The 55,137-nt window shown below is 68.3% G+C and carries 53 protein-coding genes and 3 tRNA genes (2 of these 56 running past the window's edge); 20 read left to right on the forward strand and 36 right to left on the reverse strand.

All coding sequences use genetic code 11. The annotated features are described in order from the left end of the window. On the forward strand, positions 1–225 hold the 3' portion of the coding sequence (locus AC1RRR_RS09580; RefSeq protein WP_492812533.1) for a LacI family DNA-binding transcriptional regulator. It extends 828 nt beyond the left edge of the window; the window shows 225 of its 1,053 coding nt (coding positions 829–1,053); its start codon lies off the left edge, out of view; its stop codon occupies positions 223–225. Between the two features lie 6 nt (positions 226–231). Here AC1RRR_RS09580 and AC1RRR_RS09585 read toward each other — a convergent pair whose 3' ends face one another. Further along, positions 232–1,791 carry a methyl-accepting chemotaxis protein gene (locus tag AC1RRR_RS09585; RefSeq protein ID WP_492812535.1) on the reverse strand — a complete coding sequence of 520 codons (1,560 nt, stop codon included), beginning with the start codon at positions 1,789–1,791 and terminating at the stop codon, positions 232–234. Between the two features lie 252 nt (positions 1,792–2,043). On the opposite strand from AC1RRR_RS09585, the gene AC1RRR_RS09590 reads away from it, so the two are divergent. The 4 genes from AC1RRR_RS09590 to AC1RRR_RS09605 are packed head-to-tail and all read left to right on the forward strand — an operon-like array spanning position 2,044 to position 5,574. Then, on the forward strand, positions 2,044–3,159 hold the full coding sequence (locus AC1RRR_RS09590) for an ABC transporter permease (protein WP_492812537.1): 1,116 nt from the start codon (positions 2,044–2,046) through the stop codon (positions 3,157–3,159). Beyond that, positions 3,156–3,992, forward strand: coding sequence for an ABC transporter ATP-binding protein (locus tag AC1RRR_RS09595; RefSeq protein WP_492812539.1), 837 nt, complete (start codon positions 3,156–3,158; stop codon positions 3,990–3,992). Before AC1RRR_RS09590 ends, AC1RRR_RS09595 begins: the two co-directional genes overlap by 4 nt. After that, the gene (locus tag AC1RRR_RS09600; protein WP_492812541.1) at positions 3,992–4,930 is read left to right on the forward strand and encodes an MlaD family protein; all 939 of its coding nucleotides are present in this window, start codon (positions 3,992–3,994) and stop codon (positions 4,928–4,930) included. The genes AC1RRR_RS09595 and AC1RRR_RS09600 overlap by 1 nt, the downstream gene beginning before the upstream one ends. Next, complete coding sequence (locus tag AC1RRR_RS09605) at positions 4,927–5,574, forward strand: ABC-type transport auxiliary lipoprotein family protein (RefSeq protein ID WP_492812543.1); 648 nt, start codon at positions 4,927–4,929, stop codon at positions 5,572–5,574. Before AC1RRR_RS09600 ends, AC1RRR_RS09605 begins: the two co-directional genes overlap by 4 nt. Here AC1RRR_RS09605 and AC1RRR_RS09610 read toward each other — a convergent pair whose 3' ends face one another. Both AC1RRR_RS09610 and spbR read right to left on the reverse strand, forming a co-directional pair. After that, positions 5,575–6,339, reverse strand: a complete 765-nt coding sequence (locus AC1RRR_RS09610; RefSeq protein WP_492812545.1) for an NUDIX hydrolase — start codon at positions 6,337–6,339, stop codon at positions 5,575–5,577. 56 nt (positions 6,340–6,395) lie between these two features. Then, positions 6,396–7,544, reverse strand: coding sequence for a pole-localized protein SpbR (gene spbR / locus AC1RRR_RS09615; RefSeq protein ID WP_492812547.1), 1,149 nt, complete (start codon positions 7,542–7,544; stop codon positions 6,396–6,398). A gap of 153 nt (positions 7,545–7,697) precedes the next feature. Between spbR and AC1RRR_RS09620 the strand changes: the two genes are divergently transcribed. From AC1RRR_RS09620 to AC1RRR_RS09630, 3 genes are all read left to right on the forward strand, one after another. Continuing rightward, the gene (locus AC1RRR_RS09620; protein ID WP_492812549.1) at positions 7,698–9,491 is read left to right on the forward strand and encodes a hybrid sensor histidine kinase/response regulator; all 1,794 of its coding nucleotides are present in this window, start codon (positions 7,698–7,700) and stop codon (positions 9,489–9,491) included. Positions 9,492–9,709: 218 nt separating this feature from the next. Continuing rightward, positions 9,710–10,129, forward strand: a complete 420-nt coding sequence (gene rnk / locus AC1RRR_RS09625; protein WP_492812551.1) for a nucleoside diphosphate kinase regulator — start codon at positions 9,710–9,712, stop codon at positions 10,127–10,129. 89 nt (positions 10,130–10,218) lie between these two features. Then, positions 10,219–11,406, forward strand: a complete 1,188-nt coding sequence (locus AC1RRR_RS09630; protein ID WP_492812552.1) for a CaiB/BaiF CoA transferase family protein — start codon at positions 10,219–10,221, stop codon at positions 11,404–11,406. Here the strand turns inward: AC1RRR_RS09630 and AC1RRR_RS09635 are convergent. Next, the gene (locus tag AC1RRR_RS09635) at positions 11,396–12,268 is read right to left on the reverse strand and encodes a transglycosylase SLT domain-containing protein (RefSeq protein WP_492812554.1); all 873 of its coding nucleotides are present in this window, start codon (positions 12,266–12,268) and stop codon (positions 11,396–11,398) included. The two genes, AC1RRR_RS09630 and AC1RRR_RS09635, sit on opposite strands and share 11 nt — an antisense overlap. Before the next feature lie 193 nt (positions 12,269–12,461). Here AC1RRR_RS09635 and AC1RRR_RS09640 point away from each other — a divergent pair, with 193 nt between their 5' ends. Further along, a complete protein-coding gene (locus AC1RRR_RS09640; RefSeq protein ID WP_492812556.1) occupies positions 12,462–13,184 on the forward strand; it encodes an energy transducer TonB family protein in 723 nt (240 codons plus the stop codon). Positions 13,185–13,253: 69 nt separating this feature from the next. On the opposite strand, the gene AC1RRR_RS09645 is transcribed toward AC1RRR_RS09640, so the two are convergent. Then, positions 13,254–14,417, reverse strand: a complete 1,164-nt coding sequence (locus tag AC1RRR_RS09645) for an acyl-CoA dehydrogenase family protein (RefSeq protein ID WP_492812557.1) — start codon at positions 14,415–14,417, stop codon at positions 13,254–13,256. Between the two features lie 23 nt (positions 14,418–14,440). Next, entirely contained in the window at positions 14,441–15,451 is a 1,011-nt protein-coding gene (locus AC1RRR_RS09650; protein WP_492812559.1) for an NAD(P)/FAD-dependent oxidoreductase, read from the reverse strand. 215 nt (positions 15,452–15,666) lie between these two features. On the opposite strand from AC1RRR_RS09650, the gene AC1RRR_RS09655 reads away from it, so the two are divergent. The 3 genes from AC1RRR_RS09655 to ku all read left to right on the forward strand — a co-directional run bounded on the left by AC1RRR_RS09655 (position 15,667) and on the right by ku (position 18,097). Next, the gene (locus AC1RRR_RS09655) at positions 15,667–16,074 is read left to right on the forward strand and encodes a helix-turn-helix domain-containing protein (RefSeq protein WP_454717191.1); all 408 of its coding nucleotides are present in this window, start codon (positions 15,667–15,669) and stop codon (positions 16,072–16,074) included. A 130-nt stretch (positions 16,075–16,204) separates the two neighbouring features. Beyond that, positions 16,205–17,236: a DNA topoisomerase IB gene (locus AC1RRR_RS09660; protein WP_492812561.1), complete on the forward strand. Its 1,032-nt coding sequence runs from the start codon at positions 16,205–16,207 to the stop codon at positions 17,234–17,236. 12 nt (positions 17,237–17,248) lie between these two features. Beyond that, entirely contained in the window at positions 17,249–18,097 is an 849-nt protein-coding gene (gene ku, locus AC1RRR_RS09665; RefSeq protein ID WP_492812563.1) for a non-homologous end joining protein Ku, read from the forward strand. Here ku and AC1RRR_RS09670 read toward each other — a convergent pair. The 3 genes from AC1RRR_RS09670 to AC1RRR_RS09680 are packed head-to-tail and all read right to left on the reverse strand — an operon-like array spanning position 18,094 to position 21,454. After that, on the reverse strand, positions 18,094–18,519 hold the full coding sequence (locus tag AC1RRR_RS09670) for a nuclear transport factor 2-like protein (protein ID WP_492812564.1): 426 nt from the start codon (positions 18,517–18,519) through the stop codon (positions 18,094–18,096). The genes ku and AC1RRR_RS09670 overlap by 4 nt on opposite strands. 60 nt (positions 18,520–18,579) lie before the next feature. Further along, a complete protein-coding gene (gene ligD, locus AC1RRR_RS09675; protein ID WP_492812566.1) occupies positions 18,580–21,189 on the reverse strand; it encodes a DNA ligase D in 2,610 nt (869 codons plus the stop codon). Between the two features lie 7 nt (positions 21,190–21,196). Further along, the gene (locus AC1RRR_RS09680) at positions 21,197–21,454 is read right to left on the reverse strand and encodes a hypothetical protein (RefSeq protein ID WP_492812568.1); all 258 of its coding nucleotides are present in this window, start codon (positions 21,452–21,454) and stop codon (positions 21,197–21,199) included. A gap of 330 nt (positions 21,455–21,784) precedes the next feature. On the opposite strand from AC1RRR_RS09680, the gene AC1RRR_RS09685 reads away from it, so the two are divergent. The 3 genes from AC1RRR_RS09685 (at position 21,785) to AC1RRR_RS09695 (ending at position 24,849) form a co-directional block, all read left to right on the forward strand. Next, positions 21,785–22,066, forward strand: a complete 282-nt coding sequence (locus AC1RRR_RS09685; RefSeq protein WP_066682603.1) for an HU family DNA-binding protein — start codon at positions 21,785–21,787, stop codon at positions 22,064–22,066. Positions 22,067–22,198: 132 nt separating this feature from the next. Beyond that, entirely contained in the window at positions 22,199–23,419 is a 1,221-nt protein-coding gene (locus AC1RRR_RS09690) for a putative DNA modification/repair radical SAM protein (protein WP_492812571.1), read from the forward strand. Beyond that, complete coding sequence (locus tag AC1RRR_RS09695; RefSeq protein WP_492812573.1) at positions 23,419–24,849, forward strand: UdgX family uracil-DNA binding protein; 1,431 nt, start codon at positions 23,419–23,421, stop codon at positions 24,847–24,849. Before AC1RRR_RS09690 ends, AC1RRR_RS09695 begins: the two co-directional genes overlap by 1 nt. A gap of 48 nt (positions 24,850–24,897) precedes the next feature. Here the strand turns inward: AC1RRR_RS09695 and AC1RRR_RS09700 are convergent, their stop codons facing one another. The 21 genes from AC1RRR_RS09700 to AC1RRR_RS09800 all read right to left on the reverse strand — a co-directional run bounded on the left by AC1RRR_RS09700 (position 24,898) and on the right by AC1RRR_RS09800 (position 40,239). Next, positions 24,898–25,434, reverse strand: a complete 537-nt coding sequence (locus AC1RRR_RS09700; protein WP_492812575.1) for a hemerythrin domain-containing protein — start codon at positions 25,432–25,434, stop codon at positions 24,898–24,900. Between the two features lie 159 nt (positions 25,435–25,593). Beyond that, positions 25,594–25,782 (reverse strand): hypothetical protein, encoded by a 189-nt coding sequence (locus AC1RRR_RS09705; protein ID WP_454717199.1) that lies wholly within the window; start codon positions 25,780–25,782, stop codon positions 25,594–25,596. Between the two features lie 61 nt (positions 25,783–25,843). Continuing rightward, positions 25,844–27,571, reverse strand: coding sequence for an ATP-binding protein (locus AC1RRR_RS09710; RefSeq protein ID WP_492812577.1), 1,728 nt, complete (start codon positions 27,569–27,571; stop codon positions 25,844–25,846). Next, positions 27,568–28,161 (reverse strand): TOL_0243 family YfiR-like periplasmic protein, encoded by a 594-nt coding sequence (locus AC1RRR_RS09715; RefSeq protein WP_492812579.1) that lies wholly within the window; start codon positions 28,159–28,161, stop codon positions 27,568–27,570. Before AC1RRR_RS09715 ends, AC1RRR_RS09710 begins: the two co-directional genes overlap by 4 nt. A gap of 155 nt (positions 28,162–28,316) precedes the next feature. Continuing rightward, positions 28,317–28,393: transfer RNA gene (locus AC1RRR_RS09720), tRNA-His, on the reverse strand. 205 nt (positions 28,394–28,598) lie between these two features. Next, positions 28,599–29,330 (reverse strand): energy transducer TonB, encoded by a 732-nt coding sequence (locus tag AC1RRR_RS09725; protein WP_454717202.1) that lies wholly within the window; start codon positions 29,328–29,330, stop codon positions 28,599–28,601. Positions 29,331–29,343: 13 nt separating this feature from the next. Further along, positions 29,344–29,775 (reverse strand): biopolymer transporter ExbD, encoded by a 432-nt coding sequence (locus AC1RRR_RS09730; protein ID WP_454717203.1) that lies wholly within the window; start codon positions 29,773–29,775, stop codon positions 29,344–29,346. A gap of 5 nt (positions 29,776–29,780) precedes the next feature. Then, positions 29,781–30,680 carry a MotA/TolQ/ExbB proton channel family protein gene (locus AC1RRR_RS09735; RefSeq protein ID WP_492812582.1) on the reverse strand — a complete coding sequence of 300 codons (900 nt, stop codon included), beginning with the start codon at positions 30,678–30,680 and terminating at the stop codon, positions 29,781–29,783. Positions 30,681–31,261: 581 nt separating this feature from the next. Further along, positions 31,262–31,337: transfer RNA gene (locus AC1RRR_RS09740), tRNA-Phe, on the reverse strand. A gap of 98 nt (positions 31,338–31,435) precedes the next feature. After that, a complete protein-coding gene (locus tag AC1RRR_RS09745; RefSeq protein WP_492812584.1) occupies positions 31,436–31,621 on the reverse strand; it encodes a DNA gyrase inhibitor YacG in 186 nt (61 codons plus the stop codon). After that, positions 31,618–32,700, reverse strand: coding sequence for a ribonuclease E/G (locus tag AC1RRR_RS09750; RefSeq protein ID WP_492812586.1), 1,083 nt, complete (start codon positions 32,698–32,700; stop codon positions 31,618–31,620). Before AC1RRR_RS09750 ends, AC1RRR_RS09745 begins: the two co-directional genes overlap by 4 nt. After that, a complete protein-coding gene (locus tag AC1RRR_RS09755) occupies positions 32,697–33,290 on the reverse strand; it encodes a Maf family protein (protein WP_492812587.1) in 594 nt (197 codons plus the stop codon). The genes AC1RRR_RS09750 and AC1RRR_RS09755 overlap by 4 nt, the downstream gene beginning before the upstream one ends. A 7-nt stretch (positions 33,291–33,297) precedes the next feature. Then, positions 33,298–33,516, reverse strand: a complete 219-nt coding sequence (infA, locus tag AC1RRR_RS09760) for a translation initiation factor IF-1 (protein ID WP_035044427.1) — start codon at positions 33,514–33,516, stop codon at positions 33,298–33,300. A gap of 97 nt (positions 33,517–33,613) precedes the next feature. Beyond that, positions 33,614–34,072, reverse strand: coding sequence for an arsenate reductase/protein-tyrosine-phosphatase family protein (locus AC1RRR_RS09765; protein ID WP_492812589.1), 459 nt, complete (start codon positions 34,070–34,072; stop codon positions 33,614–33,616). Positions 34,073–34,076: 4 nt separating this feature from the next. After that, positions 34,077–34,550 (reverse strand): UPF0262 family protein, encoded by a 474-nt coding sequence (locus tag AC1RRR_RS09770; RefSeq protein WP_492812591.1) that lies wholly within the window; start codon positions 34,548–34,550, stop codon positions 34,077–34,079. Between the two features lie 19 nt (positions 34,551–34,569). Continuing rightward, entirely contained in the window at positions 34,570–35,856 is a 1,287-nt protein-coding gene (gene hisD / locus AC1RRR_RS09775; protein ID WP_492812593.1) for a histidinol dehydrogenase, read from the reverse strand. Between the two features lie 45 nt (positions 35,857–35,901). Continuing rightward, positions 35,902–37,347 carry an NCS1 family nucleobase:cation symporter-1 gene (locus AC1RRR_RS09780; RefSeq protein ID WP_492812595.1) on the reverse strand — a complete coding sequence of 482 codons (1,446 nt, stop codon included), beginning with the start codon at positions 37,345–37,347 and terminating at the stop codon, positions 35,902–35,904. Between the two features lie 221 nt (positions 37,348–37,568). Continuing rightward, positions 37,569–37,763, reverse strand: coding sequence for a hypothetical protein (locus AC1RRR_RS09785; protein WP_492812597.1), 195 nt, complete (start codon positions 37,761–37,763; stop codon positions 37,569–37,571). Between the two features lie 181 nt (positions 37,764–37,944). Further along, positions 37,945–38,379, reverse strand: a complete 435-nt coding sequence (locus AC1RRR_RS09790; RefSeq protein ID WP_492812598.1) for a DUF2948 family protein — start codon at positions 38,377–38,379, stop codon at positions 37,945–37,947. Positions 38,380–38,382: 3 nt separating this feature from the next. Continuing rightward, entirely contained in the window at positions 38,383–39,672 is a 1,290-nt protein-coding gene (murA, locus tag AC1RRR_RS09795; RefSeq protein WP_492812600.1) for a UDP-N-acetylglucosamine 1-carboxyvinyltransferase, read from the reverse strand. A 111-nt stretch (positions 39,673–39,783) separates the two neighbouring features. Beyond that, entirely contained in the window at positions 39,784–40,239 is a 456-nt protein-coding gene (locus AC1RRR_RS09800) for a hypothetical protein (protein ID WP_492813535.1), read from the reverse strand. An 89-nt stretch (positions 40,240–40,328) separates the two neighbouring features. On the opposite strand from AC1RRR_RS09800, the gene AC1RRR_RS09805 reads away from it, so the two are divergent. Next, positions 40,329–40,403: transfer RNA gene (locus AC1RRR_RS09805), tRNA-Thr, on the forward strand. Between the two features lie 61 nt (positions 40,404–40,464). Here AC1RRR_RS09805 and AC1RRR_RS09810 read toward each other — a convergent pair. Together AC1RRR_RS09810 and AC1RRR_RS09815 are read right to left on the reverse strand one after the other, a co-directional pair. Beyond that, positions 40,465–41,403, reverse strand: a complete 939-nt coding sequence (locus AC1RRR_RS09810) for an alpha/beta fold hydrolase (RefSeq protein ID WP_492812601.1) — start codon at positions 41,401–41,403, stop codon at positions 40,465–40,467. An 8-nt stretch (positions 41,404–41,411) separates the two neighbouring features. Continuing rightward, complete coding sequence (locus AC1RRR_RS09815) at positions 41,412–42,113, reverse strand: dienelactone hydrolase family protein (protein ID WP_492812603.1); 702 nt, start codon at positions 42,111–42,113, stop codon at positions 41,412–41,414. Positions 42,114–42,373: 260 nt separating this feature from the next. Here AC1RRR_RS09815 and AC1RRR_RS09820 point away from each other — a divergent pair, with 260 nt between their 5' ends. The 4 genes from AC1RRR_RS09820 to AC1RRR_RS09835 all read left to right on the forward strand — a co-directional run bounded on the left by AC1RRR_RS09820 (position 42,374) and on the right by AC1RRR_RS09835 (position 49,842). After that, positions 42,374–45,091 (forward strand): TonB-dependent receptor, encoded by a 2,718-nt coding sequence (locus AC1RRR_RS09820; RefSeq protein ID WP_492812605.1) that lies wholly within the window; start codon positions 42,374–42,376, stop codon positions 45,089–45,091. 208 nt (positions 45,092–45,299) lie between these two features. Then, positions 45,300–48,266 (forward strand): TonB-dependent receptor, encoded by a 2,967-nt coding sequence (locus AC1RRR_RS09825; RefSeq protein ID WP_492812606.1) that lies wholly within the window; start codon positions 45,300–45,302, stop codon positions 48,264–48,266. Between the two features lie 6 nt (positions 48,267–48,272). Continuing rightward, positions 48,273–48,887, forward strand: a complete 615-nt coding sequence (locus AC1RRR_RS09830; RefSeq protein ID WP_492812608.1) for an RNA polymerase sigma factor — start codon at positions 48,273–48,275, stop codon at positions 48,885–48,887. Further along, the gene (locus AC1RRR_RS09835) at positions 48,877–49,842 is read left to right on the forward strand and encodes a FecR family protein (protein WP_492812610.1); all 966 of its coding nucleotides are present in this window, start codon (positions 48,877–48,879) and stop codon (positions 49,840–49,842) included. The genes AC1RRR_RS09830 and AC1RRR_RS09835 overlap by 11 nt, the downstream gene beginning before the upstream one ends. Here AC1RRR_RS09835 and AC1RRR_RS09840 read toward each other — a convergent pair. From AC1RRR_RS09840 to AC1RRR_RS09855, 4 genes are all read right to left on the reverse strand, one after another. Next, positions 49,839–51,338, reverse strand: coding sequence for a GH39 family glycosyl hydrolase (locus AC1RRR_RS09840; RefSeq protein ID WP_492813537.1), 1,500 nt, complete (start codon positions 51,336–51,338; stop codon positions 49,839–49,841). The two genes, AC1RRR_RS09835 and AC1RRR_RS09840, sit on opposite strands and share 4 nt — an antisense overlap. A gap of 134 nt (positions 51,339–51,472) precedes the next feature. Continuing rightward, entirely contained in the window at positions 51,473–53,452 is a 1,980-nt protein-coding gene (locus AC1RRR_RS09845) for a TonB-dependent receptor (protein ID WP_492812612.1), read from the reverse strand. A 55-nt stretch (positions 53,453–53,507) separates the two neighbouring features. Next, positions 53,508–54,926 (reverse strand): efflux transporter outer membrane subunit, encoded by a 1,419-nt coding sequence (locus AC1RRR_RS09850; RefSeq protein ID WP_492812614.1) that lies wholly within the window; start codon positions 54,924–54,926, stop codon positions 53,508–53,510. Next, positions 54,923–55,137, reverse strand: the 3' end of a protein-coding gene (locus AC1RRR_RS09855) for an efflux RND transporter periplasmic adaptor subunit (RefSeq protein ID WP_492812616.1). 643 nt of this gene lie beyond the right edge of the window; the window shows 215 of its 858 coding nt (coding positions 644–858); its start codon lies beyond the right edge, outside the window — the gene reads right to left on this strand; the stop codon is at positions 54,923–54,925. Before AC1RRR_RS09855 ends, AC1RRR_RS09850 begins: the two co-directional genes overlap by 4 nt.

Here is a 55,137-nt window from a genome sequence, read left to right on the forward strand (position 1 = left end):
ATCCCCGGCGATGTCTCGGTGGCGGGCTTCGACGACAGCCCCAGCTCACGCTTCAGCCGGCCGCAGCTGACCACGGTGCGTCAACCGGTGGCGGAAATGTCCTCTGAGGCGGCCAAGCTGCTGATCGGCCGGGCCAAGAGCAGCGAACCGCCTGAACGGCCGGTCGACATGCTCCTGCCCTTCGAACTGATCCACCGCGCCTCGACGGCCCCGCCGCCGAAGTAGCCGCCCTTAGCGACCCGGACGGGCGAAGGCGGCGACGCGGGCGCGGGCGGCGTGGACCGGGTTTTCGGCCGGCTGTTCGCGTTGGGTCGGCTGGAAGCTTTGCGGACGACCGCCACCCAGGCGGAAAGCCCCGACGCGGTTCGACAGGTCGGCGGCCTCGACACGCAGGGCGTGGGTGGCTTCGGTCGATTGCGAGACCATGGCGGCGTTGCGCTGGGTCACCTGGTCCAGCTGGTTCACGGCCGAATTGACCTGGCCCAGGGCCGTGGCCTGCTCGCTGGCCGAGGCGGCGATGGCGTTGACCAGTTCGTCGATGCCGCCGACCTTCTCGTGGATGCCGCGCAGGGCCTCGCCAGTCTGGCCGACAAGCTCGACGCCTTCGCTGACCTGGCGGCTGCTCTCGGTGATCAACGACTTGATCTCGCTGGCCGCCTGCGACGAGCGCTGGGCCAGGGCCCGCACTTCCTGCGCCACGACGGCGAAGCCCTTGCCGGAATCCCCAGCCCGAGCGGCTTCGACGCCGGCGTTCAGGGCCAGCAGGTTGGTCTGGAAGGCGATCTCGTCGATCATGCCCAGGATCTGGTTCACCTGCTGCGACTGGGCTTCGATCTTGGTCATGGCCTGGGCGGCGCGGGTGACGATCTGACCCGAGCGCTCGGCTTCGGTCGAGGCTTCGGCGACGCGCGAGGAGACCTCGCGGGCGCTCTGGGCGGTCTTGCCGACGGCGCCGGTCAGCTCTTCGACGGCGGCGGCCGTCTGTTCCAGCGTGGCGGCCTGCTGCTCGGTGCGCTGCGACAGGTCCTCGGCGCTGCGGGCGATGTCATCCGCGCCCGAACGGATGCCGCCGGCCGAGTGCTCGACCGAACGCATGGCCTCGGCCAGGGCGCCGGCGGCTTGTTCGAAGTCGATCTTCAGGCTTTGGAATTCGGGGGCCAGGTCGCCCTCGACACGGGCGGTCAGGTCGCCGGCGGCCAGGCGCGACAGGGCCTCGCCCACGGCCTTGACGGCCTGGGCCTGACGGGCCTCGGCGGCTTCGCGCTCGGCCTCCAGGGCGTCGCGCTCTTCCTGCAGCAGCGACAGATAGCTGGAGATGGCCAGTTCCATGTCCAGGAACACGGCCTTGTTCAGGGCTGCGAGCCCGTCGGCCAGATCGCCATCCGACTTGGCGGCGTTGCTGAACATGCCCTTGGCGCGCTTGGCGATGACGGCGCGGATCAGCTCTTCGGCCACCAGGGCGTAGCCGCCGATGTACCATTGCGGCTGCAGGTCGGCGTCGACGTGGGCCCGACCAATGCGCTCGACGTCACGGACATAGGTCTCGCCGTAGTCGGCCTGGGCGATCCGACGCCAGTGGGCGGCCTGGGCGCGCTCGGCGCCGGCCATGTGGGCGTCGTCGCGGAACTTGCTGCGGGTCTCGGGGAAGACGCGGACCTGATTGTAGAACTTGCCCAGCGCGCCCGCGATCTCGGCGTCGATCACCGGCTTTATCGCGCGAAGGGCCGAACGCGAGCGTTCGTCGAAGCGCATGAAAGCCATACGCTGGTCCAGCTTCGCGTTCGCGCTCATGCGTTACTCCGACTCGAGGGTAAGGTTTCGTTGACCATGTCAGTGACGGGAATCCGTTAACCAACATTGAAGTTTGGCGCGATGCGCCCCGTGGCCGCACCGGGCTTGAGGACGCCGTCAAAAACCGGGCGCTGTCTGCTCTTCGTCACGATATCGCCTTAAGCAGCAACAAGCTGCGCCTTGGCGCGTTTTGGACTTGTCAGGTCCACGGCAGGGCTTGGATATAACCAGGAAACGATCCCCAAGGACTTCATGGCGCTTCCGGCGGACTTCACCTTGACCGAACAGGACGGCCGCACGGCGGCGGTGCTGTCGGGGGACTGGACCGCGCGAGGTCTCTTCGACGCCGGGCTGCGGCTGGACGACGCCTTGGCGAGCGCGCGTGCGCTGGATCTGGACCTGACCGGCGTCAATCGCTGCGACACCGCCGGCGCCTACGCCATCCTGCGCGCCGCCGGCGATCGCCTGAAGACCGAGCAGGTCCAGGCGCGTCGCGAAGTGCTGCGCCTGCTGGAGCTGGTCGGCGCCGCCATCCAGGTCGAGCCCGAACCCACTGTTCGCTCCGGCGGCTTCCACGCCCTGCTGGAACGGATCGGCAAGGGTGTGTTCGGCCTGTTCGGCGACGCCTACGGGACCATGGTGTTCCTGGGCCACCTGCTGGTCGCCGTGGGACGCTGCATCGCCGATCCGCGCCGCATCCGCTGGGCCCCGACCATCGCCCTGTGCGAGCGCGCGGGCCTGGACGCCATGCCGATCGTGGCGGTGACGACCTTCTTCATCGGCGCGGTGGTGGCCTTGCTAGGCGCCAACATGCTGACCGACTTCGGAGCCCAGGTGTATTCGGTCGAGCTGATCGGCATCTCGGTCATGCGCGAGTTCAACATCCTGATCACCGCCATCCTGCTGGCCGGCCGCTCGGCCTCCAGCTTCGCGGCCGAGATCGGCTCGATGAAGATGAACCAGGAGATCGACGCCATGCAGGTCATGGGCGTGGATCCCTACGAGGCGCTGGTGCTGCCGCGCTTCGCCGCCCTGCTCTTCACGATCCCGCTGCTGGTCTTCGTGGCGACGATCGCCGGCCTGGCCGGCGGCATCCTGGTCGTCTGGGCGGTGCTGGACCTGTCGCCGACCTTCTTCCTGCAGCGGATCATCGACTTCGTCGGGGCCACGCACTTCTGGATCGGCATGTCCAAGGCGCCGGTGATGGCCGCCGTGATCGCGGCGATCGGCTGCCGCCAGGGCATGGAGGTCGGCAACGACATCGAGTCGCTGGGCCGGCGGGTGACGGCGGCCGTGGTGCACGCCATCTTTGCCATCATCCTGATCGATGCGATCTTCGCCCTGGTCTACATGGAGCTGGATATATGACCGGCCCCGCCGTGATCCCGCCCGCAATCGAGACGGCCGACACCGAGAAGTATCCGATCGAGGTGCAGGGCCTGGTCTCGTGCTTCGGCGACAACACCGTCCATGACGGCCTGGACCTGAAGGTCGAGCGCGGCGAGGTTTTAGGCGTCGTGGGCGGCTCGGGCACCGGCAAGTCGGTGCTGCTCAACACCATCATCGGCCTGAAGGTCCCTGACGGCGGCACGGTGCGGCTATTCGGCGGCGACATGCGCGTGGCCTCGCGCCGGCGGTGGTCGTCGGTCGAGCGGCGCTGGGGCGTGCTGTTCCAGCAGGGCGCGCTGTTCTCGAACCTGACCGTGCGCGAGAACGTCTCCGCGCCGCTCCACGAACACACCAAGCTGCCGCGTCGCGAAATCGAGGAGATCGCCGATCTCAAGATCGCCATGGTCGGCCTGCCCGCCCGCGCGGCGCTGCTCAAGCCCGCCGAGCTGTCGGGCGGCATGCGCAAGCGCGCCGGCCTGGCCCGCGCCCTGGCCATGGACCCCGAGCTGCTGTTCCTGGACGAGCCCACGGCGGGCCTGGACCCGATCGGCGCCGAGGCCTTCGACTCCCTGATCAAGGACCTGTCCGACAGCCTTGACCTGACCGTCTTCATGATCACCCACGACCTGGACAGCCTCTACGCGATCACCGACCGCGTGGCGGTGCTGGCCGACAAACATGTGGTGGCCGTGGCGCCCGTGCGCGAGCTCGAGCGTTCGGAACATCCCTGGATCAAACAGTACTTCCTGGGCCCCCGGGGACGCGCCGCCGCGACCTCCGAGGATCCGGCCGAGGCGAGGACCGACTTCTGATGGAAAGAAACGCCAACTACGCCCTGGTGGGGGCCATATCGCTGGCCCTGTTCATGGGGCTGGTGATCTTCGTGGTGTGGCTGGCCAAGGTCAGCTTCAGCAAGGACTACGACCTCTACGACATCCTGTTCATCGGTCCGGTGCGCGGTCTGTCGACGGGCGGCGAAGTGCACTTCAACGGCATCAAGGTCGGTGAAGTCAGCCGCATCGAGCTGGACAAGACCGATCCGAACCGCGTCATCGCCCGCGTGCGCATGACCTCGGACGTGCCGGTCAAGGTCGACAGCTACGCCACGCTGGAGCCGCAGGGCATCACGGGCGTCAACTACGTCCAGATCACCGCCGGCTCGCCCAACAAGGAGCTGCTGAAGGACACCGTCAAGAACGGCAAGGTCCCGGTCCTGCGCAGCCAGCGCAGCGCCCTCTCCGACCTGCTGGAAGGCGGCGGCACGGTGCTGACCCGCACCATCGAGGCGCTGGACCGCGTCAACCGCGTCCTATCTGACCAGAACATCAAGACCTTCAGCGCCTCGCTCAGCGACGTCCAGGCGGTCACCGCCGAGCTGCGCGAGCGCAAGGAGATCATCGCCGACGCCCAGAAGGCGCTGCAGAGCATCGATGCGACCGCCCAGTCGATCACCGAGCTGTCCAAGAGCGCCAACGGCCTGGTCGATGGCGATGGCAAGCGCACCCTGAAGGAGCTGGGCGACGCCGCCGCCGAGCTGAAGGCCGCCGCCAAGGACGCCCGCGGCATGGTCGGCAAGCTGGAAGGCCCGACCACCGACTTCGCCACCACCGGCCTGCCGCAGCTGTCGTCGGCCATCGTCACCCTGCAGTCGGCCGCCGAGTCCCTGGACCGCCTGGTCGCCGACGTCGAACAGAACCCTCGAGGCTTGGTCGGCAAGGCGCCCGCCAAGGAAGTGGAGGTCAAGCCGTGAGCCCGATGATCCGCAATACCGCCAAGACCCTTGGACTCGCCCTGGCCGCCGCCGCGCTGGTGGTCAGCCTCTCCGGCTGCATCAGCATCTTCCCGAAGGCCAAGCCGGCCAGCCTCTATCGTTTTGGCGAGGCCGAGGTCAGCGTGCCCAAGGGTCCGCCCGGCGCGATGTTCGGGGTGCTGAAGACTCCCTCGTCCTTCACCCGCGCCGCCGCCGGTGACCGCATCCTGACCAGCACCAACGGCGAGGTGGCCTATATCGCCGACGCCCGCTGGGTCTCGCCGGCCTTCGTGCTGTTCGAGGAAGCCACCGCCCGCGCCTTCGAGAACGACCCCGGCCGCGCTCGACTGATCGGTCGCGGCGAGGTGGCCAAGGCCGACATGATGCTGCGCCTGGAGGTCCGCACTTTCGAGGCCGACTACGTCAACGGCCCCAAGGCCGCGCCGGAGGTGGTCGTGCGGGTGCGCGGCGTGCTGAACCGCAGCCAGGACCGCGCCCTGATCGGCGACCAGATCTTCGAAGCCCGCGTGAAGGCCGCCGACAACCGCGTCGGCGCCATCGTCCCGGCCTTCGACCAGGCGACGGCCAAGGTGCTGGGCGACGTGGTGGCCTGGGTCAACGCGTCGGGGTCGGGGCTGAAGTAGCTAGAGCGCTTCGAGCGGTTCCGTCACCGGGCCGTAGCCGGCGTTTTCCTGGATCCGCAGGACTGGCCCGTCGATCCACGGCTCGACCGTGACCAGCTCGCGCGCCTGCGCTCGCGCCACCGCGTCGGCGGGATCGGCGCTTTCAGCCAGCAGCTGCAGGTTCATGCGCGTGGGGAAGATCACCTTGCGCTGGCCCGACGCCGCCAGCTCCAGGGCCAGGCCCGGCGCGATCCACTCGGCGTCGACCGCCTCGTGGCCATCGCAGATCGCCTGCTGGGCCAACGGCGCGTGGGCCACGTAGAACCAGGTGTCGAACCGCTTGGGCATCAGCTTGGGCGTGATCCAGCGGGCGAAGACGGTCAGGGCCGACAGGTCCAGCTTCAGCCCCAGGTCCTCGACCACGTCGATGAAGGCGACCTTGTCCTGCGCCACCGCGTCCCGGATGTCCTTGGCCGCCTCGCCGGCATAGAAGGCGCCGTCCTTGTCGCGGGCCAGCAGGACACCGGCTTCCTCGTAAGCTTCGCGGATGGCGGCGATGCGCAGCGCCACGCCGTCGCTGCCCACCTCGTCGAAGCCGATCGCCAGGTCCCGCCAGCGCGGGTCGCTGTCGCCGCCGTGGCTCTTGCCACCCGGAAACACCAGGGCTCCGGCCGCGAAGTCGATCTGGTGGTGCCGCTTGACCATCAGCACCTCGAACGAAGGCGCGTCTCGAAGCAGCAGGACGGTGGCGGCGGGACGGATCGCGCCCGGCGGTGAGTCAGACATGGCGGGAAGTCTGGCGCCGCTGCGTGCGCTTGCCCAGACCCCTTTCGAACAGCCGTTTAAGCCGCGCCCTGGTCCTTGCGGGCGATGCGCCGCTTGTTGCTGCTGCGGTCCATGCGCTCCAGCAGGTACTCGTTGTCCTCGCGCGAAACCGTGTGCGACGAGGTCAGGAAGCGCTGGATCATGTGTTCCTGGAAGCGCTCACGATCGTTGGCGCCACCGTCGAACTCCAGGCCGTGGAAGGCGTCGACGCCCGCGCGGAACGCCGCATAGAGACGCGGCGGCAGGCCGGCGCGCTCGCAGATCGCCTTCAAGCCCAGGGGGCCGGCGTCGTGGATCATCAGCCAGGTGCGGTGGTGCGGCACCCCGGACAGCTCGGCGACGGCCCACTCGAAGAAGGTCATGTGGCCATGGGCCAGGGCGCGCAGGATCAGTGACGGCGACAGACGGCCGACCCTTTGCAGATGGGCGACGAAGGCCTTGGGATCGGCGGCGCGGCCGGCCTGGTCGACCAGGTCGATCGTGGCCCGTTCCTTGGCGCCGACAATTAGCTCCATGGTCAGCTCGGCCGACAGGGCGTGGCTGGCCAGGATGTGGTCGCGCAGCTGGTCGCCGACCATCTCGATCAGGCGTTCGGTCACCGCCAGCGGCAGGGCCGTGCGGTAGGCGACGGCCTGCAGCACGGTCTCGGACTTGGCGAAGCGGTCCAGAGCCTTTTGCAGCGCCACTTCCGAGAAGCGGGCGTTGTCGTTGGCGACGGCCGTGGCGACCACGTCCTCGTTGCCCTGCTCGACCAGCATCGAGGTGATCTTGGCCGACAGCTTGGGACGCTTGGCCACCGCCATCTGGCGCACCGGACCGCCCACGCGGACGATCTCGGCCAGGTCGGTGTCGGTGAACACCGGCGAGAAGCTGATGATCGGCAGGCTGACGCTCTCGACGTCGCGCGCCAGGCGGTTGGCGACATCGGCCGGCAGGGCCTGGGAATTCTTGAGCGTGACCGCCATGGCCCGGCGGACAAGCTCAGCGGCGTCGGCGGCCATCACCCGCAGGATGTCGTGGGCGACCTGGCGCTCGTCGTCGGTCATGACCGAGCGATCGATGCTCCGGCACAGCTTGTGCGCCGCCAAGGCGCGCTCGTCAGGCGTCGCGCCCTTCACGAGCATGCGGATGTCGGAGTCGGTGAGTGCAGCGCGTGTCGTGGCCATGGTTCGCCTGCCGGGAGCTATGCTTGGAGTCGCATGGTGGGCGGTTAGGCTTAATGATTGTTTGCGTTAGGAAGCTGTGGATTAACGATGTCCCGTAACCGGGTACAAACCACGCTGCCCTAAGGTTCGCGCTCAACGAAGAGGAACGCGAACTTGCTCACCGAGCGCCGCCTGAAAACCAGTCCGATGGACGGCGCCCGACTGGCCAAGGCCCTGGACGCCCAGGCCGCGCTTTTGCCTTATGCGCTGGGGGTTTTCGCGGTCAGCCTGCCCCTGTTCGTGTGGGTCGGATCGTTCGCCGTCAACCGCGCGTGGATGACCGCCAGCTTCGCCATCTTCGCCATCAACTGGGGCGCTTTTTACGCCGTCGTGAACTGGTTGCGCGACGATGCGTCGCAAGATCTTAACCGTCGCGCCCGGATTCAGGTGCTGTGCGGCGTGCTGTGGGCGCTCTGCGTCGTGCAGATCTCCGCCTTCGCCGAAGGCGCAGGCCCCGCCCGCGAAACCCTTCTGATGCTGGCCACGGCCGGCGCGGTGCTGTGCACCTTCTTCGCCGCGTCCTACCTGCCCGCCCTGCTGATCATCGCGCCGCTGGCCGCCGCCGGTCCGCTGATCGCCCAGTTCTCGCACCCCGACGGCCGCCAGGCCGGCGAGCTGACTTGGGGCGCGGTGGCCCTGGCCCTGACCCTGGGCATGATCCTGAACCGCATGTTCCGCCGCCAGCACGACCTGGCCGTCTCGCACGAGGAACTGGTCGACGAACGCCTGCGAGTGCTGGAAGCCGCCGAACGCACCGCCCGCAGCAAGTCCGACATCGTCGCCACCCTCAGCCACGAGATCCGCAACGGCCTGACCGGCGTCACCCACGTGCTGGCCGCCGCCGCCGGCAAGGGCGGTCGCGCCGCGCCGTCGCGCGAACAGCTGAACGCCGCCCTCGACGCCGCCCAGGACCTGATCTCGGTGCTGAACGCCACCCTCGACAGCGAGACCGCCGAGTCCGGCCGCCTGAACGTCGAGACCCAGCCGTTCGATCCCGTCCGCCTGGTCCAGGACCTGGTCCTGCTGGACAAGCCGCACGCGGCGACCAAGGGGCTGGAGCTGTCCGTCCACATCGATCCGCTGCTGCGCGGTCGCGACAAGGGCGCCGCCGTCGCCGACGCCCTGCGCACCCGCCAGATCATCGCCAATATCCTGGGCAACGCGGTCAAATACACCGTGCGGGGCCGTATCGAGGTCCGTGTCGAGCTGCGCGACGGTTTGGTCGCGGTCGAGGTCGCCGACACCGGTCCTGGCCTGACCCCCGAGGAAATGGAGCACGCCTTCGAGCCCTTCCGCCGCGTCGAGCGCACCGGCGCCGGCGTCAACGGCGCGGGCCTGGGCCTGTCGCTGTCACGCCAGCTGGCCCGCCTCATGGGCGGCGCCCTGGAGGCCCGCAGCGCCGTGGGCGTCGGCAGCTGCTTCACCCTGACCCTGCCCTTCGACGCCGTCGCCGAGTGCGAACTGGAGCAAGAGCTGGACACGGTGGCCACCGAAGCCCCGGGAACCCAGCGCATGATGCGCGTGCTGATCGCCGAGGACGACGCCCTGAACGCGGCCATGCTGCGCGCCATCCTGGAGCAGCTGGGCCACCAGGTCGTCCACGCCCAGAACGGCCGCCGCGCCGCCGACCTGGCCAAGATCGCCGAGTTCGACCTGCTGATGCTGGACCACCGCATGCCGGTGCTGGACGGCCCGGGCGCCGCCGCCTCGCTGCGCGGCGCCGAAGGCCCCAATCGCCAGACGCCGATCATCGCGGTCATCGAAGGCGACGGCGAGGAGGCCTCGGAGTTCCTGGACGCCGGCGCCGACATCGTGCTGCGCAAGCCGGTCAGCGTGGCCGCCGTGGCCCGCGCCCTGGCGGACGCCTCGGCCCTGGACCGCAACGCCGCCAAGTCGGAAGCCGCGTAAGCCGTTTGACTTCAGACGCTCGAAGGCGAGAATGGCGCATGTTTTCGCGCCCGACCTTCCGGCGTTTTCGCCATCACGGCGGTAGCCTGCTCGCAGGCTCCTAGCCCCGAACCGTCCGCGCGCCTGTCGCGGGCGTTCGGGGCGAACATCACGCATCCCGCCGCCTAACGGTCGCTCCCGCGGCCCGCATCAACACATCCCTATGCCTGGAGCTTTCCATGCTCGCGCAAGCGGACGCCGTCGTGCGTCCACATCTCATCATGGCCGAAACCGAGGCCGAACACCTGTCGACCCTGGCCCTGCAGATGGAGCACGCCGCTCCGCTGGCGGCCGACCTGCTGCTGCGCGAGATCGACCGCGCCGAGGTCCGCCCGGACGCCGACATGCCCGACCATGTCGTGCGCATGCGCTCGACCGTGCGGTTCGAGGACGACGCCCATGGCGCGGCCCGTTCGGTGTTGCTGGTCTATCCCAAGGAGGCCGATATCGAGGCCGGCAAGATCTCGGTGCTGTCCCTGGTCGGCGCGGGCCTGATCGGCCTGTCGGTGGGCCAGTCGATCCAATGGCCCGATCGCGACGGCCACGAGCGGGCGCTGCGCATCCTCAAGGTCGAGCCGCCCGGCCGCCTGGTCTTCTAGAGCCGCCACGGAGGGCTTGCCGCCGGGTAAGCCTTTCCCCTTCCCTCGCCCTCCCTCACACTCTCCTCAACGATAAAAGGGAGAGAGCGATGCTGGAGGGACTGCGGGTCGTCGAGCTGGCGACCTATATCGCCGCCCCCGGCGCGGCCGGGATCATGGCCGACTGGGGCGCCGAGGTGATCAAGGTCGAGTCCCCCGAGGGCGACCCGATGCGGCGCTTCTTCGACACCATCGGCTCGGACCAGGACGCCAACCCGATCTTCGAGCTCGACAACCGGGGCAAGAAGGCCGTCGTCCTGGACATCCGCAGCGACCTGGGCCGCGACGCCCTGAAGGCGCTGGCGGCGACCGCCGACATCTTCCTGACCAATGTCCGACCCGCCGCCCTGGCTCGCGCCGGCGTCGACTACGAGACCCTGAAGGCGCTCAATCCGCGCCTGATCTATTGCAGCCTGACAGGCTATGGCCTGACCGGTCCCGATCGCGACAAGCCCGGCATGGACGTGGCGGCCTTCTGGTCGCGGGCCGGGGTGGGGTCGATCACCGCGCCGAAGGGGACCGAGCCCTTCCCGATCCGCACCGGCATGGGCGACCACGTCACGTCTTTGGCGACGGTGTCCGCGATTCTCGCGGCGGTCCACGAGCGCACCAATACCGGCGTCGGCCGGCTGGTCGAAACCTCGCTGCTGCGCACCGGCGTCTATGCGATCGGCTCGGACATGGCGATCCAGCTGCGTTTCGGGAAGCTGGCCTCCACGCGTGGACGGCGCGAGGCGCTGCAGCCGCTGGCCAACTTCTACAAGACCGCCGACGGCCGCTGGATCTGCTTGCTGCCCCGCCAGGGCTCGGTGGACTGGCCCCGCATCGCCGCCGCCGCCGGCCGGCCCGAGCTGGTCGACGACCCGCGCTTCGCCTCCGCCAAGACCCGCCGCGAGAACGGCCAGGCGCTGGTCGACATCCTGGATGAAGCCTTCGGGGCCATGGCCTATGACGACGCCGCCGAAGCCCTGGACGCCGGCGACATCACCTGGGCGCCCTACCAGACCCCGCGCGAGCTGGCGGTCGACGCCCAGGCCGAGGCGGCGGGCTGTTTCGTGGATACGCCCGATGGCGCTGGCGGGACCTTCAAGGCCCCGGCGGCCCCTGCCCGCTTCCCGGGCTCGGAGGATGGTCCACGCGGACCCGCGCCGAAGCTGGGCGCGGACACGGCGGCGGTGTTCAGGGAACTAGGTTGGTCGGCGGATCAGGTGGCGGCTCTTACAGCCGTCAGCGCTTGATCTTCTCATTGGCGTCGGACAGGACGCGCAGCATCTCGGCCGAGAACATCGAGCTGGCCAGACGCTGACCGCCGCCCATGCTGGAGCTGTCGGACGAGCCGCTGAACGGATTGCCGACGTCCTGCGAGCCGCGAAGGATCAGGTCGACCATCGCCTCCTGCTGGCGGATGCGCTCCAGGCGACGACCGCTCGCATATTGCATGAAACCCTGGTCGGCCTGGACCGTCGGCGCCTGGGCGGGACCCATGTCGACGCGAGTCGCGCCGCCGGTCTTGGTGAGGTTGGCATAGACCTCGCCCACCGTGGCGGCGCGGCCGTCTTTGTAAAAGATCGAGCGGTTGGCCTGGGCCGCGTCCGGGAACATCGCCGCGGCGCTGGCGCCCGGCGAGGCCGTGGCGGCCTGGATCAGACGGGCCGAACCCGATGGGCCCAGGAAGTGGGCGGCGTACAGCTCGCCGGCCGTGGGGTCGCGCCCCACCCGGCCGCGCAGGTACGAAGCGTGGTCGCTGGCCAGCTCGCCGGCCATCAGCGAAGCGGCGTGCGGGTCGGTCTTCAGGCCCAGCACGGCCTTGCGGGCTTCGTCGCCGTCGACACGGTAACGACCGTCGCTGCCCTGGCTGATCAGGTCTGCGTAGCGGGCATAGCCGTACTTGGCGCCGTGCTTCTTCAACGTGGACAGCCAGGTCTGGTCGACGAACTGGAACAGGCCCGAGGCCGACGACGTCCGCGCCTTGGCGGCGGGGTTGAAGCCGCTCTCGCGCTTGGCCGTGCCCATCAGGAACGTGAAGTCGACCCCAGTCGCGCTGGAAGCGCGCTGGATCGCCGACTCGACGACGCTGCGGATGGAACTGACGGCGGGCATGGGCCTCAGGAGTCGGCGACTATGGTTAATTCGCGATTAACCACGTTCCGAGCCCCGCGTCCGGAGACGAGATGCCGCACCCATTCTTACAGACGTAAGACAAATCGTCACGCAGATTACGAATGTCAATTTACAGCGCTGACGGTTCGTGCTGACCTGATCCTACAGATGTAATTCAGCGTAGGAGATCGACATGAACCTGGCTCTCCATCCCAGCGGCTCCGGCATTCCCGGCCTGGACGCCCCGCCGCGCAAGCCCTCGAAAGTGCTGCTGATCGGCCTGGGCGTCTCGGCCGCGCTGCACGCTGGGCTGATCGGGTATCTGGCCTATCAGAAGTGGGTCTCGCCGCTGCCGACGATGGTCGAGCCTCCCCCACTGGTTCTGGAGCCGATCTACACGCCGCCAAAGGCGCCGCCCCCTCCGCCGCCGACCGATCAGCCGCCGCCGCAGGCCGCCGCACCGAAGCTGCATATCCCCTTGCAGACCCCCTTCGAAGCGCCTCCGCCTCTGGTGGCCGATCCGACGATCAGAACGGATGGGCCGCCGGCTACGGGTCCTCTCACGACCTTGACGCCGACACCGCCCGCGCCTCCGGCCCCACCTGCCCCGCCGGCCAAGGTCATCACCCGCGCCAACTGGCTGCGGCTGCCCTCGGCCGACGACATGGCCCGCTACTATCCGGAAAGCGCCCAGCGGCGCGGCCTGTCGGGCTCGGCGACCCTGAACTGCGTGGTGGCCATCAATGGCACGGTCCGCGACTGCTCGGTGCTGTCGGAGACTCCGGCCGATGAAGGCTTCGGCGCGGCCGCCATCAAGGTCTCGCGCTTCTTCAAGATGAAGCCGCAGACCGAGAACGGCGAGGCCGTGGACGGCGCCACCGTCCGCATCCCGATCCGCTTCAACGCCGGCGCCTGATACGCCCTCGCGTCTCCTTGAAGCGGAGGGGGTCGGATCGCTTCCGTATCGGCGATCCGGCCCTTTTCTTTAATAGCTTTTGGGCAGGCCCAGCACGCGCTCGGAGATGAAGTTCAGGATCATCTCGCGGCTGACCGGCGCGATGCGGGCGATCATCGCCTCGCGGAAGTAGCGCTCGACGTCGTATTCCTTGGCGTAGCCCATGCCGCCATGGGCCAGGACGGCGTTCTCGCAGGCGTGGAAGCCGGCCTCGGCGCCCAGGTACTTGGCGGCGTTGGCCTCGGCCCCGCAGTCCTTGCCCTGGTCGTAGAGCGCGGCGGCCTTGAAGGCCAAGAGATTGGCGGCCTCCAGCTCGGCCCACGACTTGGCCAGCGGATGGGCCACGCCCTGGTTCTGGCCGATCGGCCGGCCGAACACGATCCGCTCGTTGGCGTAGGTGGTCGCCTTGGCCAGAGCCGCGCGCCCCAGCCCGATGGCCTCGACGGCGAACAGCACCCGCTCGGGGTTCAGGCCATGCAGCAGGTACTGGAAGCCCTTGCCCTCCTCGCCGACCAGATCCTGCGCCGGGACGAACAAGTCCTCGATAAAGAGCATGTTACACTCGACGGCCTTGCGGCCCATCTTCGGGATCGGCTTGGCCTCGATCTTCTCGGCGTCGGTGTAGAACAGCGACAGGCCCTGGTGCGGCTTGGCGCACTGATCCTTGGGCGTGGTGCGGGCGATGATCAGGATCTTGTTGGCGCGCTGGGCGCCGGTGGTCCAGATCTTCCGGCCGTTCAGGCGATAGCCGCCGTCGACCTTCTCGGCCCGCGTCTCCAGGCTGGAGGTGTCCAGGCCCGAGTTCGGTTCGGTCACGGCGAAGCACATCTTGTCCTCGCCCGAAATGATCCGGGGCAGCAGGCGCTCGCGTTGTTCGTCAGTGCCGAACTTCACCAGCGGCATCGGGCCGAAGATGTTGAGGTGGATGGCGCTGGCGCCCGAGAAGCCCGCGCCCGACTGGGCCACGGTCTGCATCATCACGGCCGCTTCCGTCAGGCCCAGGCCCGCGCCGCCGACGCTTTCCGGCATCGCCACGCCCAGCCAGCCGCCTTCAGCAATGGCGGCGACGAATTCCTCGGGGAAGATTCCGGTCTCGTCGGTGCGGCGCCAGTATTCGTCGTCGAAGGCCGCGCACACCTTGGCGACGCCTTCGCGGATGGCTTCCTGCTCTTCGGTCAACCAGAATCCGGACATCCGGCCCTACTCCCCTGCGTTGGTTAGACCCCTGACTTCTCAAAACGGCGCGCGTCCATGGCGGCGGCGTCCGGGCCCGGGTGATCGCCATTCAGATACGCCGCGACCATGTCGGCCACAAGCGGCGCCAGCAGCCAGCCGTTGCGCCGCGCGCCGACGGCCAGCATGACACCGGGCGTCTTGCTCCAGCCCACCAGCGGCAGGCCGTCGGTCGTCGTCACCCGCACGCCGACCTCGACGCTGGCCGCGTCCAGATCCAGGTCCGGCCGCAGCGCCCAGGCGGCGGCGCGTAGGGATTGGGTGGCGGAGGCGTCGGGAGCCAGATCGTCGCGGCCGGCCTCCATGGTGGCGCCGATGGCCAAGGTCTCGCCCGGGGCCAGATAGACACCCTCGCCCCGCACGACCACGTCGCCTTCATCCGCCGAGGTCCGCAGGAGCTGCCCCTTGATCGGCGCCAGGGCGGCGGTCTCCGGCGCCAGCTGGCCGTCCCGCGCGCCGGGACCGGTGGCCAGCACCAGGATGTCGAAGGCTTCGGTGCGGCCATCGGCCAGCCGCAGGACGCCGGGCGCGAAGCCCTCGACCGCCATTGGCTCGAACGTCGCGCCCGCCGCCTCGGCCGCCAACCGCAGCGCCGCCAGCGCCGGTCGGGCCTCGATGCGCCAGTCCTCGGGGATCGTCTCGCCGACCGGCAGGCCCAGCTCGCTCAGCTTCTGGCCCACCTGCTCGCGCCAGGTTTCGGAGCCCTCGATTCGCACGCCAGCGCGGTGAATCTCGATCCCCAGCCCCTCGGCGAAGGCCGGCCACAGGTCGCGAGCGCGCCGCATCAGGGCCAGGTGATCGCGTGAAGCGGGGTCGAAAAGCGCCTCGCTGACCGGCGCCAGCATGCCCGCCGCCACGCCCGAAGCGTTGTCGCCCGGCCCCGCCGGATCGAAGACGGTGACCTGAAAACCAGCCCGCGCCAGGCGCAAAGCCACCGCGGTTCCTAGCGCCCCGGCCCCAGCCACGGCGATACGCACGCCCGATTGAACTGTCATGGCGCGCAGACACCTCTGGAGGGCGCCGACGTCAAGTCCGGAACGACCACGTCTATCCTTCGGCTATTCATCATTAACGATAGTAAATCGAGCGCGACACTTTGGCGCGAAGACCCGTTCCGTGCACGTCCGGACGTGACGATGCAGCCAAGCTGTGTCTATACCCGTTAATATTGGCATGCCGCCTCCGCGCGGCGCAGATGGAATAGAGGCGGATGAACGATCGACCCGCAGTCGAACCAGCCCATCCCGTGGATCTGTATGTGGGCGCTCGGCTGAGAATCCGCCGTAAAATGATGGGTCTGTCGCAGACGCAGGTCGCTGACGCCCTGGGCATCACCTTCCAGCAGATCCAGAAGTACGAGCGCGGCGCCAATCGCATCAGCGCCAGCAAGCTCTACGACGCCGCCAAGCTGCTGCAAGCGCCGGTGTCCTACTTCTTCGAAGGCCTGGACGAGACCGACGGCGGCATCGACGACGGCTTCGCCCAGCGCATGACCGAGTTCGTCTCCACGCCCGAAGGCCTGGAGCTGGCCAGCCTGTTCCCGCGCCTGGCCGACCGCCGCCTGCGCCGCCGGGTGGTCGACCTGGTCCGCGCCATGGTGGACGAGGACGCCCCGTAGTCGGGCCACAAAATCTGTAAGCTTCGAAAGGCCCGCGCCGTCACCGTCGCGGGCCTTTTCGCATTCGGAAGCGTCCGGAACCCGCCCCCTCGCCCGCCGTTGATCCGACGAAGGACGGAGGGCTGGTCACATGCCGCGCGATACGCTCGATCTCCAGCCGGTGGCGACCGGTCTCCTCTACGTCAATGACGATGATCCGGGGCTGCGCCGGATCAAGGCCGGCGACGGCTTCGCCTATCGCGACCCGGACGGCGACAAGGTCGACGACGCCGGCACGCTGGACCGCATCAAGGCCCTGGCCATCCCGCCAGCCTGGACCGACGTCTGGATCTGCCCCTCGCCGCGCGGTCACATCCAGGCGACCGGCCGCGACCTGAAGGGCCGCAAGCAGTACCGCTATCACGAGGCCTGGCGACGCGACCGCGACGGGCTGAAGTTCGGCCGCATGATCGCCTTCGGCCGCGCCTTGCCCAAGCTACGCGCCCGGGTCGAGACCGACCTGGCCCTGCGCGGCCTGCCCCGCGACAAGGTCATCGCCGCTGTCGTGCGCCTGATGGAGCTGACCCTGATCCGCGTCGGCAACGAGGAATACGCCCAGGCCAACAAGAGCTTTGGCCTCACCACCCTGCGCGACCGCCACGCCAAGCTGTCCAGCGTCGGCGGCACGTTCCAGTTCAAGGGCAAGAGCGGCAAGGTCCACACGACCGGCTTCCGCGACCGCCGCTTGGCCCGCATCGTCAAGGCCTGCCAGGACGTGCCCGGCCAACGGCTGTTCCAGTACCTCGACGAGGACGACCAGCGCCGTTCGGTCGAGAGCGCCGACGTCAACGCCTATATCCGCGAAGCCATCGGCCAGGACTTCTCGGCCAAGGACTTCCGCACCTGGGCCGGCACCCTGGCCGCCGCCCGCGCTCTGTGCCTGATCCCCAAGGCCGGCACCGCCAGCGAGGCCAAGCGCAACGTCAACACCTGCGTGAAGGCGGTCGCGGGCCTGCTTGGCAACACCGCCGCCGTCTGCCGCGGCTCATACATCCACCCGCTGGTGCTGGAGGCCTATCAGCAAGGCGTCCTGCCGCTGAAGCCGGGCCGCTCGGAGCGTGCGTTCGAGTTGGCCGTTATCCGCTTCCTGGAGGCCGCAAAGGCCTCGTGCGCGCAAGCCTAGAGGAGAGCGCCCATGGCCGCCGGCCGTCCCACCTGGCAGGGCCACCTGCGTCTGTCGCTCGTGACCTGCCCCGTCGCGCTCTACACCGCCACGGACGCCAGCAGCGACGTGCACTTCAACATGCTGCACAAGAAGACCCATAACCGGATCCGGATGATCCCCACGGACCCTGACCTCGGCCCCGTCGAGCGCGCCGACATCGTCAAAGGCTATGAGGTCAGCAAGGGCGAGTACGTGGTCATCACCCAGGACGAGATCGACAGCGTCCGCCTGGAGAGCACTCGCACCATCGACATCGAGCGCTTCGTCAGCGCCGACGACATCGACCGCCTCTATTGGGACAATCCCTACTTCCTGGTCCCCGACGGCAAGCTGGCGGCCGAGGCCTATGGCGTGATCCGCGAGGCCATGAGCAAGGCGGGCCAGGTCGCCCTGGGCCGCGTCGTCATGCACCAGCGCGAACGCCTGCTGGCCATCGAACCGCGCGACACCGGCATGGTCGCCTGGAGCCTGCGCAACCATGACGAAGTCCGCGCCGCCGCCGACTATTTCGACGCCATCCCGGACAAGAAGCCCGACGCGGCGATGATCCAAATCGCCCAGAAGATCATCGAGCAGAAGGAAGGCCCCTTCGATCCCGAGCAGTTCAACGACCGCTACGAGGACGCCCTGCGCGCCCTGATCAAGGACAAGCAGAAGGGCAAGGGCCGCAAGGTCGTGGTCGAAGAGCCCGAGGACACCAACGTCGTCGACCTGATGGAGGCGTTGCGCAGCAGCCTGGGCAAGGCGCCGGCGAAGGCCAAGTCGGCGACCAAGAAGCCCACCGCGCACAAGGCTCCCGCGCGGAAGAAGGCCAGCTAGGCCGGCTTGCTCAACAGTTCCTTCAGGCGCGGCCCGGCCTTGGCGGCCATCGCCTCGCCCACCGCCGCGGCGGCGTTGGCGGGACGGATCATCACCTCGAACTCCCGGATCTTGCCGGCGTCATCGAAGGAGATGATGTCGATGCCTTTCAGCTTCTTGTCGCCGACACGGGCGCTGAACTCCAGCACGACGGACTCGTGCCCCTCCGACCAGAACGTGCGGTGGTAGGCGAAGTCCTCGAAGATGGTGTTGACCGTCGCGATGATGTGCACCAGCGGCTCTACGCCCGGATACGGCGTGAAGAAGGCCGGCGAACGGAAAACGACTGTGTCGGCCGCCAAAGGCCGCAGGCGGTCGAACTCGCGCTTCTCCAGGAGGTCGTGCCAAGTCTCCAGCGTTTGCAGCGCGTGCTCTTGGGCCATGTCGCCCTCCCATTATTCCGACGTTCGAAGGCGCCGGATCGCAGCACTGTAAAATCCGTCCTACGCCTTGCCCAGCTTCTTGATCGCCGTCGCCAGGTCCCGCTCGCTGTCGGCATAGGCGTCCCAAGCGTCGAGGTCCTTCACCAGCCCCGGAACGGTGCGGATGTTGAAGCGCGACGGATCCAGCCCTTTGCGCACCTGGGTCCACGCCACCGGCCACGATACCGGCGCGCCCGGCCGGCCGCGTGGCGACAGCGGCGCCACCGCCGTGCTCATGCGGTCGTTGCGCAGGTAGTCGAGGAAGATTTTCCCGCCGCGCTCCTTCTTGGACATGTTCAGCAGGTACTGGTCGGGGCTGTCGGCGGCCATGCGGGCGCAAACCTCGCGGGCGAAGGCCTTGGCGGCGTCCCAGTCGACTTTCGTCCCCTTCAGCGGCGTGACCACGTGCAGCCCCTTGCCGCCGGTGGTCTTGCAGAACGGGACCAGGCCCAGCGCCTCCAGCCGGTCGCGGATCTCGCGCGCGCCCTCGATCACGGCGTCGAACCCCACGTCCGGCGCGGGGTCCAGGTCGAAGACCAGCCGCCCCGGGACCTCGGGATCGCCCGGCCGGCAGTTCCAGGGATGCAGCTCGGTCGCGCCCCACTGGGCGGCGGCGACCAGGCTCTCGACCGTGTTGAAGACCAGATACGGCTTGCGGTCACCGCTGACCGTGACCTCGTCGATCAAGGCCGAGACGCCCTTGCCCGAATGGCGCTGGAAGAAGGTCTCATGGCCGATGCCATCCGGCATGCGGATCACCGAGCAGGGCCGGCCCTTCACGTGCTCCAGCATCCAGGGGCCAACGGCTTCGAAGTAGCGGGCGAGATCCAGCTTGCTCCCCGGCGCGCCGTCGCCGGCGTCCGACCACAGCGGCTTGTCGGGATTGGAGATCGCCACGCCCAGCACCGCGGCCTTGCCGGCTTTCGGCGTAACGAGCTGCGCCTCCTCGACCGGCGCCGGGGCCTCGGCTTCGACGGCCTTGGCGGGCTTGTCCTCGCGCAGTCCCTTGAACGACGCCTGGCGCACCGAACCCTCTCCCGTGAAACCGGCGAACTCGATCTCGGCGACCAGCTCAGGCGCGACCCAATGCACGCTAGCCCCGCCCTTCGGCGCGCCCTTGCCGCTGAACGGCGAGGTCTTGCGCGCCAGTTTCTTCAGGGCCGGCAGCAGCTTGGCGACCTTGTCGCGGCCAAAGCCCGTACCCACCCGGCCGACATGGACCAGGTCACCATCCTTGTAGACGCCGACGATCAGCGATCGGAACGCCTCGCCCGTGGTCGTCCAGCCGCCGATCACCACCTCATGGCCGGCCCGGCACTTGGCCTTGGTCCAGGTCGCCGACTTGCCCGAGCGATACGGCGCGTCGAGTTTCTTGGAGACCACGCCTTCCAGCGACATCCGACAGGCCGATTGCAGCACCGCCTCGCCGCCGCTGGCGAAGTGCTCGACATAGCGGATGCGCTCGCCGTCCTTCGGCAGCATCGCCTTCAGCCGCGTCTTGCGGTCCGCCAGCGGCTGGTCCGTCAGGTCCTCGCCTTCGGCATGTAGCAGGTCGAAGGCGAAGAAGATCAGGTCCTCGGTCACCTCGTCCGACAGCGCCGCCTGCAGGCCAGCGAAGCTGGGCGAGCCGGCCTCGTCCAGAGCCACGATCTCACCGTCGATCAGGGCGTCGGGCAGATCGGCAGCGTCCTTGATCAGCTGCGGAAACCGGTTGCTCCAGTCCAGGCCCGTGCGGGTGCGAAGGGCCGCCTGGCCGCCTTCGATGCGCAACTGCATGCGATAGCCGTCGAACTTGATCTCGTGCACCCAGCCCGCGCCGCCGGGCGGTCGATCGACCAGCTTGCACAGCTGCGGCGGGATGAAGTCGGGCATCTTGGCCGCCGTCTTGGCTTTGGCCGTTTTTCGCTTCGGCGCGCCCGTCTCTTCGGCCGCCTTCTCGCCGCTGGCCTCGGGCGAGGTCTTGCTGTTCCACACCGCGTCCGGGGCCGGGCCGGCGTCGGTCATGAACGGCTTGGGGGCCTTGCCCTTGCCGGCGGCGATCTTGTCCATCGTCCGGCCCGAGGCGATCGAGAAGCTGGTGTCCTCCAGGAAGTCGAGATCGCCCTCGATGGCGAACTCGTCACGATGCTTGATCAGCAGCCAGTTCTCGCGTTTCCCGCCCCCCGACTTCCCTTTGGCGAATTTGTCGTTGTTGATCCGAACCAGGACCCAGCCGCCCTTCATCCGCTCGCCGGCGAAGACCAGCTTGATCTCGCCCTTCTTGAGCCCCTTCTCCAGGTCGAAGCCCGGCTCGGGCGCCCACCAGCCGCGATCCCACAGCATCACCGTGCCGCCGCCGTACTGGCCCTCGGGGATGGTGCCCTCGAAGTCGCCATAGGCCAGCGGGTGGTCCTCGACATGGACGGCCAGGCGCTTGTCATGCGGATCGCGCGACGGCCCCCGGGTCACCGCCCACGACAGGAAGACACCCTCGTGCTCCAGCCGCAGGTCGTAGTGCAGCCGGGTGGCGTCGTGCTTCTGGATGACGAAACGCGCCCGCTCGGACACGGCGACCTCGACCTCGCCTGAAGGCTCAGCCGTGAGCTTGAAGTCGCGCTTGGCCTGGTAGGCCGCCAGCTTGCGCGTCACCATCGCTTGGCTACTCGCCGTCAAACACTTCGGGACGCACGTCGTCGGGGTCGCCGTCCTCGTCCTGCTCGAGTTCGATGATCTCGTCGTCGTCCAGCTCTTCGGCGATCAGGGCGTCGTCATCGTCGGCGTCGCCCTCGGCCTGGGTGACGTCCAGCACGTCCGGCAGCTCCTCGAAGGTGCGCAGTTCGCCGTCCTTGCCGACGACATCCTCGTCCAGCGCTTCGGCGCCGTCCTGGCCGTCCCATCCGTTGTCGACGTCGGTCATGGCAGTTCTCCTTGAGAGGTTCGCAGGAGAAATGGCTGGGCCGTGGGGGCGTTCCTAACTTGGCGTTTTGAGCGCGCGGCGGACCAGGCCGGAGGCGATTCCGTGCAGAATCACCTGGTGCATGAGTCGCCCGATAGTCCACTTCCAAGACCAACATTAACGCTTTTGCCCTGAACTTGGCCGTTCCGGAGGCGACGATTTCGTAAAAATCCCCGGCCCACGGGCGTTTTGCCCCCATGAATCGGCGTTTTAACCTTCCCTAACGGGTGACAAACCCAAAACGCCTCGGCAGGCTCACAACTCCCTGATTCACAGGACATGAGCTTAGAGATGACGAACGTTTCCGATCTGGTCGACGCCGCTGTCGCCGCCGACGACAAGCTGACCAAGACCCAAGCCAAGGCCATCATCGACGGCGTTTTCAAGTCGATCTCCGACGCCGCCGTGAAGGGTGAAGAAGTCTCGATCCCGGGCTTCGGCAAGTTCAAGGTCCAGGCCAAGCCGGCCCGCACCGGCCGCAACCCGGCCACGGGCGCGACCATCGAAATCGCCGCCAGCAAGAAGGTCGCCTTCACGCCGGCCAAGCAACTGAAGGACGCCGTCAACGGCTAATCCCTCAGCGAGGGGCGGACGCCACAAAGTGTCCGCCTCCCGACGCTTCCCTTCACGCGCGACGTTGAGCCTCATGCCCTCGTCGCGCGTGAAGACTTTCCAGAACAAAAAGAGAACAATAACGTGCCGCGCATGGCCGTTCTCGATCTCAGACGCAAGCTCGCTATCCTCTCCGACGCCGCCAAGTACGACGCGTCCTGCGCTTCTTCCGGCGCCGAGAAACGGACCTCAGTCGGCGGTCAGGGCGTGGGCTCAACCGAGGGCATGGGCATCTGCCACGCCTATGCCCCCGACGGTCGCTGCATCAGCCTGCTGAAGATCCTGCTGACCAATTTCTGCATCTACGACTGCGCGTACTGCATCAACCGCGTGTCCTCGAACACGCCGCGGGCGCGGTTCACGGTGAAGGAGGTCGTCGACCTCACCCTGAACTTCTACAAGCGCAACTATGTCGAGGGCCTGTTCCTGTCGTCGGGCGTCATCCGCACGGGCGACTACACGATGGAGGAGATGGTCCGGGTGGCGAAATCGCTACGGCTAGACCACGATTTCCGGGGCTACATCCACCTGAAACTGATCCCCGAAGCCTCGCCCGAGCTGGCGGCCGAGGCGGGCCTCTATGCCGACCGGGTGTCGATCAATATCGAGCTGCCGCGCGATGACAGCCTGGCCTCCCTGGCCCCCGAGAAGAGCCCCACCGACATCAAGCGCGCCATGGGCCGCATGCGCCTGGCGATCGACGACCATGCCGAGCCGGCGAAGAAAGCCGGCAGGCGGTCGTTCGCCCGCAGCCAGTCGACCCAGCTGATCGTCGGCGCCGACGCGGCCAAGGACGGCGACATCCTGGCCCGCAGCGCCAGCCTGTACGGCGCCTATCGCCTGGGGCGGGTGTTCTACTCGGCCTTCAGCCCGATCCCCGACGCCAGTTCACGCCTGCCGCTCTCGCGCCCGCCCCTGCTGCGCGAGCATCGCCTGTACCAGGCCGACTGGCTGATGCGCTTCTACGGCTTCGAACGGCCCGAGATCGTGGCCGAGGGCGAGGACCTGGACCTCTCGGTCGATCCCAAGACCGGCTGGGCGCTGAGGAACCGGGGCAAGTTCCCGGTCGACATCCAGACGGCCGACAAGGAAACGTTGCTGCGCGTGCCGGGCCTGGGCGCAAAGGCCGTGGAACGCATCCTGGCGGCCCGGAAGATCACCCGCCTGACCCTCGATGACCTCAAACGCGTCGGGGCCGTCCTGAAGCGCGCCAGGGCGTTCGTGGTCACCGCCGACTGGACGCCCGGGGCTTTGGCCGATCACGACAGCCTGAAGGCCGCCCTGGTCCAGCCCCAGCAGCTGAACCTGTTCTGATGCGGGTGGTGCGCTTGGCGTCCGAGATCGACTTCGCCGGCTGGCGCACGGCCGCGCGAGCTCTGCGGGCCGAGGGGGTGAGCCCCGAAGCGGTGGTGTGGACAGTGGAGCGGGAGCTGTTCGACGTCGATGCTTCGCCTGCGTCCTCCAGCACGGCCAACTTCACCGTCCCCGCCGCTTTCGTCGAACTGGCCGAGCAGGTGATCCAACACCGCAGCCCCGACCGCCTCGCCCTGCTCTACCGCATCCTGTGGCGGCTGGAGCGGGAGCCGCGGCTGATCGACAATCCGGCCGATCCCGACATGGCCCGCGCCCGCGACATGGCCAAGGCCGTCAGCCGCGCGTCGCACAAGATGAAGGCCTTCGTCCGCTTTCGCCTGATCGAGGGCACCGCCACCGAGACCTATGCCGCCTGGTTCGAGCCTGCCCACCGCGTGACCGAGGCCACCGCCGGCTTCTTCGTGCGCCGCTTCACCAACATGGACTGGACCATCCTGACGCCTGACGCCTGCGTCGCCTGGGACCGCGAGCGATTGTACGTGTCGGAAGGCGCCGATCCGGCCGACGCGCCGTCCGAGGACGCCCAGGAAGAGCTCTGGCGCACCTACTACGCCTCGATCTTCAATCCGGCCCGCCTGAACCCCAAGCAGATGCGCCAGGAGATGCCGAAACGCTATTGGCGGAACCTGCCCGAGGCGGCGCTCATTCCCGAGCTGATCGAAACCGCGCAGGAGCGCGCCACCGCCATGGTCGCCGCCACGCCTCGCCAGCCGTCCGACCGTGTGCTGAAGGCCGCCCTGCGCCACGCCCGCGACGCCTCGTACGGCCAAGGCGCACCGACGACACTGGAAGAGGTCCATGCCGGCGTGCAGGTCTGCCGTCGCTGCGACCTCTGGCGCGACGCGACGCAAGGCGTGCCGGGCGAAGGCGCGGCCAAGGCGGATCTGATGTTCGTGGGCGAACAGCCGGGCGACCAGGAGGACCTCGCGGGCCGTCCGTTCGTGGGTCCTGCGGGCCAGGTGTTCGACAGGGCTCTGGCCGAGGCCGGCGTGGTCCGCGACCGGACTTTCGTCACCAATGCCGTGAAGCACTTCAAGCACGAGCCGCGCGGCAAGCGACGCATCCACAAGACGCCGGACCGGGGCGAGGTCACCGCCTGCCGCTGGTGGCTGGACGCCGAGCGCCGCCTGGTGCGGCCGAAGGTGGTGGTGATGCTGGGCGCCACGGCGGCCCTGAGCGTGATGGGCAAGCCGACGCCGATCGGGGCCAATCGCGGGAAGGCGCTGCAACTGCCCGACCAGAGCCAGGGCGTGGTGACCTACCACCCGTCGTTCCTGCTACGCCTGCCGGACGAGGACGCCAAGGCGCGGGCCTATGCGGAGTTCGTGCAGGACCTGCGGCTGGCGGGGCAGCTGGCGGGGCTGACATAGCAAAACGCCCGGCCTCTCGGCCGGGCGTCTGTTCAGCGCTGGCTAGCTTTAGTTGACGGCCTTGCCGCTGTACTCCGCCATCAGCTCTTCCTTGCGGGCCTTCATGCGTTCGCCCATAGCCTCGAGGTCCTCGTCGCCCTTCTTGGCCTGGGCGAAGAAGCCGCCGGGCTGCTCCTCTTCCTTGACGTGGTGCTTGATGTACTCGCCCAGCACCTTGACCTTGGCGTCGTAGAATTCCTGGCTAGGCTTCATCGCCTCGATCTCGGCGATCAGCTTTTTGGCCCCGTCGTGCTCGACATAGGCCTCGTCGATCAGGTCGTCCTCGACCTCGCCGCGGCTCTCCGGATAGAGCACCTCTTCCTCGATCTGGGTGTGGACCTTCAGGGCCAGGGCGATCTGGTTGAACAGGGCCAGCTTGTCGGCGTCCTTCTCGAGCTGTTCGTACTCGTCGAACATCGCCTCCACCTCGCGGTGGTCCTTCTTGAGCAGGGTGATGGCCAGCGGATCGCGGCGACCCGTGCGGCGGGTCGACTTGCGCGGCTTGGCGGACTTGGTCTTGCTGGATGACTTGGCGGCGGCGGCCATGGAATGACTCCCTCGATATCCCCGACCGCCAACAAACCCCCTCACCGCCCCGGCCGTTCCGAAGGCTAAGCATCTCAATCAAAAGAGGTTTTGCGAAAGGTTCGCAGTGTCGAGCGGCCGACGCTCGGCCGCTCGACAGGCTTAAAGGCCCTTGGGGGATCAGCGGTCTTGGATGTTGCCCGAACGGCTGGTGTTCTGGCGCAGATTGCCCGAACTGCCCTGCTCGTCGAGGTTCACGTCGGCGTTGCCCGGCTGCTTGCCGGCCAGCTCGGCCTGACCGTCATCCAGGTCCGGCTTCTGGCCCTTGAAGGCGCGCTGTTCGGGCGGGATGGGGGGCGGCTTGGACATGGCGTGCTCCTTGATCGGTGAATGACTTCAACCGATCCGGCGCAGGCCCAGTTCCTACACCCTAGCTGGCCCGCTGGAGCGCCGTGTCGAGCTCGGTGGCCAGCGCCTCGATGCGGTAGGGCTTGATCAGCACCCGCCGGCCCTCGTTGGTCGCGGCGGCGGCGGCGGCGCTGTAGCCAGTAGTCAGGATCACGGGCAGGCTGGGCCGCAGGCGCGAGATGTCTCGCGCCAGGTCCAGGCCGCCGATATCGCCCGGCATGACCATGTCGCTGAAAACCAGGTCGAAGGCGCCGTCCTTGCGCAGCACATCCAGGGCGCCCATGGCCTCGCCGGCCCGCACGACCTCATAGCCCAGCTCGCGCAGCATCTCCTCGACCAGCTGGGCGACGCTGTCGTCGTCCTCGACCAGCAGGATGCGATAGCGGCCGATCGGCCCGGCCTTGCGCGGGGCGATAGCGGCCGGTTCGCTGGGCAGGGCCTTGGTCGAGCGCGGGATGCGAAGCCAGATCGTGGTGCCCTCGCCCAGCTTGCTATCCACTCCCGCCTCGCCGCCCGACGCGCGGGCGAAGCCATAGACCTGCGACAGGCCCAGGCCCGTCCCCTTGCCGACGGCCTTGGTGGTGAAAAATGGCTCGAACAGCCGGGTCAGCATCTCGGGCGCGACGCCGACGCCGGTGTCGCGGATGGCCAGGCGGATCTGGTCCCCTGCCCCGTCCGGACGGCCCGAGGGCTCGTTGCGGGCTTCGATGGTGATGGTCCCGCCGTCGGGCATCGCGTCGCGAGCATTGATGGCGATGTTCAGCACCGCCACTTCCAGCTGCGAGGCGTCGACCTCGATGCGCCACAGGTGCGGCGGCAGGTTGATCTCGACCTTGACGTCCTCGCGCAACGAACGGTCCAGCAGGGCGTGCATGCCGGCCAGACGGGTGGCGATATCGACCACCTCGGGCTTCAGCGGCGTGCGGCGCGAGAAGGCTAGCAGCTGCTGGGTGAGGCTGGCGCCACGGTCGATGGCCTGGCGCACGCCCTGGCGCAGGCGCTCGCGCCGCGCGGGGTCGGTGGTGCGGTCCAGCAGGTCGATGCCGCTGGAGGCGACCATCAGGAGGTTGTTGAAGTCGTGGGCCACGCCGCCGGTCAGCTGACCCATGGCCTCCATCTTCTGTGACTGGCGCAGGGCCGCCTCGGCCTTTTCTCGCTCGCGGATCTCGGCCTGCAGCTTGCGATTGGCCTCGCCCTCGCGCGCGCCCGCTGCGCCCAGCACGGCCACCAGCAGGGCGGCCATGACGATCAGCAGGGCAAAGCCCGCATACCGCATGGCGCGCCGAGACGGCGATTCCAGCACCGATCGCAGATAGACCGAACCCAGCACCGTCTCGCCCTCGGTCACCGGCGAGGTCAGCACCAGTCGCGCCCCGTCCAGGCGTGGCGGACCCAGGACGTTGCGGGCCGGCGGCGGCGGCGCGCCGGAGCGGGTGAAGCTGGCGGTCAGCTGGCCCTGCATGTCGTAGGCGGCCACGGCCTCGATGTCGGGGTTTGAACTCTGGGCGCCGACATATTCGCGCGCCGCCGAGCGGTCGTCGAAGGCCAGCGGCGCGGCCATGCTGCCGGCCAGGATGCGCAGCTGCACCTCGGCCGCGCGGTGGCGCTCCTGCTGACCCAGATGCTCATTATAGGCGGCCATGCCGAAAGCGGCCGCGACGATGGCCACGGCCAGGCCGATGGCCATCGACACCGTCAAGGCGGGCCTGAAGCCCATGCGGCCGACAACGAACATCCGAGGCAGCTTCATTTGCCGCTATCCCGCAGCGGCGCCGACAAGGCCAGCAGCTTCGAGCTCAGGGTCAGGCCGGCCGCCTGGGCGGCGTCGGCGCGGATGGAAAAGCGCAGGCGATTCTCGACAGTCACGAACTGGACCATGGCGCCGCTGGCCTCGAGGTCTTCGTCGGCCACGGTCAGCACCGGCTTGCCGGCCACCACGGCCAGCATCTGCTGCGGCGTCTGCTGGCGCGAGGCGCTGAGGAACAGCAGGTGGCAGCCCATGCCCTTGGCCACGGTCGGCAGACGAATGACGATCACGGGATGGTCGCCGACATGCAGGGCGCCGGCGACGCGGTCGATGGTCCCCCCGAACGGGTCACGGCCGCCGACACACAGGCGAAACGGACTGCCGGGCGCCTCGAACGCGGTCTCGGGCCAATCGACGAAGGGGGTGAACTTGGCCAGGTAGCCGGCCTTCAGCGCGTAGCCAGGTTCCTGTTCGCCCGCCAGGGCGGCGCCGGCGAACGCGCAGGCGAAAGCCGTCGCCGTGAGGACCCACGACGACCAACTACGCCAACCGGACCTAGGTCCAGGGGCGCCGGGCGGGAAACCCAAAACCATACGCCTGTCCCCCATGGGAATCTGAACGCGAAGCAGTGCTGTTCGATCCCACACCGATGACATTTTGGAGGCAAGGGTCGGGCAGGCGACTAAAATGCAAGCGGGCGACCAAAACGCAAAAAGCCCGAGGCGAACCCCGGGCTTTTCGGTGACGATGGTACCGCCTCTCAGGCTTGAACTGAGGACCTCCGGTTCCACAAACCGGCGCTCTAACCAACTGAGCTAAGGCGGCGCATCGCGAGGGAGTGTCTTTAGTCGGACGCGCTTCCCGGATCAAGCGTCGAAACACGCTATTTTCACAGGAAAAGCGTGCTCGCTCCGCCTGGCGTTTTTCCTGAGAAAAAACGCACGCATTCTTGTTTGGCCGTTTTCCCAAAGAAAAACGCCCCGGAGCCGAAACTCCGGGGCGTTTCTTAGCTTTCGCCTGGATCCAGGTCCTATTGCGGGACTTGGAACACCAGCGGGACGGTCACCTGACCACCGTCGACGGGCGCGCCGTCGAGGGTTTTGGGCTTCATCCGGAACAGGCGCGACAGACGCAGGGCAGCGTCGCCGAAGCCCATGTCCGCAGGGTTCTCGGAGACTACAGAGCAGCTCTCCAGGGTACCCTTGGCCGTCACGGTGCACGAGATCGTCGCACGACCAGAGACTTCCATCCGTTGAGCACGGTCCGGATAGTACCGGGCCATGTCGTCACCGCTCGGCTTACGAGCCCAGTCAGGGCGCGTGATGACCGAAGCGCGAGCCGGCGGGTTCGTCGGAACCGGCGGCACGGCGGAGATCACCGGCGGAGCCGTCGTCTCGACCCGCTTTTCAACGGGCGGGATCGGCAGCGGCGGCGGCGGCGTCACGTCCGGCGGCGGAGCCACCGGGGGACGCGGCTGCACGACGGCCGGAGGCGGCGGCGGCTCGTTGGTCGGCGGCGGCGGCGGAGGAGGCGGCGGCGGCGGCGGGGGCGGCGGAGGCAGCTCCACGTCCACGGCGTCGTCCGAATACTCCTGCATTACCGCTTCGAACTTCTGCTTCGCCAGGTAGGCGAAGAGGAGCGCGTGAACGCCGCAGACCACGACAAGGGCGACACCGAACGGTCCCATGCCCTTTTTGCGACGCGGGCCTTCCGAGGTGAGCGGATCGTAGTGGCGATGCTCGGGCGTTTGTTGTTCAGCCATGCAGCACCCCTACTTAGCTATCATCCCGTCCAACGAGAGCCACGCTGTAGAAGCCATTATCCTGGAGGGTGTTCATAACCTCCATGAAAGCCCCGTAGCGAACCTTTTCGTCGGCCCGGATGAAGATGCGCTCCTTAGACGGGTCGCGTCGGCCCATACCTTTGACGATATCCTGACCCATCTCGTCGAGAGAGGTCTCGTTATCGCCGATATAGAGCTGCCCCGTCGACTTGATCGAGATGTAGACCGGCTTCGGCGGGTTGGGAGTTGCTTTCGCCACCGCCGCGGGCAGGTTCACTTCGATCGACACGGAGGCGAGCGGAGCCGCCACCATGAAGATGATCAGAAGCACCAGCATAACGTCCACGAAGGGCGTAACGTTGATGTCGCTGTTCTGTTCGACGTTGAACCTGTCGCCCCCACCGCCTGAGAGTTTGGCGGCCATGGGTGTTACGCCCCCTTGTCGAGCTGACGCGAGATGGCGTTCATCAGTTCAGCAACGAAGCCTTCCGAGCGGGTGCCGTAACCCGAGATGCGGGTCTGGAAGTAGTTGTAGAAGATAACGGCCGGGATAGCGGCGAAGAGGCCGATACCGGTAGCCAGCAGAGCTTCAGCGATACCCGGCGCGACGACGGCCAGGTTGGTCGTGTTGGTGTTCGCGATGCCGATGAACGACGTCATGATGCCGTAAACCGTACCGAACAGACCGATGAACGGACCAGCCGAACCGACCGAGGCCAGGAACACCATGCCGCCCGACAGGCGCTTAACCAGCGAAGCTTGCACGGCGCTGATGGCGTAGGTGGCGCGGGCGATGGTCGAGTCGCGGTGCTCGCCGGCGACAGCCAGACCAGCTTGACGCGACAGTTCGACTTCCTGCGAGGCGGCGGCGGCCATGTCGGCCATCGGGTTGCCTTCGAATTCTTCCGACGAGCTGATGCGCGCGATGTCGGCGATCGAGCGAGCGCCGCGGAAGGCTTCCAGGAACTTGTCCGATTGCTTGTTCAGGCCAGCGAACTCGAAAATCTTGGTGAGCAGCAGAACCCACGAGAAGACCGAGGCCAGCAGCAGGCCGATCATGACGACCTTAACGACGGCGCCAGCGGCGAGGAACATGCCGACGGGCGTCAGCGAGTGGCCGCCCTTCTTCTCGCCGCCTTCTTCGGCGGGAGCGGCTTCCGGAGCCGGAGCAGCAGCGGCGGCGTCAGCGGCCGGAGCGGCGGGGGCGGCGGCTTCCGAAGTCGCGGGGGCCGGAGCCGCGGCGTCTTGGGCGAAAGCCGGGGCGCTCGCCATCAGCGCGACAGCGCCGACGAGAGCGATGAGGGGGGTCTTCCGTTTAATGTCGAGCATCTTTCGCCAGTTCCTGATTGGTCTAGCACGTTTGGACCGAGGGTCGTCGCGCGAGAGCGTGTCCACCCTAACTCTGAATAGCCCGCCTTGGAGTCAGATTTCTCTCTCTCCGCGGCGGACCCGCTTCGCTGCGCTCGACCCGTTACGCCCCTCACGAGGACCAAGGCCACCGGAAGGATCGTTTCGAAGCGCGGGCAACCGACGCCCTGTTACGGGCTCCGGTCTTACCGCAATGTTAGAATTGCGGCTGTGGTCCTTTGGCAACCCCTTTTCGCACCGTCAAGGGGATCATGTGGGCACAAAATCGTCGTAGATGGCCCGCACCCCCGCCCTTTGCCGCGCCGCACAAAAGGGTTTTCTGGAAAAAGGGGCGGTTTTTCCCTGGCAACGAGAAAAACCATGCTGCACTGCAGCAAGGCAACAAAACATCGGTCGATGAAGAAAGGCGCCCGCCGACTTGGCAGATGGGGCCGCGGACCGAACGGTCAACCGTCGTCATGACGGAAAAACGACAACGCGAACGGCCCAGCTTCAGGACGCCCGCAAAGCGATCGCTTCCAGATCGGAAGAAGAAGGGAAGGTGGTGCCTGAGACCGGATTCGAACCAGTGACACGCGGATTTTCAATCCGCTGCTCTACCAACTGAGCTACTCAGGCATCTTGCGTTCGGCGGTCGAAACCGCTTCGGCGACCTCGCTGTGCAGCGAGGAGCCGGGTCTATAGGTGAGGCCGGATTGGTTGTCCAGCGCCCTTTTTCATTCTCTGTGGATGTCTTCCGAAGAGAGATTCCCTGGGGGATTCTCATCGTCGTCCTCGCCGCCCGGAACGACATAGCGGGCGCTCAGCCAGCGCTGCAGGTCGACGTCGGCGCAACGCTTGGAGCAGAAGGGGCGGAAGGCGGTTTCAACCGGCTTGCCGCAAATAGCGCAGCCCGTGCTCATGCGGCGGACACCTCTATGCTGTCGATCGCGAAGTCGGATCGAGATTCGATGACGAAGCGGCGACCCAGGCGCTCGGCGACGCCGGCGTCCAGTTCGGCCGCGAAGGCTTCGGCGACGGCCGGGGCGCAAGCCGCGGTCAGGCGACCACCGGGATCCGCCCTGCCCTCGCGCTCCAGGGCGCGCGCCAGCTTGCGCGCCGCGTAGCGGGGATTCGTCTCCCCGTTTCGGGTCAGCAGCCGGTCGAGAATCGGCGGCGCGCGGCGCGGCACGATCATCTCCAGCGTTCCGAACTTGCTGATCGCCCCGATTCCCACGCCCGGATTGTCCGGCGCGAACAGGTTTCGGGCGGCCGTGGTCAGGGCCTGGCCGTCATGGCCGCGCCCCACCAGGTCGAAAATGATGATTCCCCCGAGCCCTTTCAGGCGCAGGACCCGCGAGGCGACGCTCAACGCGGCCATGTTGGCCTGGCGCGAGGCGCGCTTCGAATCGGTCGCTTCCCGCGCGCCCAGGTCGACATCGACGGTGGTCAGGGCGCGGGTGGTCTCCACGGCGATATCGCCGCCGCCCGGCAGGGCGAAGACGATGGCCAGGGCGTCGGCCTCGGCCTCTTCGACGGCCGCCAGGGCCTTTTCGCCCGTGGTGGGCGATCCGGCCTTCACATGGTGGCGCAGCAGCGCCTCAATGGTCGGGGCGGCGTCGATCACCCGCGGTTCGCCCTGCCCTTCGGCGACGAAGCGGGCTACGGCGGCCTTGTCCTGGCGCGAGGCGGTCTTGATCTCGATCTCGACCACGCCGCCTTCAACCAGCTTGGGCATGTCGGGTCGTATCGGCAGCAGCACGTCCTGGCCGCCCGGCAGGGCCACGAAGGCCGAAGCGAAGGTCTTCTCGACCGACTTGATGCGGGCCACGCCGCGCACGCCCTCGGCGTCTAGCGGATCGTCGCTGGGCCAGGAGACGAACAGGCGCTCGGGCCGGCCGTCCAGGGTCACGACCCCGACGGTCTCGCCGACGCCCTTGTAGAGGTACGCCCGGCGCTCGACGGGGGCCTTGGCGGTCTTGTGGTCAGGTTTGGCGTTCACGGCCGATATCCCAGGCCCGAGAGCAGATTGAGCGTCTCATACAGCGGCAAACCGACGACGCTGGGATAGGAGCCCTGCAGCTCGGTGATGAAGCCGCCCGCCAGGCCCTGGACGCCGTAGCCGCCCGCCTTACCCTGCCACTGGCCGCTGGCGACGTAGCCGTCGCGCTCGGCGTCGGTCAGGCGCTTGAAGCCGACCTTGGTCTCGACCAAGCGCGAGCCCTCTCGGCCATCGGGCGCGATCAGGGCCACGCCGGTCAGGACCTTGTGGTTCCGGCCCGACAGCAACTTGAGGCAGTAGAGAACATCCGCCTCGGTCTCGGCCTTGGGCAGGATGCGCCGGCCGACGGCCACCACCGTATCGGCGGCCAGGACGAAGTCGCCCGGCGCGCGGGCGGCGACGGCGCGCGCCTTCTCCTGCGCCAGGCGCAGGGCGTGGCGGCGCGGAGTCTCGTCGCGCAGAGGAGATTCGTCGATGTCGGCGGGATCGACCCGGTCGGGCGTGACGCCGACCTGGGCCAGCAGGTCGAGGCGGCGCGGGCTCGCGCTGGCCAGCACCAGCGCCGGCTGGGCGGCCGTCGTCGAAGCCATCGCCGTCCTACTTGAAGCGGTAGGTGATACGGCCCTTGGTCAGGTCGTACGGGGTCATCTCGACCAGGACCTTGTCGCCAGCCAGCACGCGGATGCGGTTCTTGCGCATCTTGCCGGCGGTGTGGGCAATGATCTCGTGTGCGTTCTCGAGGGTCACCCGGAAGGTGGCGTTCGGCAGCAATTCGCTGACCGTACCGGGAAACTCGAGCAGTTCTTCCTTAGCCATCAGGCCTCTCAAATGGAGCGAATCGAACAGCCGCGAGCCCTCGTCCGACATCGAGTCAGAACGAGGCCATTCGCGGCGAGGCGCCTCTATAACGCATTCACCCCCCAAACGTCGATGGCGCACCGAAACGTCGCTTGATGGCCTCGGCCAGGGTATCGCGAACCTCCCTGTACGCCTCAAGTCGGGCCTCGCGCGAACCGTCCGTCAACGTCGGATCATGGGTGGGCCAGTACTCGATCTCGACCGAACGATCGCGCGACAGCTCCACGGCCCGGTGCTGGGCCTCGGGGGTCAGGGAAACGACGACGTCGAAGCTGTCATCCTCCAGCTGGGCGAAGGTCTTGGGTTTGTGGTCCGAAACGTCCAGGCCCAGCTCGTCCATGACCACCACGACGAAAGGATCGATCCCCTCCCCCGCCGGGTCCGGCTTCAGCCCGCAGGAATCGACGAAGGCCCGCGTGCCGTAGAAGCGCTTGAACAGCCCCTCGGCCATCGGCGAGCGCACGCGGTTGTAGTTGCAGGTGAACAGCACCGCATCGGGCAGCGAGTCCGACACCGACCTAGCCCCGCCAGTGCAGCGCGCAGATCAGGGTGAACAGGCGCCGGGCGGTGTCCAGGTCGGTCTTGACCTTGCCCTCCAGCCGCTCGCGCAGCAGGCCCGAGCCCTCGTTGTGCAGCCCGCGCCGGCCCATGTCCAAGGCCTCGATCTGCTGCGGCGTCGAGTTACGGATCGCCGAGTAGTAGCTGTCGCAGATCAGGAAGTAGTCCTTGATCACGCCCCGGAACGGCGACAGCGACAGCAGGTGCCGGCGCTCGTAAGCGGGCCCCTTGATGTCGAAGGCCAGGCGGTTCTCGATCAGCGACAGGCGGATGTCGTACGGCCCGCCGCCCGCCTCGGCCGGTTCGAAATAGTTGCTCTCCAGGAGATCGAAGATCGCGACCTGGCGCTCCTGCTCCTGGTCGCGCGAGGCGGCCGCGAGGCTGTCCTCGTCGATCTCGATCGACTTGATGCTGTGGCTGGTGTCGCTGCTCATCTGCGCTGACGTTGGCGTGTCAGTCGGCGGAAGGCAACCGGATCGACGCGGATAGGGCGTGAGCCGGCAGACCCTCGGCCTTGGCCAGGGCCACGGTGTGCGGTCCCAGGATGCCGAACGAGGCCGCGTCGCATTTCACGATCGAGGTGCGCTTGATGAAGTCGTAGATCGACAGACCCGACTGGAAGCGCGCCGCGCGGCTGGTCGGCAGCACGTGGTTGGAGCCGGCCACATAGTCGCCGATGGCTTCCGGCGTCACGCGGCCCAGGAAGATCGCACCGGCGTGACGCACGCGGTCCGACAGAGCTTCCGGATTGTCGAGGGCGAACTCGACGTGTTCGGGCGCGATGGCGTCGACCAGGGCCGGGCTCTCATCCAACGGCGCGATGATCACCGCGCCGTGGTCGCGCCACGAGGTGGCGGCGTCCTCGCCGGTGGCCAGGGTCTTGAGGCGTTCAATCACGGCGGCCTCGACGGCGGCGGCGAAGGCCTCGTCGTCGGTGATCAGGATCGACTGGGCGGCCGGGTCGTGCTCGGCCTGGCTGAGCAGGTCGGCGGCGATCCAGTCGGGATTGTTCTTGTTGTCGGCGACCACGACGATCTCGGACGGGCCGGCCAGGGCGTCGATGCCGACCACGCCGTACAGGCGGCGCTTGGCGGCGGTGACATAGGCGTTGCCGGGGCCGACGATCTTGTCGACCGGCTGGATCGGGCCAGCCCCGTAGGCAAGCGCGGCGACGGCCTGGGCCCCGCCCACGCGCCAGATCTCGGTCACGCCGGCTTCCTTGGCGGCGGCCAGCACGGCGGGCTGCAGCTTGCCGGGCGGGGTGACCATGGCGATGCGGTCGACGCCGGCCACCTGGGCGGGCACGGCGTTCATCAGCACGGTCGAGGGATAGGCCGCGCGGCCGCCGGGGACGTAGACGCCCACGGCCTCCAGCGGAGTCCAGCGCCAGCCCAGCTCGACGCCGGCCTCGTCGGTCCAGGCCTGGTCGGCCGGCCGCTGGCGGCTGTGATAGGCGCGGATGCGGGCGGCGGCGAAGGCGATGGCCTCACGCACGTCGACGGCGGTGTCGGCCCAGCCCTGCTCGATCTCGTCGGCGGTGACGCGGATGGTCTCGGCGGTCAGCTCGACCTTGTCGAACTTGCGGCTGTAGTCGAGCACGGCGTCGATGCCATGGGTCTTCACCGCTTCCAGCACGCTCGCGGCGGCGGCGTCGACATCGGCCGGCGAGCCGCGACGCTCGTCGAGAAAGGCCTTGAAGGCGGCCTGGAAATCCGGGGCGGTGAAGGAGAAACGGCGCATGGCCGCTTAAATGCGGCTTTTACGGCGGCAAGCAAGTGAGAAAGGCTAAGGGCGACCCCGCATCATCACCCCGTACACCCCCGCCGCGATCGCCAGGCCCACGAACCAGGCGTAGGTGTAGAGCCCCATCCAGAACGCGCCGACGCCTCCGAACAGGTGCGGCGCGGCGGCTGCCAGGAAGCCCGGCAGGTTCGGCAGCACGCCCAGCACCAGCGCCACGATCGCCGCGACGTTCCAGCCGCCGCGATACGCATAGGCCCCGTCCTTGGCGTAGAGGTCGTCCACGACCAGCTGGGCCTTCCGCACGATCCAGTAGTCGACGATCAGGATCCCGGCGATCGGCCCCAAGAGCGCCCCGTAGCCGACCAGCCAGGTGAAGATGTAGCCCTGGGTGGTCTCCAGCAGCTTCCAGGGCATGATCAGCACGCCGATGCCGGCCGTGATCCAACCGCCAATGCGATAGCTGATCTTGCTGGGCCACAGGGCCGAGAAGTCATAGGCAGGTCCCACCAGGTTGGCGGCGATGTTGCAGCACACGGTGTCCAGGCTGATGATCAGCAGGCCCACGACCACGGCGATGCCGCCGATGTCGCCGGCCAGCTGCACCGGGTCCCAGATCGCCTTGCCGAACACGATGACCGTGGCCGAGGTCGTCACCACGCTGACCAGGGCCAGCAGACCCATCGGCGCCGGCAGGCCCACGGCCTGGCCGATGATCTGATCGGACTGGGCGCGGGCGAACCGCGTGAAGTCGGGGATGTTCAGAGCGAGCGTCGCCCAGAAGCCGACCATGGCCGTCAGGGCGGGCGCGAAGACGCTCCAGAACTGACCGGCCTTGGCGCCGCCTTCGACGAAGGCCGAGGGCTGATGGAAGATCGGGCCCAGGCCGCCGGCCTTGCTGACCGCCCACCAGACCATCAGGCCGCAGATCAGGATCTTGATCGGCGCGGTCCAGGTCTCGAGCTTGCGCACCGCCGTCAGGCCCTTGGTGACGAACAAGAGCTGGATGGCCCAGAAGGCGAAGAAGGCCAGCAGCTGGCCAAGGCCGATGCCCAAGAGCGGCAACGGCGCGCCCTCCAGCTTCTTGCCGACGATCACGCCCAGCAGGGTCAAGAGCGCCCCGCCGCCGATCCAGGTCTGGATGCCGTACCAGCCGCAGGCGACGATCGCCCGCGCCACGGCGGGGACTCGCGCGCCCTTCCAGCCGAACGACGCGCGGGCCAGCACCGCATAAGGCACGCCCCAGCGCGCGCCGGCGTGGCCGATCAGCAGCATCGGGACCAGCACGACCAGATTGCCCAGCAGCACGGTCGCCACCGCCTGCCCCGCCGACATGCCCTGCTCGATCAGGCCAGAGGCCAGCATGTAGGCCGGCACGCAGATGACCATGCCCAGCCACAGCGCCGCGAAGTGGCGCCAGCGCCAAGTGCGCTGCGCATCACTGGTCGGGGCCAGGTCTTCGTTCCACAGGTCGCTGTCGGGCGTGCTCATGCGGCGAAGCTTAGGGCGGGTTCGCGCGAGATAGCAATCAGCCGAACAGCGTTCGCTCACCCATCAACAAATCATGTCTTCCTAGGCCTTGTGCCTAGGACCCATGGATCCGCTAACTCGACTCCTCCCGAGGGGACGCCGTACGTCGCGGCGCGCGCCCTTCCACTCCGAGCAAGCGGAACGATGGGTCCTAGGCACAAGGCCTAGGAAGGCGGGTTTGTTTAGCTCAGCGCCGCGTAGGCCAGGGTCGCCAGGCCCGCGCAGAACACGAAGCTCAGCGCCACCAGCGTGGCTCGGCCCCAGTCGAAGCACGGCCCGCCATGCCGCAGCACGGGCGGCTCAGGCTTGGAGATGTCGCACGAACGGAAGAAAACCGGCTGGACTTCGCCAGCCGCATAGGACGACTTCCGGGCCATCGAGGGCCTCCCTAGACGATCGCGCCTCTGGTGGGCGCATGGCGTTAACCTAACGCCGCTCGCGTCTCAGGAGAATTGGCCCAGCGATCACTACCGCGTGGGACGAATCCCCGGCGCCGGCCCTGCCCGCCGAAAGATCAGAAAAAAGGCGCCGCTCAGGGATTGAGCAGGCGCCTAATTCCTAGTCCGCGTGGCCCGGTGTCCGGGGTGTGGTCCAGGGGTCCGAAACGTCGGCCAGAGCCACGTCTAGGCAATCCACAGAAACCCGCATGTCGCCGCCGCCCGAGAAGGTCAGCACCACCAGGCCGGCCGGCGCTTCCTCGGCCGGCTCGAAGCCGATCGACATCAGCGAGACCACCGCGCCCTTGGCGTCGCGGCGCAGGTTGCGCGCCTGGACGCCTGAGACGTCGCCGAACTGCAGGGCCGAACGCACGCGCTCGCCCTTCTTCCCAGCCCCTTCCCAGCGGAAGCGGTTGCAGGCGATGGTCAGGGTGCGGCTTTGCGCATCCCAACGGATGTCGCCGATCTTGGCCACGGCGTCCTGAAGGGCGGCCGACAGCACGCCCAGGTCGTCGGCGTCTTGAGCCAGCAGGCGCAGGGGCTTGGGGTCCGCCATCGTCTAGAGCTCCGGCTCGCCGTCGCCCTTGATGCGACGGACCTGAGCGCCGCAAGCGCCCAGCTTCTCTTCGAGACGCTCGAAGCCGCGGTCCAGGTGATAGATGCGGCTGACCGTGGTCTCGCCGCGCGCGACCAGGCCGGCGATCACCAGGCTGACCGAAGCGCGCAGGTCGGTGGCCATGACCTCGGCGCCTTCCAGCTGCTCGACGCCGCGCACGCGGGCCTCGCCGCCCGAGACCGAGATGTCGGCGCCCAGGCGCATCAGCTCGGGGGCGTGCATGAAGCGGTTTTCGAAGATGGTCTCGCGGATGCGGCTCTCGCCGTTCGCGGTGGTCATCAGGGCCATGAACTGGGCTTGCAGGTCGGTGGCGAAGCCCGGGAACGGCGCGGTCTCAATATCCACGGCGTTCAGGCGCGAGCCGTTGCGGCGGATGATGCAGCCGTCGGCGGTGTGCTCGACGCCGGCCCCGGCTTCTTCCAGCTTGGTGAGCAGGCTGTCGATCAGGCCCGGACGGGCGTTGGTCAGGCGCACTTCACCGCCGGCCATGGCGGCGGCGACGGCATAGGTGCCCATCTCGATCCGGTCGGGGATCACCGCGTGGGTCGCGCCCTTCAGGCGAGCGACGCCGGTGATGGTCACCGTCGGGGTGCCCGCGCCCTCGACCTTGGCGCCCATGGCGTTCAAGCATTCCTGCAGGTCGACCAGTTCCGGCTCGCAGGCGGCGTTGTGGATCACCGAGACGCCGTCGGCCAGCACCGCGGCCAGCATGGCGTGCTCGGTCGCGCCCACCGACACGATCGGGAAGTGAATCTCCGCGCCCTTCAGGCCGCGCGGGGCCTGGGCGTAGACATAGCCTTCGTGCAGATCGATCTTGGCGCCCAGGGCTTCCAGCGCCTGCAGGTGCAGGTCGACCGGGCGCGCGCCGATCGTGCAGCCGCCCGGCAGCGAGACCTTGGCCTGGCCCGAACGGGCGACCAGCGGGCCCAGCACGTTGAACGAGGCGCGCATCTGGCGGACCAGGTCGTAGGGCGCAAAACCGCTGGTGATCTCGGCGGCGTGCAACAGGGTCTGCTGGCCATCGGGACCGTCACTCTCGGTGACCGCGACGCCCAGGCGCGACAGCAGCTTGCCCAGGAAGCGCGTATCCGCCAGGCGCGGCATATTGGTCAGGCGCAGCGGCTCATCCGTGAGCAGGCTGGCCGCCATCAGCTTGATGGCAGAGTTCTTGGCGCCGCTGACCGGGATCGACCCGTTCAGCCGCGCGCCGCCGGTGATGGCGATGCGATCCATTCAAGTCCCTCGAACGCGCGGAGGTGGGGGTCGCCGCGCGGTCCACATGTGAGGGGCGGGTTCTATCCGTTGCAAGAGGGGTTGCAAGGGCTCCACACCGAAATTGCCCTGTTAAATCGGGGCCGACAGGTCGTAGGGGCGCTCGTCGTCGGGCCAGCGCAGGTCGTGGGTCGCGCCGGCGATGTCCAGGGCCACCTGGGCCAGATCGATCGCCTTGCGCATCGCCGAAAGGCCGTCGCGCCCGAAGGCGGCCTTGCCATGCTCGGTGTCGAACTGGCCGCCGTCGCCCGCCAGCCGCACCGCGACCGCCCAGCCCTCGCCTTCCGGATTCGGAAACGGCGCCGAAAGCTCGACCGTCAAATCGACCCGGCCGCCATCGCGATGAGTTATCCCCAGCAAGCTTCGAACGACGTTATACGGCTTGGGCGCGGCCTCGGCGGCGGCGGTCGCAAGGTCGGCATCCCCGCCAGAACTCCCACGGGCCGCGGCTTTCCGCTTACGGAGGTTCGTTCTGAGCGCTTCGGCGAGCTTGGCTTCGCGGGTCGTCTTGTCGTCGCTGATCGGCATGCGCACGGGGTGCGGCGACAAAGTTCTGCGGTCAAGGCGATTTAGGGCTTTGCATCCGCGATTCTCCTCGCTATACGCCCCTCCTCTTCGCCGCGGTAGCTCAGTGGTAGAGCGCATCCTTGGTAAGGCTGAGGTCCAGGGTTCGAGTCCCTGTCGTGGCACCATGGGGATCCAAGCACAGCTTGGATCCCCACCATTCCGAAGAGATTTCCAACATTTAGGCGTTTAGTCGCGCACCTTCACGAAGGTGGCGATGTGCGCTGCGCTTGAGACCGGATGCTGGTGCTGCGGTCCGTGGCCGGCGTTGGGATAGGTCAGCAGCTGCAAGGTCGGCAGCTGGTCGTTCAGGGCGTACCAGTTCTCGATCGGGCAGATCAGGTCGTGGTCGCCGCCGATGTGCAGGATCGGGATCGTCGTAGACTTCAGGATCGCCAGGATCGGCGGAGCCGGGAACGGATTGGCCTTGGGCGCATCGCCCAGGTTCTGCGCGGCCCACTTGTAGGGTACCGGCGGAGCGCGCTCCCCTCTGCGGGCGGCGATGCGGTCGTGGCTGGCCTTGGCGGCGGCGCGGCTGGCGGGCGAGTTGGGCTCGAAGAACAGGATCACCTCGTCCTCGAAGTCGTTCTCCCGCGCGGCGGCCTCATAGAACAAGGGCTCGGCCAGCTTCGGGACCGGTCCGGGCGGCGTAGTGCCGACCAACACCAGGTGGCTGATCTTGTCCGGAAAGATCGACAGCGCCGCCTGGGCCGCGATGCCGCCCAGCGACCAGCCCAGCAGCACCACCGATTTCAGCTTCAGCGCCGCGATCAGGTCGCCGGCGTCCTTGGCCCAGGCGAACGGGTTCAGGGTCGGCTCGCCGGTCGAAAAGCCCAGGCCCGAATAGTCGAAGGTGATGACCTGGAAGCCCTGCCCGGCAAGGCTATCGAGGAACAGCGGATCCCAGTCATCGATCGTGCCCCGGAAGCGGGTGCATAGCACCAGCGGCTGGCCGGTTCCGATGCTGCGATAGGCGAGCTTTCGGCCGCCGACGTCGATGTGCTGGGTCGGGGCGTCCACGGCGCGGGTCGCCGCCCGCGCGGGGCTGGCCAGCCCGGCAGCCAGCACGCCGATCAGGGCCGAGCCCAGCAGGCCGCGCCGGCCGGTGGTGAAGTCTTGCAAAGCCATGTCGGTCCTCACGCGGTCAGGTGCTGGCGGAAGAAAGCTTGGGTGCGCCCGTTGGCGGTCAGGGCGTCGGCCTCGTCGTAGTGATCACCGCCCGGCCGGGCGAAGGCGTGGTTGCGGCCCGGATAGACGTGGATCTCGATGTTGGGATTGCCGCTCAGCCCATCGACGATCGTCTGGCGGGCTTCGTGGCCGATATATTCGTCCTCGCCGGCCAGATGCATCAGCAGCGGACACTCGACCTTGCCGCCCTCGCCGACATACCGCTCGGCCCCGCCGGGATAGTAGACGACCGCCGCGTCAGGCTGTCCCCGCGCCGCGCCCAGGAAGGTCAGCAGGCCGCCCAGGCAGTAGCCGGTCAGCCCGACCTTGCCGCTACCGCCGTCCAGGGTCCGCGCGGCTTCAAGGGTGCGCAGGATGTCGTCCGCGCCCTGGTCGAAGTCGTAGCGGCCGTAATAGTCGAAGCCCTTTTTCCAGTTGGCCTCGGTATGCTCGGACAGCGACAGGCCCGGCTCGAAGCGCCAGAACAGGTCGGGACAGACGGCGATATAGCCCTGCACCGCGTACCCGGCCGCGATCTGGCGGATGCCGGCGTTGACGCCGAAGATCTCCTGCAGGACCACGATGACAGGCGCGGGACGGGGATCGTCCGGACGCACGACAAGCGCGGTGAACCGGCCATCGCCGGCCTCGATGGTCAGGGTTTCGTCCATGGTCTTGGGCTCCTTTGCGGGAGCCTTCAGACTGCGACGCGGGCCGGCGCGGCGATTGAACGAAGTCGCAGTGAGTTTAGGCCTGACGGCCCGCCTCGACGATCGTCCGCCAACGGATCGACCACGCCATCCGTCGCAAACATTTCACATAAAACCCGGGCCCAAACCTGTCCCCGGCGGCGGCTCAGCGCCCTCTCCCCGGCCGACGATCGCGGGGAACCCTCCCCGTCCCGTCACCAGAACCGCAAGGGATCGGGGCCATGAAAAAAGCCATAAAGTTCAACCTTCTGACCACCACGGCGCTGTCCGTCGCCCTGCTGGGCGCGGCGCAAGCCCATGCGGCCGACGCGGCTGCCCCTGCTCCGGCGCCCGCCGCCGAGCCGGCCGCGGACGAGATCGACGCGATCGTCGTCACCGGCTTCCGCGACAGCCTGATGCACGCCCGCGACCTGAAGCGTAAGGCCGTCGGCGCCGTCGACGTGATCGTCTCCGAAGACATCGCCGCCTTCCCCGACCTGAACCTGGCGGAATCGCTGCAGCGCATCCCCGGCGTGACCATCTCGCGCGACAGCGGCGAAGGCCGTCAGATCACCCTGCGCGGCCTGGGCCCCGACTTCACCCGCACCCAGCTGAACGGCATGGAAGTGCTGGGCAACACCGCCTCGGGCATGGACAACCGCGGTGGCGTCAGCCGCTCGCGCGCCTTCGACTTCAGCCTGTTCGCCTCGGAACTGTTCAACCGCGTGACGGTGCAGAAGTCGTACGCAGCCGAGCAGGACGAAGGCGGCATCGGCGGCACGGTCCAGCTGCAGACCGCCAAGCCGTTCGACTATGCCGGCTTCAAGGCCGTGCTGTCGGCCAAGGCCCAGCGCAACAGCAATGCCGACGACAAGGTCACCCCGCGCGTGGTCGGCCTGATCTCGAACCGCTGGGGCAATTTCGGCGCCCTGGCCTCGATCGCCTACGGTGAGAACGACAGCAACGAGTTCGGCTATCGCAGCTTCAACTGGGGCGCCATTCGCGGCAACGCCGCCAACATCGGTCCGGGCGTCAGCGCCGCCGACGCCGCCAAGCTGACGGCCGCCACCCCGACCATCTTCGCCCCGCAGGCCAACACCTATTCGACCTGGTTCGACCACCGCAAGCGCCTGGGCGCGACCGTGGCCCTGCAATACCAAGGCGACAAGCTGAAGCTGGACTTCGACGGTCTGTACAGCCAGCTGGAAAACAGCCGCCAGAACTTCTCGCTGGCCACTTCGGGCATCAACAGCCTGACCGGCAACATCACCGGCACCCAGGTGATGCAGAGCGCCGTGATCCAGGGCAACACCCTGATGGCCGCCAGCTACACCGGCGTCGACATCCGCAGCGAGTTCAACCGCGAAGAAGACAAAACCAAGTTCTATCAGCTGGGTCTGAGCGGCTCGTACCAGGCCACCGACAAGCTGCTGCTGACCGGCCTGGTCGGCTACTCGAAGTCGACCTACGCCCTGCCGGTCTTCGACAAGGTGTTCCTGGAATCCAAGAACTACGCCTTCAGCTTCGACGACCGTCCCAGCATGCCGGTCAACACCTACGGCGCCGGCGTGACCGATCCGGCCAAGTGGGACCTGATGCGGATGGACACCCAGGAAAATCGTATTTCCTCGGAGTATGCCAACGCCAAGTTCGACGGCGACTACGCCCTGAACGAGACCTCCAGCTTCAAGGGCGGCGTCTCGTACAAGAAGTTCAAGAACTTCGGCGCGCAGTGGGGCGACAAGCAGTTCCGGAACGTCCCGGCCAACACCAAGATCCCCGACAATCTGAAGATGGTCGTGCCGTTCAAGTCGCTGGGCGCCTACATCGTCGGCGACGTCGATCCGGTCTACGCCCTGATCGGCCAGACGCGTGACCTGGAAGCCCAGGGCGCCAAGTTCGCCACCCCCGGCACCAACTACACGGTGACCGAGGAGACCAAGGCGGCCTATCTGCAATACGACCTGAACACCGAGATCCTGGGCAAGGGCGTCCGCGCCAATGCCGGCGTCCGCTACTATTCGACCGAGCTCAGCTCGGACGGCATGCTGAACACCGGCACCAGCCTCCAGCCGGTGTCGATCCAGCACAAGTACAACGGCTGGCTGCCCGCCCTGAACGTGGCCGTCGACGTCAACGAAGGCATGGTCGTCCGCTTCAGCGCCAACCGCGACATCAGCCGCCCGGCCCTGGGCGACCTGGCCGCCGCCGGCTCGCTCACCACCGCTCCGTTCGGCGGCACGATCAGCACCGGCAACCCGAACCTGACGCCCTTCACCTCGGACTCGATCGAAGGCTCGCTGGAATTCTACGACGGCAAGGTCGGCTCGTTCACGGTCGGCGTCTTCTACAAGAAGCTGACGTCGTTCATCACGTCGCAGACCAGCATCATGCCGTACTCGCAGACCGGCTTCCCGCTGTCGTTCCTGCTGCCGGGCCAGGACGGCTCGATCCTGTACAACGTCAGCCGCCCGGTGAACGGCCCCGGCGCCGACATCCAGGGCCTGGAAGTCGCGTTCCAGCGTGACTTCACCTTCCTGCCCGCGCCGTTCGACCACCTGGGCGTCGTGGCCAACGGCACCTATGCCGACGGCTCCTCGCCGGTGATCATCAGCGGCCAGTCGGTGACCCTGCCGCTGTTCCAGCTGTCGAAGTACTCGGCCAACGCCACGATCTACTACGAGACCGACAAGTGGGGCATGCGCCTGTCGACAGCCTATCGGGACAAGTACCTGACCGGCGCCGGCGGCAACGGCAACATCGGCGACGGCTACAAAGCGACCAACAACATCGACTTCGCCGCCCACTACAACCTGCTGTCGGGCCTGAAGCTGACCGTTGAAGGCATCAACCTCTCCAACGAGCACAGCATCCAGTGGACCGACGTCGCCGCCCAGCGGACCACGGTCAATGTCAGCAGCGGTCGCACCATCCTGATCGGCGCGACCTACGAGTTCTAATCCCTCTATCGATCCCCTGAACTTGGGGCCGCCGTCCTTCCGGGACGGCGGCCTTCTTTTTGCGTTGCCGCTCTTTTCGTTGCCTTGGGGCCACGCCCCGGCGGTCCGATCATTCCGTCCACAGAACCTTCAAATTACTGACATGCGCCGTTTGTAGGGGTTCGCCCAGGTGCCGGAAGCTTTGCTGGTCGCCGTTGTGAGGACCCTGATGGCGGCACGGCGCGCCTGGCTGTCGCGTTCGGGTTCGGTGCTGACCGGCGCGATGCTGGCCCTAGCCGCCGTCGCGCCCGCGCGGGCCGAGGCGCCGCGCCGCTTCGCCATCGAGGGCGGCGACCTGTCCCGCGCCCTGAACAGTTTCTCGCGCCAGGCCGACGTGCCGGTCATGACCCTGGCCGACATCCGCCATCGCACCAGCCGAGGCGTGAGCGGCCTGCTGACACCCGGACAGGCGCTGGAGCGGCTGATCGACGGCCAGAACCTGCGCGCCGTGGCGGCCGGTGGCGGCTATGTCCTGCGCGAGGCCTCGCCCCTGGGCGCCCCGCCGCCTGCCCCGCCCGTGCGCCACGCGCCGCCGCCCGAAGCCGCGACCCAGGTCGACGCCGTCGTCGTCACCGGCTTTCGCGAGACCATGCAGCACGCCCGCGACCTGAAGCGCGGCGTGGCCGGCGACCAGGAGGTGATCCTGGCCGAGGACATCGCCGCCTTCCCGGACCTGAACCTGGCCGAGTCCCTGCAGCGCGTGCCCGGCATGACCATCTCGCGCGACACCGGCGAGGGCCGCCAGATCGCCCTGCGCGGCCTGGGTCCCGACTTTACCCGCGCCCAGCTGAACGGCATGGAGGTCTCGGCCTCGACCGCCTCGGGCATGGACAATCGCGGCTCGGTGAGCCGGACACGGGCCTTCGACTATTCGATCTTCGCCAGCGAACTCTTCAACAAGGTCACGGTCTGGAAGTCGTACGCCGCCGACCAGGACGAAGGCGGCATCGGCGGCACGGTCGAGCTGCGCACCGCCAAGCCGTTCGACTATGCGGGCGACAAGCTGGCCTTCTCGGCGAAAGCCCTGACCAACAGCGCCACCGGCTCGGTCAGTCCACGCTTCGCCGCCCTGGCGTCCAAGCGCTGGGGCGACGTCGGGGCGCTGGTCTCGGTGGCCTACAGCGAGAACGACGCCAACGAGTACGGCTATCGCAACTGGGGTTGGACCCCGGTGACCTTTGGCGCGGCCAATATCGGGCCAGGTGTGGATCCCGGTGTCGCCAGCCGCCTGATCAACGGGACCGGGGCCAATCGGGTCGTCATGCCGGTGGCGGCCACCTATTCGACCTGGTTCGACCACCGCGCCCGCCTGGGCGTCACCCTGGCCCTGCAGTACGAGCCGGGCGATCGCCTGAAGCTGGGCGCCGACCTGCTGTACGGCCGTCTCTCCAACGATCGCGACGAGTTCTCGCTGGCCGCCGCCGGCGACAATCCGCTGACCGGCGACGTCAAGGGAACCCAGCGCCTGCGCGCCGCCGAGATCCGCGGCAACAGCCTGGTCTATGCCGACTATTCCAGCGGCGTGGACCTGCGCAGCGAGCACAAGCGCTCGGAGGACTCGACGGTCTTCCTGCAAGGGGCGCTCAGCGGCGAATGGCAGGCCGCCGACCGCCTGCGCCTGCGCGCCATGGCCGGCTATTCGAAGTCCGACTTCGAGGGGCCGGTCTTCGACAAGATCTTCCTGCAGGCCAGCAACAAGGCCTTCAGCTATGACCTGCGCGGCGCCGACGCGGCGGCCAGCAGCACCTACGGCTTCGACCCGGCCGATCCGGCCCAGTGGAGCCTCATGCGCGCCGACACCCGCGAGGACCAGGTCGTCAACCAGTTCACCACCGGCCGGATCGACTTCGACTATCGGGCCGCCCCGACGCTGACGATCGAGGGCGGCGCCCAGTACAAGGCGTTCCGCAACGACGGCTATACCCGGCGCGCCCGCACCGACTATCCGACCGGCGGCCCCGCGCCCCAGGCGGTGAAGGAACTGATCTTCGAGAAGTCGCTGCGGCCCTACATCGTCGGCGACATCGAGGCGACCTTCGCGCGCCTGAATGTGCCGCGCGACCTGAGCGCGGCCGACGACATGCCCGGCTCGGACTATTCGATCACCGAGAAGACCTGGGCCGCCTATCTGATGGCGCGCGCCAGCGGCTTCGTGGGCGACAAGAGCTGGCGCGGCGACCTGGGCCTGCGCTGGTACGCCACCGATCTGACCTCGGCGGGCATGGTCAATACCGGGACCAAGCTGGAGCCGGCGGTGCTGCACAGCACCTATGACGGCGTGCTGCCGGCCCTGAACCTGGCCCTGGACGTCACGCCTTCGGTGGTGGCGCGCGTCTCGGTCAATCGCAACATCAGCCGCCCCAGCCTCTCGGACCTGCGGGCGGCCGGCAATGTCAATTCCGCCCCGTTCGGCGGCACCATCTCGGCCGGCAACCCCAACCTGCGCCCGTTCCTGGCCGACGCCATCGAGGGGGCGCTGGAGGTCTATCAGGGCCGCCAGGGCTATTTCGCCGTCAGCCTGTTCTACAAGCGGATGGACTCGTTCATCACCACGGCCAGCAACTCGGTCACCTACGGCTCGACCGGTTATCCGCTGGAGTTCCTGTCGCCCGGCAACGGACCCGACACGATCTACGGCTTCGTGCGGCCGGTGAACGGCGACGGCGCCTCGATCCGGGGGATCGAGCTGGCCGTGCAGCGCGACTTCGACTTCCTGCCCGCCCCGTTCGACGGCCTGGGTTTCGTCGGCAACGTCACCCGCGCCGCCGGTCGCTCCAACGTGCTGATCGACGACGTCTCGATCATGCTGGACCTGTTCCAGCTGTCGAAATGGACCTCGAACGCCACGCTCTATTACGAGACCAAGCGCTGGGGCGCGCGGGTCTCGTCGGCCTATCGCTCTGGCTATCTGGACGGCGCCGGCGGCAGCGGCTCGATCGGCTCGGGCTACAAGGCCAGCAACAACATCGACTTCGCCGCCCACTACAACACCGCCGGCGGTCTGCGGATCGTGGTCGAGGGCGTGAACCTGACCAACGCGCCGATCACCCAGTTCTCCGACCTCACCGACAAGCGCCTGACCGCCCGCACGGTCAGCGGCCGCACCTTCACGCTCGGCGTGACCTACGAGTTCTGACGCGCCATGCGGAAAAGCATCTTCTCCCTGTCCCCGTTCGGTCGTCCCGCGCCTCTACCCGACATGGACGCGCGCACGACCATGCCGACCGGAAGCGCCATGACCGACATCATCGCGGTGCTGCGGCCCCACGAGCGCAAGCTCGCGGCCTATATCGTGCGCCGGTCCAAGGACCCCGGCCGCGCCGAAGACATTCTGCAGGAGACCTTCCTCACCGTGATGCGCCAGGCGCAAAAGCAGGAGATCACCCAACCGCTGGCCTATGCCTATCGGGTGGCGGACTCGCTGATCTACGCCCAGGCGCGACGCGACAAGCGCGAGTCGCCGATCGGCGACGAGGACTTTGGCTGCGACCTGCCCTTGCCGGACGCGGTGCTGGAGCACAAACAGCGGGCCGCTGTGTTCGAGAAGGCGCTGAAGCGCCTCTCGCCCCTGCGCCGCGACATCTTCATCCGCCGTCACATCGACGGCCAGTCCAGACAAGCCATCGCCGACGATCTCCGGATCAATGTCGAGGCGGTCAAGAAACACCTCGTGCGGGCCATGGCCGAACTGGCCGGCGCGATGCAGGACGCGGCGGTCAACGCCGCGCGAGAAGGGAGCGGCCGCGATGCGCGCTAACGACAACTGGCGTCTGCCGTCCGAAGACGAGCTGGAGATCGCCGCCGACTGGGTGGACCGCCTGCCCGAGCTGACGCCTGAAGAGCGCCAGGCGCTGGAGACCTGGCTGGCCGGCGGCCCCGGCCGCGCCGCCGCCTTCGGCCTGATGCGCGACACCCAGCGCGACACCGCCTTGCTGGACGCCGCCGAGCGCGTGCGCGCCGCGCCCGTAGCGAAGCGCTCGATGCGCCTGGGCCTGATCGCCGCCGGGATCGCCATGGTCGCGGGTCTTTCGGCCGTCGTGCTGGTCCGCCCCTATCTGGACGCTGTCGAAAAGCCCGTGGAGTTCGCCACCCCGCTGGGCCAGCGCGCCGAGCACCAGCTCAGCGACAAGTCCGTCGTCACCCTGGCCGCCGACAGCGGCGTGTCGGTGCGCTACAGCCGCGGCGCGCGCGAGATCGCCCTGACCAAGGGCGACGCCGTCTTCGACGTAGCCAAGGACGCCAAGCGCCCGTTCCGCGTTCAGGCCGGCGACACCCAGGTCACCGCCGTCGGCACGACCTTCGAGGTCGAGCTGGTCAGTGACGCCGTTCAGGTGCGGGTCTTCGACGGCGTGGTCCGGGTCAATCGCGACGGCGCCGAGCGCCGGGTCGGCAAGGGCGAGTGGCTGATGCTGGCCTCGAACCGCGCCCCGGTCGCCGGTCGCCTGGAGGCCGATAGCTACCAGGCCTGGCGCTCGGACTGGCTGGACGCCGACGGCCTGCCGCTGAAGTACGTGATCGCCCGCCTGAACCGCTACACGACCCAGAGCGTGGCCCTGCACGATCCTGGCCTGGGCGAACTGAAGGTCACCGGCCGCTTCAAGCTGGACCGGCCGACCGAGTCCCTGACCATGATCGCCGCCCTGCTGGACATGAAGGCCCATCCCGAGGGCCGCCGCGTCTACCTGACGCCGCGCAAGGACCCCGCGACCTAGGCCGGCGTCAGCTCGATCAGCACGATGTCGTTGGCGCGCATGGGCAGGTTGACCATGGCCTCGCCCCGCACGGCGACGACCTTGTCGATCTCGGGCCGGTCCCGGGTCAGGCCCTCCAGCTGGCGTTGCTGATCGGCGGTCAGGGTCTTGGGCAGGCCCATTTCGATATAGGCGCTGTAGGCGTCGTTGGCGCGATAGCCGGTGCGGCGCGTGCGCAAGCGGTAGCGGCCAGGCTTCAGCCCCGCCACCCGCAGCTTCAACGGCTCGACGTCGAAGGTCGGATGCAGGCGCTGATAGAACGGCCGGTTGCTCACCTTCTGGTCCGGCTGGCGCCAGGCATAGGCCAGCACCGTCACCCGCTCGCCGTCCCGCGCGGCGAAGACCTGGTTGTCGCTGGTCGCCAGCGCCTGACCCTTGAGGGCGTTCAGGTACTTGTAGGCGAACCAGGCCGACTTGCGGATCCCCTGCGGGTTCATCAGCCCGAAGCCGCCCTCGAACGGCTTGGTCGGCGGGCCGGGCTCTTCGAAAAGATCCGTATAGGTCCAGTAGCTCATGCCCTGCACCAGCCCCTGGGTGCGCCGCAGCTTCTCCAGAATGTAGGCAGCGCTGACATAGCTGTCGTGGACGCTGTCGCGCGGCGTGTAGCTGGTGCTCCACTCGGTGAAGTACAGCGGCAGGCCGGGAAAGGCGGAAGCCTCGATCTGCTCGCGCACTCGCCGCACGTCGCCGACGATGGCGTCGGGCGAGGCCGACAGCTTGGTGTCCTGCTCGCCCTTCTCGTCCAGGAAGCCGCCGTCAACGCCATAGGTGTGGGTGGTGACGAAATCGACCGGGGCGCCGCTCTGCTTCACATGGGCCAGGAACTCCGGAACCCAGGCCGCGCCGGCCGTCGAGGGACCGCCGACGCGTAAGGCCGGGTCGATCGCCTTGATGGCCCGCGCGGTGACGTCATAGAGCTCGAAGTATGCCGCCTGATCGGCCTTCTCCCAGAAACCGTCTAGGTTGGGCTCGTTCCAGACCTCGAAGAACCAGGTCCTCACCTCGGCCTCGCCATAGCGCTGGCGGATGTGGCGGACGAAAGCGTCGATCAGGTCGCGCCAAGGGCCCAGCTGCGGGTGGGACGTGTTGCCCTTCCAGTAGAAGATCGTCAGGTCCGAGGTCTTCATCGCCTCGGGCGTGAAACCCAGCTCGACGAACGGCTTGATCCCCTTGGCCAACAGGGCGTCGTACAGCTGATCCAGCTTGGTCCAGTCGTAGACGATCTTGCCGTCCTGGACCTGCACCGTGCCCAGCACGTCGTGGAACACCGCGTGGAAGCGGATGTAGCGGAAGCCCAGCTCGTCGACCGTGGTCTTCAGCTGGGCCTGGCTGTCGTCGCGGATCAGGGTGCCGGGATAGTCCGAGCCGATCGACAGGTCGAAGAAGCGGTCGACCGGGCCGGTGGTCTTGGCCACGTCCAGGGCGATCACGCGCGGCGCCGGCGCGGCGTGCGCCATCAGCGGCAGGCTCGAGATGGCGGCCAGCAAGGCGCGGCGCGACAGGCGCATGGAGCTTCCTTCCGTCTTCGTTGAGAAGCAGGGCTACACGGCCATGATAGCGCTATCAATGTCTATTGTAGGACAATTCCAAATCAGCGCCGCAGAGCGAAGCCTACATAGACCGTGCGGGGCGCCGAGAAGCTGGTGACGCCATCCGCCGTCTGGCCTACGGCGAGGTTCGCATCCAGGGCATTGTCGGCGGCCAGATAGACCTCGGACGTCGGCGACAGCGCCCAGCCGGCGCGCAGGTCGACACCCGTCCCGGCCTTCAGCGTTCGCAGGTTCAGGTCGTCCTCGTAGCGCTTGCTCTCGTAGCGCAGGTCGGCGTCGAGGGTCAGGCGGTCGATCGGCTTCCAGCGGACACCGGCGGTAGCGGTCAGGGCCGGCGCCTGGGCGGGTCGTTTGCCATCCAGTTGGGTGACCGCGCCGCTGCCCTCGACCCGCGCGTGGGTCGCCGAGACCGCCGCGCGGACGGTCCAGGCCGGCGACAGGTCGGCGGCGACATCGCCTTCGAGGCCATAGGCGTTGATCTCGCCAGCGTTCTGGCGCTGGCGCAGCACGCCGCCGGCCGGGATGAAGCCGGCGATCGGGAAGGTCCCCGGGCCGATGCCGATCGTGACGTTGGTGATCGGGTCGCAGACCTGGTTGTAGAAGACGCCGAGGTTCCAGCGCACCGCCCCCTCGCCCGCCAGGCCCGCCTCAACGCCGTACAGGGTCTCGGGCTTCAGGGCGGCGTTGGACTCGGTGACGTCGTTGCCGACCCGGAACGGGCGGTGCAGCTCGTTGAGCGTCGGTGGCCGGAAGCCCGCATAGGCCGCCGCGCGGACCCAGGTCTCGCCCGACAGCCGCTGCCGGATGCCCACGCGGGCCGTCGGGGTCGCGCCCGAGGCGTTGGCCGGTGGCGCGTCCAGGGTCAGCCCCCCCGTCGCCGTGTCGCGCTCGCGCCGCACGCCACCGTACGAGCGCCAGCCGTCCAGCCGCGCCCCGGCGACCAGGATGAAGTCCGGCCGGCTCCAGGCGGTCTCGGCATAGACCCCGCCTACCAGGGTCCGGCCGCCGGCCGTGCGCTGGCGGGTGAAGGTCCCAGTCATGTAGCGGAAGAGCTCGTTGGTCTTGCCCTCGGTCGCCCGGACATCGCCGCCCAGCTCCCAGGTCCATTCGCCCAACGCGCCCTGCCAGGCGGCGTTGAGGCCGTAGCCGCTGGAGGGCGTAGAGTACTGGTCGTTGGCCGGGGTCGTGCCGGTGCGCCCGGCCGCGACGGCGGCGGAGGTGTTCTCCAGGTCGCTGGACCGCGCCCAGGCCTGCAGTCGCCAGGCGTCGGTCGCCAGGGTCACGGCCAGCGAGCTGCCGGTGGCGTTCGACTTGGCGCCGAACAGACCCGCGCCGCGCTTTTCCTGGAAGGTCGAGGCCCGCGCCGCCCAGCGCACGCCGCCGGCCTCGCCCTGCACCCGCGCGGCGATCGAGCCGTCTTCAAGGGTGGTCGGCACATCGGCCGAGCCGGCCGCCGAGCCGCGCACGGGCCGGTAGCCGTCGGTGCGCGAGCCGCTGGCCGTCAGCAGCAGGTGATCGGTCCCGAGGGTCCCCGCCGCGCGCCAGCCGTCCCGCTCGCGCATCTCGGCCGTGAAGCTGGTCAGGCCGCCGCCGGTCGCCCGCTCGCGCAGAGCCACGACGCCCGTCAGCGCGCCGGCGCCGTAAGGCCCCGCCCCCGCGCCCCGCACGATGGTCGCGCCGGACAGGCCCTCGCCCGGCAAGGCGGTCCAGATCACCCAGCCGCCGAACGGATCGTTCTGCGGCGCGCCGTCCAGGGTCACCAGCGCCCGGCCGGCGCCCGACGGCGCGACGGCCCGCAGCGACAGGCCCTGGATGGTCGGATTGGCCGCGTCGCTGCCGGTCCGGCGGAACAGCGAGACGCCGGGCGTGGTCTTCAGCACGTCGTCCAGCCGCGCCTGCGCGCCTAGCTCGGCGGCGTCGTAGTAGGCGGTGGAGAAGACGTCCTGCCCCGGCAACGGCAGCAGCCGGGGCGCCTCGACGACGACGGTTGAGACCGGGGGCGGCGGGGCTTCGAAGGGCAAAGGCGAACTCTACTTTGGCGAAAGGCTATGCTTAGCCCAAAGCCCTATGGCGCCGCTATCGTTCCCAGCCGCCGCCCAAGGCCAGAAACAGGTTCACCTGGTCGGCCGCGACCTGGCTGTCCGACGCCGCCAGCTGCGCCTCGGCCCCCGCCAGTGTGCGCTGGGCGTCGAGGCCCGCGAGGTACGGACTGCGACCGGCGCGATAGAGACGCTGGGCCTGGCTCTCGGCCAATTGCGCCTGGTCACGGGCAGCCTTCAAAGCCGCCTGCCGTTGCAGGTCGTGGGCGTAGGCGTCCAGGCTGGTCTCGGTCTCGCGCAGCGCCGTCAGCACAACGCCATCGAACCGCGCCAGAGCCCCGTCAGCCCCGGCCTCCGCCTGACGGATCCGTGCTCGCTCGCCCTCACCCGGCAGGGTCCAGCTGATCAGCGAGGTCAGGCCCCACCGGTTGGCGGGAGCCGTGCCGATGTCGGCCAGCAGGCCCGTCGAGCCCGCCCCGGCGCCTAGGGTGATGCTGGGATAGAGCGCCGCCGTCGCGACGCCGATACGGGCGGTGGCCCCGGCCAGGGTCCGCTCGGCCTGGCGCACGTCGGGGCGCCGCTTCAGCAAGGCCGCGCCGTCGCCGACCGGGATCGGACGCGTCAGGGTCGGCGGGACCACGCAGGCTTCGACCGCCTTGGGGAACTCCGCCGGCGGCTTGCCAGTCAGGGTCGCCAGCTTGTACAGCGCCGCGCGGCGACGGCTCTGGTAGGTCGGCAGGCTGGCGCGCGACAGGTCCAGCTGCGCCTGGGCGCGGGTGACGTCGACGGCCGTGCCGCGACCGGCCTTCACCAGTTTCTGGGTGACCGTGAGGCTACGGGTCTGAAGATCCAAGGTGCGCTGGGCCACCGCCAGCTCGTGGCCGTTGGCGCAGGCCTCGACATAGGCGCGGGCGACGTCGGCGGCGACGCTGACCCGAGCCAGATCCAGGGCGGCCTGCGACGCCTCCGCGTCGGCATGGGCGGCCTCGGAAGCGCGCTTGAGGCGGCCGACCAAGTCGACCTGGTAGCTGACCTTCAGGCCCACATCGGCCAGGTTCTCGACCGGCAGCTGCTCGGCCTTCAGGAACTGCTCGCCGGACTCGCGAGAGTGCATGGCGGCGGCCGAGGCCCCGACCTTGAAGCCGCCCGCATCGTCGGCCTCGCCAGCGATGGCCCTAGCGCGGGCCAGGTTGGCGGCGGCGACGCGCAGGTCGGTGTTGGCGGCCAGGGCCTCCTCGACCAGGCCGTTCAGGACCGGGTCGTCATAGAGCTTCCACCAGCCGGCCGGGACCGGGTCCTGGCTGACGGCCTTCGAGGCCGCGCCCAGGAAAGCGCCCTGCGCCGTCGGCGCGTTGATCTTGGCCTCGTCCGGCAGCTTGTAGTTCGGACCGACGGTCGTGCAGGCGGTCAGCACCAGCAGCGAGCCGGCGACCGCGAGGCTCTTCAGCGGGCTCATCGACCCGCTCCCACCACCGCCACTGTGGCGGTGCGGCCGGCGATCAGGCGCAGGTCATGCGGCGTCTGGTCCAGCGCCACCCGCACCGGCACCCGCTGGGCCAGGCGCACCCAGCTGAAGGTCGGGTTGACGTTGGGCAGCAGGTTGCCGCTGGCGGCGCGGTCGCGGTCCTCGATGCCGGCGGCGATCGACTGGATGTGGCCCTTCAGCG

The sequence above is a fragment of the Caulobacter sp. GW821-FHT12D05 genome (genome assembly GCF_058807295.1).

What these genes read in the sequence shown, in the direction of transcription:
- AC1RRR_RS09585 (WP_492812535.1), bottom strand. Translation starts at nt 1,791, where the DNA reads ATGAGCGCGAACGCGAAGCTGGACCAGCGTATGGCTTTCATGCGCTTC.
- AC1RRR_RS09590 (WP_492812537.1), top strand. Translation starts at nt 2,044, where the DNA reads ATGGCGCTTCCGGCGGACTTCACCTTGACCGAACAGGACGGCCGCACG.
- AC1RRR_RS09595 (WP_492812539.1), top strand. Translation starts at nt 3,156, where the DNA reads ATGACCGGCCCCGCCGTGATCCCGCCCGCAATCGAGACGGCCGACACC.
- AC1RRR_RS09600 (WP_492812541.1), top strand. Translation starts at nt 3,992, where the DNA reads ATGGAAAGAAACGCCAACTACGCCCTGGTGGGGGCCATATCGCTGGCC.
- AC1RRR_RS09610 (WP_492812545.1), bottom strand. Translation starts at nt 6,339, where the DNA reads ATGTCTGACTCACCGCCGGGCGCGATCCGTCCCGCCGCCACCGTCCTG.
- spbR (WP_492812547.1), bottom strand. Translation starts at nt 7,544, where the DNA reads ATGGCCACGACACGCGCTGCACTCACCGACTCCGACATCCGCATGCTC.
- rnk (WP_492812551.1), top strand. Translation starts at nt 9,710, where the DNA reads ATGCTCGCGCAAGCGGACGCCGTCGTGCGTCCACATCTCATCATGGCC.
- AC1RRR_RS09630 (WP_492812552.1), top strand. Translation starts at nt 10,219, where the DNA reads ATGCTGGAGGGACTGCGGGTCGTCGAGCTGGCGACCTATATCGCCGCC.
- AC1RRR_RS09635 (WP_492812554.1), bottom strand. Translation starts at nt 12,268, where the DNA reads ATGCCCGCCGTCAGTTCCATCCGCAGCGTCGTCGAGTCGGCGATCCAG.
- AC1RRR_RS09640 (WP_492812556.1), top strand. Translation starts at nt 12,462, where the DNA reads ATGAACCTGGCTCTCCATCCCAGCGGCTCCGGCATTCCCGGCCTGGAC.
- AC1RRR_RS09645 (WP_492812557.1), bottom strand. Translation starts at nt 14,417, where the DNA reads ATGTCCGGATTCTGGTTGACCGAAGAGCAGGAAGCCATCCGCGAAGGC.
- AC1RRR_RS09650 (WP_492812559.1), bottom strand. Translation starts at nt 15,451, where the DNA reads ATGACAGTTCAATCGGGCGTGCGTATCGCCGTGGCTGGGGCCGGGGCG.
- AC1RRR_RS09655 (WP_454717191.1), top strand. Translation starts at nt 15,667, where the DNA reads ATGAACGATCGACCCGCAGTCGAACCAGCCCATCCCGTGGATCTGTAT.
- AC1RRR_RS09660 (WP_492812561.1), top strand. Translation starts at nt 16,205, where the DNA reads ATGCCGCGCGATACGCTCGATCTCCAGCCGGTGGCGACCGGTCTCCTC.
- ku (WP_492812563.1), top strand. Translation starts at nt 17,249, where the DNA reads ATGGCCGCCGGCCGTCCCACCTGGCAGGGCCACCTGCGTCTGTCGCTC.
- AC1RRR_RS09670 (WP_492812564.1), bottom strand. Translation starts at nt 18,519, where the DNA reads ATGGCCCAAGAGCACGCGCTGCAAACGCTGGAGACTTGGCACGACCTC.
- ligD (WP_492812566.1), bottom strand. Translation starts at nt 21,189, where the DNA reads ATGGTGACGCGCAAGCTGGCGGCCTACCAGGCCAAGCGCGACTTCAAG.
- AC1RRR_RS09680 (WP_492812568.1), bottom strand. Translation starts at nt 21,454, where the DNA reads ATGACCGACGTCGACAACGGATGGGACGGCCAGGACGGCGCCGAAGCG.
- AC1RRR_RS09685 (WP_066682603.1), top strand. Translation starts at nt 21,785, where the DNA reads ATGACGAACGTTTCCGATCTGGTCGACGCCGCTGTCGCCGCCGACGAC.
- AC1RRR_RS09690 (WP_492812571.1), top strand. Translation starts at nt 22,199, where the DNA reads ATGGCCGTTCTCGATCTCAGACGCAAGCTCGCTATCCTCTCCGACGCC.
- AC1RRR_RS09695 (WP_492812573.1), top strand. Translation starts at nt 23,419, where the DNA reads ATGCGGGTGGTGCGCTTGGCGTCCGAGATCGACTTCGCCGGCTGGCGC.
- AC1RRR_RS09700 (WP_492812575.1), bottom strand. Translation starts at nt 25,434, where the DNA reads ATGGCCGCCGCCGCCAAGTCATCCAGCAAGACCAAGTCCGCCAAGCCG.
- AC1RRR_RS09705 (WP_454717199.1), bottom strand. Translation starts at nt 25,782, where the DNA reads ATGTCCAAGCCGCCCCCCATCCCGCCCGAACAGCGCGCCTTCAAGGGC.
- AC1RRR_RS09710 (WP_492812577.1), bottom strand. Translation starts at nt 27,571, where the DNA reads ATGAAGCTGCCTCGGATGTTCGTTGTCGGCCGCATGGGCTTCAGGCCC.
- AC1RRR_RS09715 (WP_492812579.1), bottom strand. Translation starts at nt 28,161, where the DNA reads ATGGTTTTGGGTTTCCCGCCCGGCGCCCCTGGACCTAGGTCCGGTTGG.
- AC1RRR_RS09725 (WP_454717202.1), bottom strand. Translation starts at nt 29,330, where the DNA reads ATGGCTGAACAACAAACGCCCGAGCATCGCCACTACGATCCGCTCACC.
- AC1RRR_RS09730 (WP_454717203.1), bottom strand. Translation starts at nt 29,775, where the DNA reads ATGGCCGCCAAACTCTCAGGCGGTGGGGGCGACAGGTTCAACGTCGAA.
- AC1RRR_RS09735 (WP_492812582.1), bottom strand. Translation starts at nt 30,680, where the DNA reads ATGCTCGACATTAAACGGAAGACCCCCCTCATCGCTCTCGTCGGCGCT.
- AC1RRR_RS09745 (WP_492812584.1), bottom strand. Translation starts at nt 31,621, where the DNA reads ATGAGCACGGGCTGCGCTATTTGCGGCAAGCCGGTTGAAACCGCCTTC.
- AC1RRR_RS09755 (WP_492812587.1), bottom strand. Translation starts at nt 33,290, where the DNA reads ATGGCTTCGACGACGGCCGCCCAGCCGGCGCTGGTGCTGGCCAGCGCG.
- infA (WP_035044427.1), bottom strand. Translation starts at nt 33,516, where the DNA reads ATGGCTAAGGAAGAACTGCTCGAGTTTCCCGGTACGGTCAGCGAATTG.
- AC1RRR_RS09770 (WP_492812591.1), bottom strand. Translation starts at nt 34,550, where the DNA reads ATGAGCAGCGACACCAGCCACAGCATCAAGTCGATCGAGATCGACGAG.
- hisD (WP_492812593.1), bottom strand. Translation starts at nt 35,856, where the DNA reads ATGCGCCGTTTCTCCTTCACCGCCCCGGATTTCCAGGCCGCCTTCAAG.
- AC1RRR_RS09780 (WP_492812595.1), bottom strand. Translation starts at nt 37,347, where the DNA reads ATGAGCACGCCCGACAGCGACCTGTGGAACGAAGACCTGGCCCCGACC.
- AC1RRR_RS09785 (WP_492812597.1), bottom strand. Translation starts at nt 37,763, where the DNA reads ATGGCCCGGAAGTCGTCCTATGCGGCTGGCGAAGTCCAGCCGGTTTTC.
- AC1RRR_RS09790 (WP_492812598.1), bottom strand. Translation starts at nt 38,379, where the DNA reads ATGGCGGACCCCAAGCCCCTGCGCCTGCTGGCTCAAGACGCCGACGAC.
- murA (WP_492812600.1), bottom strand. Translation starts at nt 39,672, where the DNA reads ATGGATCGCATCGCCATCACCGGCGGCGCGCGGCTGAACGGGTCGATC.
- AC1RRR_RS09800 (WP_492813535.1), bottom strand. Translation starts at nt 40,239, where the DNA reads ATGCCGATCAGCGACGACAAGACGACCCGCGAAGCCAAGCTCGCCGAA.
- AC1RRR_RS09810 (WP_492812601.1), bottom strand. Translation starts at nt 41,403, where the DNA reads ATGGCTTTGCAAGACTTCACCACCGGCCGGCGCGGCCTGCTGGGCTCG.
- AC1RRR_RS09815 (WP_492812603.1), bottom strand. Translation starts at nt 42,113, where the DNA reads ATGGACGAAACCCTGACCATCGAGGCCGGCGATGGCCGGTTCACCGCG.
- AC1RRR_RS09820 (WP_492812605.1), top strand. Translation starts at nt 42,374, where the DNA reads ATGAAAAAAGCCATAAAGTTCAACCTTCTGACCACCACGGCGCTGTCC.
- AC1RRR_RS09825 (WP_492812606.1), top strand. Translation starts at nt 45,300, where the DNA reads ATGGCGGCACGGCGCGCCTGGCTGTCGCGTTCGGGTTCGGTGCTGACC.
- AC1RRR_RS09830 (WP_492812608.1), top strand. Translation starts at nt 48,273, where the DNA reads ATGCGGAAAAGCATCTTCTCCCTGTCCCCGTTCGGTCGTCCCGCGCCT.
- AC1RRR_RS09835 (WP_492812610.1), top strand. Translation starts at nt 48,877, where the DNA reads ATGCGCGCTAACGACAACTGGCGTCTGCCGTCCGAAGACGAGCTGGAG.
- AC1RRR_RS09840 (WP_492813537.1), bottom strand. Translation starts at nt 51,338, where the DNA reads ATGGCGCACGCCGCGCCGGCGCCGCGCGTGATCGCCCTGGACGTGGCC.
- AC1RRR_RS09850 (WP_492812614.1), bottom strand. Translation starts at nt 54,926, where the DNA reads ATGAGCCCGCTGAAGAGCCTCGCGGTCGCCGGCTCGCTGCTGGTGCTG.